This is a genomic window from Winogradskyella flava (assembly GCF_014243395.1).
Lineage (GTDB): Bacteria > Bacteroidota > Bacteroidia > Flavobacteriales > Flavobacteriaceae > Winogradskyella > Winogradskyella flava.
The window spans coordinates 115,343-169,458 of the sequence record NZ_JACLCP010000007.1 but is presented as its reverse complement, the minus strand read 5'-3'; the positions used below and the strand labels follow the sequence as shown (position 1 = coordinate 169,458).

The following is a 54,116-nucleotide window of genomic DNA, read 5'->3' as shown; positions in this document are numbered from 1 at the left end:
AGTAACCCTTAATCCTGACGGGACCATTACATATACGCCGGACCCTGGATTTACCGGTGAAGACTCATTTACATACACCATATGTGACGATGGCAACCCACAGCTCTGTGATACGGCTACCGTGACGGTAACAGTACAGGATGCAGGGACGCCCAATACGACCAACGCCAACGATGATGCCTTTAACACCACTCCTGGTGCTGCCCTTACCGGTAACGTACTGGCCAATGATAATGATATTGAAGGGGACACCCAGACCGTAACAACAACTACGGTTGTTACTTCCGAAGGGGTGACCGTGAACATCGATCCTAACACTGGTGTGTTTACATATACGCCTAATGCAGGGTTTACAGGACAGGATTCCTTCATGTACACCATCTGTGACGATGGAACGCCCCAGGCCTGTGATACGGCTACCGTATATATCACCGTTGACGGAGTTGCAGGTTTAAGTATCGTAAAATCAGCTTCTAGTACAGCTACTGGTTGTGTCGGTGAAGGTGATAATATAACTTACACATTCACGGTTACCAATACTGGTGATGTGTCGATTAATTCTATTACTATCATTGATGATTTATTAGGTGGTGATATTACTGCCACACTCACCCTTACTGGAGACAATGGAGACAATATTCTTGATCTTACCGAAACATGGATTTTCACCGCTCCTGATTATACAGTAACGCAAGACAATGTAGATGCTGGTAATATTACCAACAACGCAACGGCAAATGGTCTGGAACCAGATGGTATGACTACCGTCCAGGCAACCGACACCTATATCATAGATGCCAACAATCCTGATGTCACCCTTTGTAATGAATCTGGTATTGGTCTTTTAAAAGTTGGTGTTTTCAATAATGAAAATGGCAATGATTGCTCTGAAATTGATGAAACCATTACATATACGTTCACAGTTACTAATCCTGGTGATATCGCATTAGAAAATGTAACTATTACGGATCCATTATTAGCAAATGCATCACCACAAGTAACGATTGACTTTGCTTCAGGAGATACAGACAACGATAATCAATTAGACCCAACAGAATCTTGGGTGTATTCTGCAACATATTTAATTACACAATTAGATATTGATGCTACTGAAGTCACTAATATCGCAACCGTAACTGCAGAGGATGTAGTAAGCGGTACTAGTGTATCTATAACATCCCAAACTACAACAGCTTTAGTCGAAGATACTACACCTCCAGACACTTCTAATTGTGCCGTCCTAAACGAAATTATTGAATGTAATGGCTCTGATAATGAAACTATTGCCAATGATTGGAATGCTGCTAATATTTTAGCATTAGAAAATTGTGTGACCGATGCTTGTGATAATAATGTAACGGTAACTTCAAATTATGCCTTTGGCAACCTCATTACAAATTGTGGTACAGGAGGCACAATAGAAGTAACATACACATTGACTGATGCAACTGGTAATGCCAGCACATTTATAGCTACACTTACACTTGAAGATACAACAGGTCCCGATTTAACTGCATGTACTGTGACGGATGACATTATTGAATGTAGCGACAATGACAATGAGAACCTAGCTGCGGCTTGGAATGCTAATAACATTGCTATTTTAGAAACTTGTGGTACTGATGCGTGTGACGCAGTCGCTACAAATATGGTAACGTCAAATTTCGACTTTGCTAATCTTGTGTCCACTTGTGGATCTGGTGGCTCTATTAATGTAACATACACCGTTGCAGATGATTGTGGGAATACTTCGACATTAACTGCAACGTTAACCATCGAAGATACTACATCTCCAACTATTGACGATTCTGGAATTCAGAATATAGATATTCAATGTGGTGTTACACCAGATGGGACATTAGATGATTGGTTAGCGAATAATGCCGGTGCTACTGCATCTGATAATTGCGGCAACGTTACTTGGTCAAATGATTTCGGATCTAGTACTAACGTTGATTGTGATAACGGCGCTATTACAGTAAATTTCACTGCCTCTGATGATTGCGGAAATGCTTCTTCAATAGCAGCTACCTATTCTATTATAGATACTGTTGCTCCAGAATTAACTATTCCAGTGAATATCACCATTGAATGTGATGAGGACTCAAGTCCAACAAATACAGGAACAGCCTCAGCAATAGATGACTGTGCTACACCTACGATTACTTTCGTTGACTCAGAAATTGCGGCTTGTGGTAGTACGAAAACCATTACCAGAACATGGACGGCAACTGATGCTTGTGGTAATATAGTTTCTGCAGATCAGATCATAATAGTACAAGATACAACACCTCCGACATTAACAGTACCTGCTGATGCTACCATAGAATGCTCAGAAGATGAGTCCTCTACTAATACAGGAATGGCAACCGCAATAGATACTTGTGGTAGTGTAACGATTACTCAGTCCGATGTCGATACAGCTGCTTGCGGTACAACAAAAACCATTGTAAGAACATGGACAGCAACTGACGAATGTGGTAATTCTGTTTCGGAAACTCAAACTATAGTTGTTCAAGATACTACAGCTCCTACATTTACAGTTCCAAGTGACGTGATTTTAGAATGTGATAGCGATATAAACGATTTAAGTATTACTGGAGATGTAACAGATGAATCAGACAATTGTTCAACTGGTCTTCAAGCTACTTTTGAAGATAGTAGTACCAATGGCAATTGTGCTAATGAAACCATTATCTCTCGTACTTGGTCACTAACCGATGCGTGCGGAAATACTACAAGTTTGGTACAAACTATTAGTCTTGTGGATACAACACCTCCAACATTTGACATAAACTTACCAACTGATATATCAGTAGAGTGTGATGTCATACCTAGTATAGCAACCGTAACGGCTATAGATAATTGTGGAGATGCCACAGTAACAGTTGGAGAAACAACGACTTCGGGAAGTTGTGCGAACGATTATACGTTAACAAGAACTTGGACCGCTGTAGATGCTTGTGGAAACGAGGTGGTGCATACACAAATCATAACGGTTATAGATACAACAGCACCTACTTTTACGGTTCCAATTGATATTACTGTAGAATGTGATATAGATATAAATGATCTTTCGATTGTTGGTGATGTTACTGACGAATTAGATAACTGTTCCGCGGGTCTTAATGCCACTTTCAATGATCAATTTGAAGATGGAAGTTGTCCAAACGAATTCATTATCACACGTGAATGGACGTTAACAGACGCGTGTAACAATACTACATCAGCTTTCCAAATCATTAATGTTGTTGATACTGTTCCACCCACCTTGGTAACACCTTTAGATACTAATATTACTGTAGCTTGTGATGGCATACCTGACATACCCAATTTAGTCTTTCAAGATCACTGTTCTAATAATATTGAAGTCCAATTCGAAGAAATATCGGATCCAAATGACTTTGAAGATTATATAATCACAAGACTATGGACAGTTACAGATTTATGTGGAAACTCTGACACGTTCACACAAACTATAAATGTTGAAATCAGTAATGTTATTACTGCTTTTGACGCTAGTCGTTGCGTGCTAGATGCTGAATTTGACTTATTTGATTTATTATCTGGAGACTTTGATATGAATGGAACTTGGAGCGTCATTTCTGGAAATGCCTCTATAGATGGAAGTGTGTTTGATCCATCTTCTGTAGAAGTTGGCATATACACATTTATGTATGCCATAACTGATGGTCCATGTCCTAACGAAGTTGAAGTTAACGTAACTATAGACGACGATTGTGTCGTATTACCTTGTGGTGCAGAAGATGTGGTAATTTCTAAGACTGTTACAGCAAATGGAGATACTTTTAATGAATTCTTTACCATTAGTGGTGTTGAGGATTGTGGGTTTGTAATAGAGCTTCAGATTTTCAATCGTTGGGGAGCAAAGATTTACGATAATAATAATTATCAGAACGATTGGGGCGGTGAAGCTCATAATTCTTCAGCAGGAGATTCTGGAAAAGTCCCTACAGGAACTTATTATTATGTAATTAATTTAAGAAATAGTGGATTAAAGCCATTTGCTGGTCCTATCTACGTGGCAACAAACAAATAAACTTAACCGATGAAGCTATCAAAAATTTTAAGTATTGCTGTATTCCTTTTGGGTGTCTCTACTGTCTTTGCACAGCAGTTACCTCAATTTACGCAATACATGTTTAATACAATCTCTATTAATCCCGCTTATGCTGGTAGTAGAGGGACTTTTAGTGCCGTTGGTTTACACAGAAGCCAATGGGTCGGTTTAGAGGGCGGACCTGAAACACAAACACTTTCTTTCCATACACCTTTAAAATATGAGAAAATCGGATTAGGACTTTCATTTATAAATGATAAGCTGGGTTATGAAAATTTTTCATACATCTATGGCGATTTTTCATATACTATTCAAACTGGGGAGAACTCGAAATTAGCATTCGGTCTTAAAGGCGGGCTCACACATTATAGTTTAGATGAAGAATTACTTAACGACCCTTCTGTGGTTAATGATCCTTTCTTTAACGATGTGTCGAATAGATGGAGTCCTAATTTAGGAGCTGGTTTGTATTGGCATTCGGAGCGTTGGTATGTTGGTTTATCTGCCCCAAGAATTCTTAATACGGATTATAATAAAGGGAGGCAAGGCACTTTAGACTATGTTGCCTTAGAGCGTGTTAGTTATTATGTCACTGGTGGATATGTATTTGATTTAAATGACAATACAAAACTAAAGCCATCAGTATTGCTTAAAGCCACTAATGGTGCACCATTATCTTTTGACATTTCGGCCAATTTCTTATTTAACGAAAAATTCTGGTTGGGTGCTGGATACAGGATAAATGAATCTGCAGCCGCAATAGGTGGTATTGCCGATTTTCAAATATCAAAACAAATGAGAATTGGATATGCCTATGAATACCCTATTTCGGATATAAGACCCTATACTAGCGGTACGCATGAAGTATTGCTAATGTTTGAAGTGTTTAAAAGTAAACGTATAAAATCGCCGAGATACTTCTAAAATGACACATATTATGAAGACAAAAATATTAGCATTCATATTCACCATAGTCTGTTCATTGTCTTATGCCCAGACCAAGTTAGCAGATAAGTTTTTTGAAAACTATGGCTACATCAAAGCTATAGAGCTATATGAAAAGGCTGTTGAGAATGGAAACAATAGTCTGCACGTTTTAACACGTCTTGGAGATGCATATTATAATAATTCCAATTCCGAAAAAGCTGCAAGATGGTATGGAGAGGCTTTAAAAGCTCACAAAAAAATTGATGCCGAGTATCTTTATAAATATATCCAATCCTTAAGAAGTGTTGGTAATTACGACGAAGCCGACAAGTGGTTTAAAGAGTTAAGTGTTGCACAACAAGGTGATAGTAGGTTGAAAGGCTATAACCCTGATGAAGTAGATTTATATGCGAAATTAACTTCTAAAAGTGAAGTCGTTGTAAATATTGAAAATCTACCTATAAATTCGGGAAATTCAGACTTTGGTTCTTACTTATACAATAATACCATGTATTTTGCTTCAGCCAAAGGTAATGATGATAGTAAGGTTTACAACTGGAATAAAGAACCCTTTTTAGACCTGTATGAAGTCGCCATAACAGAAGATAATGGTGCAATGGCTTATGGTTCTGTTTCAGAGCTTTCTTCTAATGATATAAATACCGAGTATCACGAAGCCTCTATTGCCATAACTAATGACGGTAAAACATTATATTTTACAAGGGATAACGTCAATAAAAGGCAAAGATTAAAGTACGATAATGATGGAACGACACATCTTAAACTTTACAAGGCAACTATAGTAAATGAAAAATGGACCAACGTTGAGGAATTACCTTTTAACGATGACATTTTTTCCACAGGACACCCAGCCTTAAGTCCAGATAATAAAACATTGTATTTTGTCTCTGATCGTGAAGGAGGTATAGGGCAGTCAGACATTTATGCCGTTACGATTAACGATGATGGCACTTATGGTGAGCCAGAAAATCTTGGCGAGAAAGTGAATACTGAAGGGCGTGAAATGTTTCCTTTCATAGCACAAGACAGCACGCTCTATTTTTCTTCAGACGGACATCTAAACCTAGGTTTGTTGGATATTTTTAAATCGGATATTCTCAAAGGATTAAGAAATGAACCAGAAAATATAGGAGCTCCTTATAACAGTGGATATGATGATTTTGCATTCTTTGTAAATTCTGAAACTAACAGAGGGTTTTTCTCATCCAATAGGCCAAACGGTAAAGGAAGTGATGATATTTATGGTTTTAATACTGTACAATGTAAACAAGAAATTGTTGGCACAGTAAGAGATAGCAAAACAGATATTATCCTTACCGGTGTGACCATAAGGTTGATCGATGAAACAGGAAAAGTTATCGAAGAAGTCTTTACAGGAGATAATGGAGACTATAGGTTTACGATTGATTGTAACAAAACATATACTGTTGTTGGAAATAAACCAGACTATAAAGAAGACCAAAAAATAATTACAACAGCGTTTGATCATGAAAAAGTTAATACTGTAGACTTAAATCTTGAGCCTTTAATTATTGATAATCAAATTGTAATCAACCCAATATTCTTTGATTTCGATAAGTCTAATATAAGAACTGACGCACAATATGAGTTAGAAAATATTGTTGACGTTATGAGAAAACATAAGGGCATGATCATTAAGATTGAGTCACACACAGATAGCCGTGGTAGAGATAGATACAACATGAAGTTATCTGATAGACGTGCGAAATCTACGAGAGATTATATCATATCTAGAGGTATTGCTGCAAACAGAATAAAAAGCGCCATTGGATATGGCGAAACACAATTGTTAAATAAATGTGCTAACCGCGTTAAATGTACAGAAGAAGAGCATCAGCTCAATAGACGTTCTTACTTCTATATTGTAAAGGAATAGTTTTACCCTCAAAATTATGTGAGTTAAAAGCAAGCTTTATAGGCTTGCTTTTTTTATGTATTATGATTAACAATTCTTAAATATTATTCTAAAACAATTCAATGTTAAATGCTCTACAATCTCTAATAAAAGAAGCAGAGTCATACACATAGATTTCTATAGCAAGTCTTTACCCTAATCTTTAGAATGGCTTTAATATCAAACTATAAAACAAAAAGCCACAACTTTCGCAATGGCTTTTCTTGGCTATTAATCAACTATTCAAGCGATTTAACGCTTAATAAAGATATTGGTAAAATACCATCTACCTTCAGAGTTTTGTTCTGCGGAGATATCAAAATCGGTATAATCGCCTTCTATATTCTCTCTATGACTTGGACTATTTAACCATGCATTAACTACAGATTCAGCAGAACTAAAACCATAGGCTACATTCTCTGAAACAATATTAGCATTGGCGTTAACCTGCAAACTTTGTTTTCTTTGAAAGAAGTTATCATGTGAAACATTATCCGCTTCAATCATATAATCTGTATGTGTATAGGCAACAGCTTTTACCGTATTATGATCATTTAATGCTGTTAGACCCTCGTTGATTCTATGAGCATTAATAAGCTCCATAATTTCGATTTCAATTTGTTTTGCTTGTGGTGCAGCCAGAACCTCAATAGCACTGATTTCATCTTCAGCAGCACTATCAGGTGAGCAAGATGTAAAGCCCAATAGGGCAACAATAGCCAATAGTGGCAAGAGTTTGACAAATTTCATAAGTAGGTTAAATCTAGGTTTGGGACTACTAATTTAACGGCCTACATATGCTTAATAGTTAAATAAATGTTAAAATCGATTAAAAACATGCTGTTTGTCGATTTTAAATGCATAACATCGATGAAATACACTTTTGGGCAATAAAATTATCGACTTAGTCGTATAAAAATACCTTTTGTCGATCATAATTCAGGATCTTATGGAGCAAGTCGCTCTATCTTCCAATTAAAGTCTTTTTGTAATTGATAACGAATTCTATCGTGAAGTCGGTTTGGGCGTCCTTGCCAAAATTCGAATTCAACAGGTTTTACTATAAATCCTCCCCAATGTTTTGGTCGCTCTATATCCTTGCCCGTATATTTATTTTCTAGGGCTTTTAATTTGTCTTCCAATTCTTTTCTACTAGCAACAACTTCACTTTGATTGGAAACGACTGCTCCTAGCTGACTTCCACGTGGACGCGATTCAAAATAGCCGTCACTAAGGTTTTCTGCTATTTTCTCTGCCTTTCCCTTAATAATAATCTGTCGCTCTGCAGCATGCCAAAAAAAGGATAGGCAGACATTAGGATTAGATGCTATGGCCTTACCTTTCTCACTATTGTAGTTGGTATAAAATATAAAACCCTCATAGGTATATTTCTTAAGAAGTACTACTCTACTTTTTGGGTAGCCATCTATACCAATAGTTGAGACCGTCATCGCATTGGTCTCATCTATATTAAAATGTTCATCCACCTCCATAAACCAGTCCCGGAATAGTTCCATTGGATTTTCTGATACATTATCCGCTAACAACTCACCCTTTTCGTAAGATTTTCTATAATCGCTTAAGTCTTTTTGCATAGTTCTACGAAGTTAATTCAATATTTTGTTTCTTTCAAAAAAAGTGTAGATTTGGTAAAATTATTAACCTTAACTAAATTTTGTCCCCTATATGCGCTTTGAAGATTCCCCTCTTTCAAAATCGCTTTCTTTTGAAAAAATAGAACTTGGCTTCGGCACGAACTATTTATTTGACGACTTCTTTATTATGGAAGTTAATGAAGGTGTTCACTTTAACTCTGAAACTCTCAACAGCTTGCTTGCAGAAGTTCGAAAACATTATGGAAGTCATAAACAACTTGCATATATAGCGAATAGAGTGAATTCGTATTCCATCGATCCTGTGCTTTGGTCTTATTTTGATAAAGATGATAGTATTTTAATTGCCGCTGCAATTGTAAGCTACAGAAATTCTACCTTAATGAGTGCCAATATAGAAAAACAGTTATCATCTATTAGCATGAAACGTTGCACAGATATTGAAGAAGCTATAAGCTGGGTTAGAACCTTATCTGAGCTAAATTAAAACTCAAATACTTTTCCATCTTTAGCAAGGAAGACGTTATCAAATTCTTGCTTTGCCTCGGACTCAAAATCGTCATAACCATTGTAACGTGTAGAAAAATGTCCAAGAATAAGGTTTGCCACGTTAGCCTTTTTGGCTATAATAGCAGCCTGCTTTGCTGTACAATGCTTCGTTCGCTTACAAAGATCCTTATTTTTCTCCAAGAACGTGGCTTCATGATAAAGTGCCGTAGCTTTTTTTATTAAAGGAATAATGGTTTCATTATAAACTGTATCACTGCAAAAGGCATAGCTTTTAGATGGTATGGGGCTGGTCGTTACGGTTTCGTTTTTAATTAAAACACCATCCTCATTTTCGACATCGGCACCTTGTTTTAGTTTTCTGTAATAGGCCACACTAATGTTGGCATTTAAAACCGCATTAATATCTAACTTTCGTTCGTTTTCTTTTTCCTTAAACAAAAATCCATTGGTGTAAATACGATGGTCTAGGGGTATAGTATGCACCTCTACTTTATCATCTTCATAAATTAGTTCCGATTCTTTTGAGGTCAACTCATGAAAAACCAAAGGGTAGTTAGTCCAAGAATCTGATAATTTTAACTGAAGTGTTATCACTTCTTTCAGTCCTTTCGGTCCATAAATATGAAGTGGTGTTTCTCTTGTTAATAGTGTGAACGTACTTACCAAACCAATTAAGCCATAATAATGGTCTCCATGAAGATGGGAAACGAAAACATGCTTTATCCTTGAAAATTTAATCTTATTGCGACGTAGTTCAACCTGAGTTCCCTCACCACAATCAATAAGAAACATATGGTTTTTAATCTCTAAAACTTGAGATGTTGGATTGGTATTAGTGCGTGGTGTTGCACTATGGCACCCTAGAATTGTGAGCTTCATCTATTAAAACCCTAAATCTCGTTCGATATCTTCCATTTCAATGATATCGTAAGCCTCGTGAATTGTTGGTACTACAACGATTTCATCAGGCATTTGCTCCAAATCCACCTTATCCGTTACAATAACAAAAGATTTCTTATCGCTTCGATGATTGTTACTTAAGCGTAAAAATTCAATGATATCTTCTAAGGCTATGTTCTCGAGACTTGATAAATTAACTATTAAATGATAGTTGTTATATTTATTGTAAGTCTGCTCGATATTATTTACCAATGTTTTTACTGATGCCTTTTCTTGTGTAATTATGGTAATGTTACCATCTCTATCTACTATCATAACCTATTGTTTTATTTTGGCAGCGAATAAGTAAATGACAGCCATCCTCACCGCAACGCCATTTTCTACCTGATCTAAAATAATGGCTTGCTTAGAGTCTGCAACATCACTCGTTATTTCAACTCCACGATTTATGGGCCCTGGATGCATAATTATTAGTTCTTTATCTAGACTATCCAATAGTTCTTTATTAACACCATATTGCTGTGTGTATTCTCTAGTGGTAGGAAAGTAACTAATAGCCATTCGCTCATTTTGCACGCGCAACATGTTGGCAACATCACACCACTCTAGGGCTTTTTTGAGGTTAGTTTCAACTTTCACGCCAAGCTCCTTAATATACTTAGGAAGTAAAGTTTTGGGACCACACACCATGACATTAGCACCTTGTAATTGTAAGGCATAAATATTGGATAAAGCCACTCTACTATGTAGAATATCACCAACAATAACTACGTTCTTCCCTTTTACATTTCCTAATTTTTCTCGTATTGAATAAGAATCTAAAAGCGCCTGTGTTGGGTGTTCATGTGCGCCATCTCCAGCATTTATGATGCTGGCATTAACATGTTTAGATAAGAATACTCCAGCTCCAGGATTGGGGTGACGCATGACCACCATATCCACTTTCATGGATAGAATATTATTTACAGTATCTATTAAGGTCTCACCTTTTTTAACAGAAGATTGGGATGCGGAAAAATTAATGACATCAGCAGATAAGCGCTTTTCCGCTAATTCAAAAGATAATTTTGTACGTGTGGAATTTTCGAAAAAAAGATTAGCTATTGTAATATCTCTAAGTGAGGGGACTTTCTTAATAGGCCTATTAATGACCTCTTTAAACTGATCTGCAGTTTCAAAAATCAATTCTATATCTTTCTCATTAAGATATTTTATTCCCAGTAAGTGATTTACACTTAGTTCACTCATTGTTTCGTGTTCTATTTATCAATTAAATAAACCGCATCCTCTCCTTCATTTTCCAACCAATTTACTTTTACCTTTTGATTATCAATGGCATCAACTTGTCTCCCTTTATAATTAGGTTGGATAGGCAAATGACGGCTAAATCGTCTATCTATTAATGTTAATAGTTCTATATTATTTGGTCTCCCAAACGATTGTATAGCTGTTAATGCAGATCTTATGCTACGACCTGTATATAAAACATCGTCGACAAAAACGACGTTTTTATTTTCGACTATAAAATCTATTTCTGTGGTATTGGCCTCAAGTGGTTTATCACCTCTTCTAAAGTCATCCCTAAAAAATGTAATATCCAAATGACCTAGTTGAATATTCTTAATCTTATAATCATTAGTGAGTATTTCCGCTAAGCGATCCGCTAAGAATTTTCCTCTTGGCTGAATACCAATTAATACAGTTTCAGAAAAATCATCATGGTTTTCAATAAGTTGGCAAGCCAATCGATGTAGAGTTATATTGACTTCTTTAGAGTTAAGTAATACTTTCTGACTCATGTAGTTTCCAAACATTATTGCTTGGCAAAGTTAAGGCAAATAATTAGAGTATCAAATATTAGACACGGCATAAAAAAAGCCTCTCGTTTTCGAGAGGCTTTAATAAAGTTATAATTTCAAGGAATTACTTCTTCCCGTCCATTTTATCCTTAAGTGCTTGTAAAGCATCATTTGCATCACCTAGAGTTGGCTTAGCTTCTGCCGCTTGCGCTTCTGCTTTCTTAACAGCCTGCTTAACGATTTTAGCTTCCTCTTCTCTAAATACTGCTGTATGAGATGCTACAACACGCTTGAATTCTTTATTAAATTCAATAATCTTGAATTCTGCTTCCTCGCCTTTCTTAAGCTTAGAACCATCTTCTTTCTCCAAGTGACGTTGTGGAACAAATGCTGTGATATCGTCATTAAAATCGATAGTTGCACCCTTATCCACCATTTCAGTTAAAGCAATAGTGTGAGTAGTACCTAAAGCGAATTCCTTTTCGTACTTATCCCAAGGGTTATCTGTAGTTTGTTTGTGTCCTAAAGATAATTTACGTCCTTCTACATCCAGCTCTAATACTACAACATCCAGGTTATCGCCTACATTACAGAATTCTGATGGATGCTTTATTTTCTTAGTCCAAGATAAGTCAGAGATATAAATTAATCCGTCGATACCTTCTTCTAATTCAACAAACACTCCAAAGTTTGTAAAGTTACGTACAATACCTGTGTGCTTAGAGCCTACAGGATACTTAGATGTAATATCTGTCCATGGATCTGGTGTTAATTGCTTAATACCAAGAGACATCTTTCTGTCTTCTCTATCTAAAGTTAAGATTTGAGCTTCAATCTCATCACCTACTGATACGAAATCCTGAGCAGAGCGTAAATGCGTAGACCAAGACATTTCACTAACGTGAACTAAACCTTCAACACCTTCTTCTACTTCAACAAATGCACCGTAATCAGCGATTACAACAACTTTACCTTTAACTTTATCACCAACTTTAACCTCTTCACCTAAAGCTTCCCAAGGATGCTTAGATAATTGTTTAAGACCCAATTGAATTCTTGATTTGTTCTCATCAAAGTCAAGGATTACAACATTTAATTTCTGATCTAACTCAACAATCTCATTTGGATGGTTAATACGAGACCAAGATAAATCTGTAATATGAACTAAACCATCTACACCACCAAGATCGATAAACACACCGTAAGACGTAATATTTTTTACAATACCTTCTAATACTTGTCCTTTTTCTAATTGGCCAATGATTTCTTTCTTTTGCTCCTCGATATCAGCTTCGATAAGTGCTTTGTGAGACACTACTATGTTTTTAAATTCATGATTGATTTTCACAACCTTAAATTCCATAGTTTTATTTACATACTGATCGTAATCTCTAATAGGTTTCACATCGATTTGAGAACCTGGTAAGAAAGCTTCTATACCAAATACATCCACGATCATACCACCTTTAGTTCTACATTTCACAAAACCGTTTACGATTTCACCAGTATCATGTGCGTTGTTTACTCTATCCCATGCTTTAATTACACGAGCTTTTCTATGAGATAATACCAATTGACCTGTAGCGTCTTCGCGTACATCAATTAATACCTCAACTTTGTCACCAACTTTTAAATCTGGATTGTAACGGAACTCATTGAGAGAAATTACACCTTCTGATTTGGCGTTGATGTCAATAATAGCATCTCTATCTGTGATGTGAATCACTTCACCTTCTACAACTTCGTCATCTAATGTGTCAACGAAATTTTCAGATACTAATTTTTCAAATTCTTCTAATTTCTTGTCGGCAACTTGCTCAATTCCTTCCTCGTAATTGTGCCAATCGAACTCTTTTAAGAATTTTTCTGGATTTGCCTGAGCTTCAGAGACTACTGGAGCTTCAACTGTAGTGGCTTCGGTTGCTTCAACCTCAGCTTTTGTTGTTTTCTTTTCAGCCATTGTGCTGATTAAAATTTGTATTCTGAAGTTTTAGAAAGTTTAGCGATAAACTTACAGAAGTCATTAATTAAAATTTGTTATACCCTTTTCTACTCTCAATAATCCGCTAAAAAGGAGCGCAAAAGTACACTATATTTTCTGTTTTTCAAAAAGATAAGTTGCATAAGTATAAAAAACAGAAAAGCAACTGTTAAATTTGGGTCTATCTGCAACAGTTGCTATTTTTTTCAGTCTTTGTTTAAAATATAACTCACATGAAAATATTACTAACTTCCGCCGTAAGTATTCTATTATTTTTTTCTTGCCAAAATAGAATTAAAAAAAACTCTGAAATCATAGTCTTAGGTACCGTACATTTTCCAACAAAACAAGTCAATGCAGATTCAATTTATGACATATTAGTGAAAGTCCAGCCAGACATCATTGTTATGGAAGCAGACTCTTCAGTCTTCAACTCAGATTTCACTTTTAAAACTACTTATGACGAAAATGAATATAATGCAGTGGTAGAATATTTAAAACTCAATCCAAATGTTATGGTCAGACCAATGGGGTTTGAAGGCCGAAATGCTTATAGAAAAAAGATTGGAATATATTCTGAAGCAGGTTTTGTATATGGTGCCATGTATGACTTATTAGATGCGGGAAAACTTTCTAAAAAACATGAAGCGATGCTAAATCATTATGAGTTCTTATGGGCCGAACAAGAAAAATATAAGGATAAAAGTCTAAAACATATTAATCAATCAAAAGTGGATCGGCTTATAGACTCAGTTAACGCATATCAGTATGTTAAGACAAAAGATATTGTTGACTCTAGAGATGAATTCTACTATAAGATACTTGGTGCAGATAAAGATAGCGTGACATTAAAATCTTATTTCAAAAAATGGATTTATTTTGAAGGGATACAAAGAAACGAAGCATTAGCCAACAACCTCCTCAACATAATAAAACAAAATCCAAATAAAAGAATAATAGCCCTAACTGGCTTTAAACACCGCTCTTACATATTAAATAAACTAAAAAAGAAGCAAAATAGTTTGAATATAGAATTAAAAGAGTTTTATAATATTTAATAGTATCTCATTATCATGTGACATATCTATAAAAACTGTGTCATAGAAATAGATATACTTTATGATGCTAAGAATTGGCATATAAATTGGTATATTTACAATACTATTAATACTTAAAATTTTAAACAATTATGGTTAGAGCTAAATACCAAGGCGTATTAGACTTAGGCGAAAAATTAAACATTCAAAACGGAGATGTTAGTGAAGAGAACGGTGTACTTAAAGTAACAGGTACTGCCGCTACACAATACGAGAAAAACTTATTATGGGATGCTATTAAAGTAGCTGGTGGAGATAATCCAGCGGATATTATGGCAGACATTAAAGTAGCAGACGAATCTGTATATGCAAGACACACTGTTTCTTCAGGTGAAACTTTAGGTAAAATTGCAAAGCACTATTATGGTGATGCCATGAAGTACAAAGAAATTTTTGCCGCTAATACTGATATTCTTAAAAATCCAGATGTTATTCATCCTGATCAGGAATTAATTATTCCTAATCTTTAATAGAAAGATTTAGACATAAAAAAAGCGACCAGATATGGTCGCTTTTTTTATGTCATGGCTTTTGCAAGCTTTAGTAAGGTATCGAGCTGCACTTCAATAGTCAAATCAGAATTATCTATTTCTATCGCATCTTTAGCTTTAATCAAAGGCGAATCTTCTCTGGTTGAATCTATACGGTCTCTTGTAGTGACATTCTCTAAAACCTCGTCATAACTAAGATTGTGACCCCGTTCCAATAATTCTCTATAGCGTCGTATAGCCCTAGTCTCAGCTGATGCTGTCATAAAAATCTTTAACTCTGCATCAGGAAAAACAACAGTACCAATATCACGACCATCCATTACAATTCCTTTATCTTTTCCCATAAGTTGCTGCTGCTCGACTAATTTTTGTCTTACTTCAGAAATGGTGGCAATAGGACTCACAAATCTAGACACTTCTAATGTTCTAATAGCTTTTTCAATATTTTTCCCATTTAAATAGACTTCAGCAAAACCAAGTTTCTCATTAAACTTAAATGTGATATTAATGTCACTTAGTCGTTCTATAAGTTTTTCGGAGTGAAAGAAATCCTTATCTATAAGATTATTTTCTAGGGCAAAATAGGTCACAGCTCTATACATGGCACCAGTATCTACATAGATGTAGTTCAGTGCTTTTGCTAATTGCTTGGCTACCGTGCTTTTTCCTGTTGAAGAAAACCCATCAATAGCAATGACTATTTTATTCATATGCTCTGTTTTAAAATCATCTTCTTCTACCATCCAAATCTATTTGTAATCCAAAAAAACTGGTATTCGAAGCGCTCGTATATCTTGCATGCGTATAACTGAATCGCATTTTATTTAGTCTAATTCCTACCCCTACCGAAATCCCTGAAAAGTTTCTTTGATCAACGATTCTTAATTCTTCGGCGCGTCTAAAGTTATAACCTAATCTTAAATTAAAACCTTTTTCAGGCCAAAGTTCTGCTCCTAAAATTAAATGACGGAGCGCATTGTTAAAAAAACCTACTTTTTCTTGTGTCTGATTGCCATCCAAGTCTGTTGTTGCTCTTGCCGGATTTGAAACGCCGATTGGCCATTCTTGTAAATTCTCTAAGGTAAGATGCCAACGTATAGGTACATTCTCCAAAGTTTGGGACATCCCAAAATTAACCTCAAATGGTAAAGGCTCATTTTGTCCAGCGTAAGTGGTGAATTGAGTTCCTAAATTCCTAACCGTTAAAGCTGCATGAAAATCAAGTTTTTCATTGATATACATAACGCCGAAATCGACAGCCCCACCAATAGAATTATACTGTTCTAATAGTGAGGTTATTACCTTTACATTTGCACCAATATAAAAATCCGTAAATGGAATATTGTAATTGTAACCTGCTGAAACGGCTGCTTCATTACCAGTAAAGGTACCCGTAGACACACCATTGACATCATAACCATCAAAAGTACCGTAGTTGATATAAGTAACTCCAAAATGAAAAGTTTGCAAATGTCTATCCCAAGTATAGGCATAGGCTGCTGTACCATAGGTTATGCCTCCCAAAAAGTTAGATACATTAAGAGCTAATTGGTTGTGCATTTTCCAGTTGAGTGAAGCAGGATTATAAAGTGCTTCTGTAACGTCGTGATCGAAATTAGTAATGATTTTACCACCTAAAGCTGCTTGTCTTGGCGACGACACTAAATTGAGGAATTGGTAAGTAGATTCTCCACCCAATTGCGCAAACAATGGCAATGCCAATAGCATAAAACAGAATTGGGTAACCCTCTTAATCATAGATTTTGCAATATTATATAATTTTTCCTTTATAATTACTGTTATAAAACGCCCTTTTTTCCTTTTAACTTCAATAAAAAAACAAAACGTAACTTAGGCTATGCTTCATTTTTATATTTCGTTAAAAGCAAAAAATCATCATTTTCTTAAAACACAATTACAAAGGAAGAATTATATGACTAAATCTATCTTAAAACGATGATATGATTTTTTTATTTTTTGAATGCTTGGTTTTCTAGTTAAGACGAAGTTTTTGACCGACATAAATAGTATTTTCAGTCAATCCATTTAAGCGCTTTAATTCATCAACGCTAATTCCATTTTTCTTGGAAATACCAAATAAGGTATCCCCTTTAGACACTACCCAAATAGAATCAGAAGTATTAGTTTGGTTAAGGTTTGCAGCACTAACAGGATTTTCTTTAACTCGAAGCGTTTGACCAACCGTAATTATATTTGAACTTAAGTTGTTCAAACGTTTTAATTCTTCTAAACTTAAACCATATGCTTTTGCTAAACGAAATAGGGTTTCCCCTTTAGAAACATTATGGTAACCCGATTTGTTTTCAGCATTGTTATACGTGGTTTCAGATTCTGTATTAGTATTGTCTGGGATGGCTGCATCAAAATTTTTAACCCTTAAAACTTGCCCTTTACTTATTAAAGTGGTTTCAAGATTGTTCGCCTTTTTAAGTTTGGTTAGAGAAACATTATAATATTTTGATATGTCAAATAGGGTTTCACCTTCTTGGACTACATGTAACCCAGCAATCTCATCCTTATTACTAGTCTGCAAAGAATCCTTTTCTTTTGCAGCAACAAAATCATCAAACTTTACTGGTGCCTTTTTATCTTTTGGATTTACAAATGTAATTTCTCCTGTAGCAATATTAAGTTTTGCAGGTTTGCCATCTAGAACAACATCCCTATACTCCACCTCTTTTTCTTGACTAAAAGCAAAGGCTCCAGCCAATAAAACAACTACTATAGAAAGAATTAATTTATAATTTCTTCGCATTCTTCACTTTTTGTTTCGTAATAGCAATGTCTAAGACATCACTCATATCCCTTACATAGTGAAAGGTTAATCCCTTTAAATATTCAGGTTTTATTTCGTCTATATCTCTTTTATTATCTTCACAAAGTAAAATCTCCTTAATTCTTGCGCGTTTAGCAGCCAAGATTTTTTCTTTAATGCCTCCAACAGGTAATACTTTTCCTCTTAGTGTAATTTCTCCAGTCATCGCCAAACTCTTTTTGACTTTACGCTGTGTAAACAAAGATACTAAAGATGTTAACATGGTAACGCCTGCACTTGGTCCATCTTTAGGAGTTGCACCTTCTGGAACATGAATATGAACATTATATTTATCAAATACTTCTGGATCTATTTCAAACTTATCGGCATTCGCTTTGATATATTCCATAGCAATCGTAGCAGATTCTTTCATGACCTTACCTAGGTTTCCAGTAATGCTCAAATTACCTTTACCTTTCGATAAAATAGACTCTATAAATAAAATATCACCACCCACTCTTGTCCAAGCTAAACCGGTAACAACGCCTGCGACATTGTTATTCTCATATTTATCGCGCTCCAAACGTGGACTGCCTAAGACTTCAATAACATCTTCGTTCGAGATTTTTACATTATAGCCTTCATCCATGGCAATATTCTTGGCTGCATATCTCACCATTTTGGCAATTTGCTTTTCTAGACCTCTTACTCCAGATTCACGAGTATAGCCTTCAACTATTTTTTCTAATTGAGGTTTCCCAATTTTTAATGCTGTACCGTCTAGGCCATGCTCTTTTAATTGTTTTGGTAATAAATGGCGCTTCGCAATTTCTACCTTTTCTTCAATAGTATAGCCTGTCACATTAATAATTTCCATGCGATCTCTCAATGCAGGCTGAATTGTTGCCATGCTATTTGAAGTCGCTATAAACATCACTTTCGATAAGTCGTAACCCATCTCAAGAAAGTTATCGTAGAACTCACTGTTTTGCTCAGGATCCAACACTTCTAACATTGCAGAAGAAGGATCGCCTTGATTGCCCGTAGATAATTTGTCAATCTCATCTAGCACAAATACTGGATTAGATGTGCCCGCTTTTTTCAAACTTTGGATAATACGGCCTGGCATGGCACCTATATATGTTTTTCTATGTCCACGGATTTCAGCCTCATCACGCAATCCACCAAGAGATATTCTTACATATTCTCTTCCCAAAGCTTCAGCAATGGACTTTCCTAACGAGGTCTTACCTACACCAGGTGGTCCATATAAACAAAGAATTGGAGACTTCATATCATTACGAAGCTTTAATACTGCTAAATATTCAATAATACGTTTCTTAACATCGTCCAAACCAAAATGGTCACGATCCAAGATTTTCATAGCACGTTTTAAATCAAACTTATCATCACTGAATTCATTCCATGGTAAATCCAAGAATAAATCTAGGTAATTACGCTGAATGGAATACTCAGCGACCTGAGGATTCATGCGTTGCATCTTAGCCAATTCCTTATCGAAATGAGCCTTTACTTTATCATCCCATTTCTTATCCTTGGCACGCGCTTTCATATCTTCAATCTCTTCACCAGAAGACACACCTCCACCCAATTCTTCTTGAATGGTTTTCATCTGTTGATGCAAGAAATACTCACGCTGCTGCTGGTTCATATCGCTCTGAACCTTGTTTTGAATATCATTTTTTAATTCTAATTTTTGATATTCAAGATTCATGAACTTCAAGGTTTCTAAAGCACGTTCCTTTAAGTCATTGATCTTTAATAGCGATTGCTTCTCCTCTACCTTGAGATTCATATTAGAAGACACAAAATTTACAAGAAATGAATTACTTTCTATATTCTTTATTGCAAAGCTTGCCTCTGAAGGAATATTTGGACTTTCCTTTATAATATCTAAAGACAAATCCTTTATGGAATCTATAATGGCGCTGAATTCTTCATGTCCTTTTTCAGGTTTTGTTTCAGACAAATCAGAAATTGTTGCAGTTAAATATGGTTTTTCTGAAATGACTTCATTAATCTGAAAACGTTTCTTCCCTTGTATGATAACAGTAGTATTACCATCAGGCATTTTTAGCACTTTTAATATTCGAGCAACAGTACCTGTTTTATATATATCCTTTGCTGCTGGATTCTCAACTGCTTCGTCTTTTTGTGCTACCACACCAATGACTTTTCCACCTTTATTAGCATCATTAATAAGTTTGATAGAGGTATCACGACCCGCTGTAATTGGAATTACAACACCTGGAAATAAGACCGTATTTCTAAGTGGCAAAATTGGTAAGGAGTCTGGTAATGATTCATTATTAATGAGCTCTTCATCCTCTGGAGTCATCAATGGAATCAATTCTGAATTCTCGTCAAAATCCTGCAATGACAAACTGTCAAAGCTTATAAAATTTGATTTTTTCATACTATTTTTAAGCCATTCTGTCACTAAAACTAACAGATAGGCATTTGTTTAAATGTATTAATAATTAACTTTATATTGAATATCAATAAGTTAGAAGATATTCAAAGTTATTCACACTACTATAAATTCAATTGTTGTGCCATTACCTTTAAGAAATTTTAAAAGTTTTTTACTCAAACTGTAACAATGAACAAACAACCACATCTATAAAATAAAGCAATTGTTTTTTTGACATCAACCAATCAAGATATCGAACAGTTACTATTGCTTTGTAAATCTAGTAACCAACGTGCACAGTTGGAAGTTTACAATAGATACAACAAAGCCATGTATAACACAGCACTAAGGATTGTAAAAGATTCTTTTAGAGCTGAGGATATAATGCAAGAGTCTTTTTTGACAGCATTTACAAAATTGAATACCCTAGAGGACACCAAATTATTTGGTGCATGGTTAAAACGAATTGTAGTGAACAATAGTATTGCGCATTACAATAAAACGTCCAAACAGAATGAAGTGCCTTTAGAACAAATAATGTATAAAGTTGAAGATGACAGTGGCATTGAAGAAGGTAGCCAAAATACCGATAAAGTAAAACAAATTATGAATGTGATGAAAACCCTAAAACCCAACTATAGCTTAGGTTTGTCCTTACATCTTATAGAAGGTTACGATTATGAAGAAATCTGTGATATTATGAATATTTCTTATGCTAACTGTAGAACCATGATTTCTAGAGCAAAAGAAAGTTTACGTAAAAAATTAATGCAAACAGCTTAAAGTAAGAACTATGCAGAAAGATACTTTAGAAAATTTATTTGAGAATCTTAAGGGTGAATTTGATATCAATGACCCGAATGACGGACATCAAGATCGGTTTTTAGACAAGCTTAAGGCCAAAAATATGGTTTCAGCTGAAACTAAAAAGTCAAAACGCTTTAGTTGGAAACCTTACTTGGCTATTGCGGCTTCTTTAGTGATTTGTCTTAGCGTGTTCATAACAAACCAAAGTGAACCTGAAATCATGGATTTGGCAAGTGTATCACCAGAGCTATCCGAAACACAAGATTTCTTCACGGCTACTATTGAAGCTGAATTGAAGCAATTGAACAATGAACGTTCTCCATTAACTGAACAAATTATAACGGATGCCTTAGAACAAATTCATTTATTAGAAGAAGATTACCAAAATTTAAAAACAGATTTAAACGAAATTGGAAAAGACCAGCGTGTTATTTATGCCATGATTTCCAACTTTCAAAGTAGAATAGATATATTAAATACTGTTCTAGAACAAATAGAAATTATTAAAGAACTAAAAATCAATACTGATGAACCTAAAAATACAATTTAGATTAGCACTATTATTTTTGTTAGTACCTCTTGTGGCATTAGCAAACGAAGACATAGAAACGACTAAAGCAAGCAAAGAAAGAACTATTAAAAAGTCATTTAATGTCTCTTCTAATGCTACTGTAAAAGTAAAGAACAGCTTTGGAAACTTAAGCATCATTACTTGGGATCAAAACCGAGTAGAGTTTGACATAACGATTAAAGTAACTGGCAATAACGATGAAAAAGTACAAGATCGTCTCGATAGAATTGATGTTCAATTTTCATCTTCTAGCGATCTTGTTTCTGCTATAACTGAAATCGATAAAAATGAGAAGAGCTGGTGGAATTGGGGAAAGAAGATGAATCTAAAAATGGAAATTGACTATGTTATTAAGATGCCAATGACTAATAATGTAGACCTTAGCAACAAGTTTGGATCAATTAATTTAGATAAACTAAAAGGTTCTAGCAAAATTAGATGTGACCACGGTAAAATTACGACTAAAGAATTGATGTCTAATAACAATGTGATTAGTTTTAATCATACAAGAGATTGTTATTTTGAATACATTAAGGAAGGTGAAATTTCAGCCAACCATAGTGGTTTTACAATTGCAAAAACTGAAAAAATAAATCTTAATGCCAATCATACAAGATCCACAGTAGAGTTTGCAGAAAATATTGAATATGATTGTAACCATGGTTCTTTAAAAGTTGATAACATTAATAATTTAAATGGAAAAGGCAATCACCTCACCTTTAGAATAGGTAATCTGTTCAAAAATTTAACAGTTAAGGCTAATCATGGTTCTTTAAAGATTGAGAAAATAGCACCTAAAGCCAATAATATAGATATTGATGTTAAGTTTACTAGCATGACTATAGGTTATGATAATGCCTTTAATTTTAATTTCGATTTGGACTTTCAGCATGGATCATTAAGAGATTCTGAAGGGTTTAATTTTATAAACAAAGAAATAAATCATACTAGTAAAAAGTATCAAGGTTACTATGGCACTAAAGATTCTGGGAATATGTTAAAAATTAAATCTCAACATGGAAGTGTGAGTTTCAAAAAATTATAACAATCAAATAACGAATAAAACCAAACAATTATGAAATTTTTAAAATCAATTACAGTATTAGTTTTTCTCTTGAGTACTACTCTTTCATATGCACAATGGAAGAAAATAAAAGGCGATGGCAACATTACTACGATTACAAGATCGACAGGAGATTATAGCGGCTTAAAAGCAGCAGGTTCTATGGACTTTAAATTGGTTCAAGGCAAAGAAGGTGAAATTACAATAAAAGGAGATGCCAACCTTATGGAATATATCATCACAGAAGTTAAAGACGGTAAACTCGTAGTTAAATCAAAAAAAGGTGCTAATCTAAGACCTACAAAAACTATTATTGTAACCGTACCTTATGAGTCTATTGAGTCTGTATCCCTAGCAGGTTCTGGTGATGTTGAAAATTCTGGCACCATCAAAGCAGACGAATTTAAAGTATCTCTAGCAGGTTCTGGCGATATTAATTTACAAGTAGATTCTAATTCTTTAGAAAGCAGTATATCAGGTTCTGGTGATATTCAATTAAGCGGTTCTACAAATAATCTAGAAACAAAAATTGCTGGTTCTGGTGATTTTCAGGGTAGTAGTTTGGATAGTAAGAATGTAGAAGTGAAAATTGCTGGTTCTGGAGATGCAAATGTGGTTTGCAACGGTGTATTAAAGGTAAGAATAGCGGGCTCTGGAGATGTAAGTTATTCAGGAAAACCAACTAGCAAAGACACTAAGGTTAGTGGTTCTGGAAGCATTAGTAATTAATACTAAACTAAATCAACCAAAATTGAAAAGGACAAGTGTTTTGCTTGTCCTTTTTTTATTAAAAAATGAGAGTATTATAAATTAATTCTCAATAGGTTCTTTTGGTACTCTGAAAAGTAGAATAATTCCAACTAAAAAGAATACGAATAGAAACAGAATTGAGTTGCGCATACTACCTGTTATTTGATCTATAAAACCATAAATGAGCATTCCTATTACAATACCAATTTTTTCAGCGACATCATAAAAACTAAAATATGATGTTGTATCTTCTGTTTCTGGTAAAAATTTAGAGTAGGTTGATCTTGCCAAGGATTGGATCCCTCCCATTACAAATCCTACTAATGACGCAGCAATATAAAATTGATAAGGTGTTTCCATGAAATAGGCATAAAAGCAAAGCGTCATCCAAATAAAATTAACCGCAATAAGTGTTTTAATATTACCCAATTTTGAGGATACCCATGAGGTGAGCAAAGCGCCTATTATAGCTACAATCTGAATAATTAATATGCTACCAATTAATCCTATTGTTTTAGATTCATCATCTCCCCAAGAAATTTCTTCCTCACCAAAATAAACTGCTACAAGCATAATGGTTTGTACAGCCATACTAAACACAAAAAATGCATACAAATAGCGCTTTAATCTCAAGTTTTCTTTAAGTTGAGACCAAACACCTCTCAACTCCTTAAAGCCATTAAAGATGACATCTTTTGTCACTTTATGTCCAGCCGACACTCCTTTTGGTAATACATAAAATGTATACTGACTAAATAACGCCCACCATATACCTACTGTAATAAAGGAAATTTTCATAGCTTCAAAAGATGCCTTATTTTTAGCCTCTTCCATCGCCTTAGCAATTTCAGTTTCAGTACCATTTTCTGCAATAGCAGAACTAATACTTACATCAAAACCGAATAAATTTGGATATAGCACCATTCCAAGATTAATCAATAACAAAATAACACTGCCAATGTAACCCATACTGAAACCTTTAGCACTAACACTGTCCTGTTGTTCCGGATATGCTATATCTGGAAGATAAGAATTGTAGTATACCAAACTTCCCCAATACCCTATCAATCCCATAAAATAGAACAATAGGCTAAGATGTATTCTATCTAGACTAAACCAATACAATCCAATACATCCAACTGAGCCAACATAACAGAAAAATTTCATGAAATTCTTCTTATTTCCAATGTAATCGGCTATACCAGATAATATTGGAGATATTATGGCAACAACCAAGAACGTAAACGCAGTAACAAAAGTAATTAACGCCGTACTTTTAAATTCATAACCAAATGCCGTAACTTTCTTTATCTCAGACAAAAACAATGCTGAATAGAAAATTGGAAATATTGAGGATGCAATGGTTAGTGTATAAACTGAATTTGCCCAGTCATAAAATGCCCAAGCATTTAGAAGTTTTTTGCTTCCTTTTTTAAGTTCACCCATATAATATTGAAATAAAAAAAGCTGCTCTCAATGAGCAGCTTCTAAAATAGTCAAATATTATTTAACCAAATATTAATTTATCGGTCTAAATGTAGTGACACCAAATTTTTTAGCTTCTGCTTTCATTTTTGGAGCTAATGCCTGTAAATTCTGAATTCTACTATCATTGCTTGGATGTGTGCTTAAAAATTCTGGTGGTGCTTGCCCTCCACTGTTAGCTTTCATACGTTTCCATAATTCTGCAGCCTCATCGGGATTATATCCTGCTATACCCATTAAAAGCAATCCTATTTTATCAGCTTCTGTCTCATGACCTCTGCTAAACGGCAATGCAAAACCAACCGTACTTCCTATACCGTAAGCCTGCATCCACATTTGTTGTTTTTCTGGGCTTTCGTTACCTGCTGCAACTGCGACTGCCACACCACCAAGCTGCTGTAACATTCCAGAACTCATGCGCTGTTGACCGTGATTTGCCAATGCGTGTGCAACCTCATGTCCCATAATTGCCGCAACTCCTGTCTCGTTTTGAGCTATAGGCAGAATACCTGTATAGAATGCAATTTTACCACCTGGCATACACCATGCGTTTACTTGTTCAGATTCTATGAGTTTATACTCCCATTTATAATCATCGAGATAACCCTGATTACCATTTGCATTTAACCAACGTTCTGCGGCAACAGCTATACGCTGACCTACACGAGTAATCATCTCAGAGTCCTTGGTTCCTGTAACAACTTTACTTTCATTTAATACCTGATTATATTGGGAAAATGAAGATGGGAACAATTGATCATTAGAAACTAGTGCTAGAGTCTTTTTGTGAGTGAATGGATTCGTAGCACAGGACACTATAACGGCAACAATTCCAATGGCTAAAATTGATTTTTTTAAATTCATAGCTAATGGTTTATATATTGAATTACTAAAATACGAAATGATTTCGTATTAATAAGACACTAAAATAATATGTAAGTCACTATGGTTTTGACTTTACACCTATAATATGTAACTCAGAAAAATTCTTGTCTACTACAAAAGAGTTTGTACCATTAGACTTTAAATGCTTTAAGGAAATTGCTTCATTATCTATTTGAATTTCTGCTATATCAAAAGGCAATCCATGAATTTGGATATTAAAGGTCTCATATGGTGTCACATATTTACCTTCCTTATACTGATTAATTATCAATTCACTGGAACGTCCCGTCAAGCTAAAATTCCTGAGACTATATCTCCCTTTGGTATAATCATAACCATCATTGGCATCACTGAACAATTCACTTTCCTCCTTACCTTTTTTGTAGTAGACATCTAACGTAATCTCCTTTATCTCCTTTTCCCCAACATATTGTTGTATAGGATATTTAGGAATTATAGCGCCTTCTTTTACAAAAATTGGCATACTATCTATATCTGCATCGACCCACATTTCTTTTCCTCCCTTGACAATTTCATCCGTCCAAAAGTTATACCAATTGCCTTTAGGAACATACATTCGTCTTCCTTTGGCATTTGGCTCTAGAACTGGACAGGCCAATATCTGTTCGCCAAAAATAAACTCATCCGTTCTATAATGCGTATGCACATCGGTTTGATCATATAATACTAACGACTTTAACAATGGCGTACCATGATCTACATAGTTCCAAAATGCGGTATATAAATAAGGTAATAGTTGATACCTTATTTCAATAAACTTTCTAACGATATCAGTCACATCTTCATCGAAAGCCCAGGGTTCTTGGTCACCATGATCTCCAGAAGAATGAACTCTAAAAAATGGATGAAAAATACCCAATTGAATCCAACGCGTAAATAATTCGCCTTGTGGCTGCTCGGCAAAGCCTCCAATATCACTACCTGCAAATGAAAAACCAGACATTGCTAAACGTTGCGCCTGAATATTGGCAATCCAAAGATGTTCCCAAGTTGCTACATTATCACCTGTCCAAGTAGATGTATAACGCTGCGTACCTGAATAGGCCGCTCTTGTAATTACAAAAGGTCGTTTCGGATAAGAATACTTTTTTAACCCTTGATAAGTAGCTCTTGCCATTTGCATGCCATAAACATTATGCGCCTTTCTATGGCTGCAGGGATTACCATCATAATCATGACGTACATCATCTGGGAATGTTTTATTTGGCACTTCCATCACAGCGGGCTCATTCATATCATTCCAAACACCTTTTATACCAATATCGGAAATCAACTCCTTAAACAAACCTGACCACCAATCTCTAACTTCAGGATTTGTGAAGTCTGGAAAATAGCATTCTCCTGGCCAAACCTTTCCTTTCATGTAATCACCATCGGCACGCTTACAGAAATAATCCTTTTCCAAAGCCTCTTTAAAAATGGAATAATCTTTATCTATCTTAATACCTGGATCAATTATAGCCACGGTCTTAAAGCCATCGTCGGCTAATTCTTTCACCATACGTTTTGGATCTGGAAAGTATTCCTTATTCCAAGTAAAACAACGGAAACCTTCCATGTAATCGATATCCAAATAAATGGCATCGCATGGAATTTTGAGTTTTCTAAATGTAGCAGTAATATCTTTTACCTTAGTTTCTGGATAATAACTCCATTTACATTGATGGAATCCCAAAGCCCACATTGGAGGTAATAAATGAGGTTTTCCTGTAAGGTCTGTGTAACTTTCGACAACCTCTGTCATTTTTGGACCATAAAAGAAATAGTAATTCATTTCTCCACCTTGTGCCCAAAAGCTTGTGACATTGCGTCGTTCAGCGGAAAAATCAAAACTCGTCTGAAAAGTATTATCAAAGAAAACGCCGTAAGCCTTATCATGATGTAGACCGGTGTAAAAAGGTATTGCCTTATAAATTGGGTCTGTATCCTTTCCGTAAGCATAAGAATCAGTTACCCAATTCGTATATCTTTTACCCTTTAAACTTAAATGATTAGGTTTGTCACCAAGACCATAGTAACTTTCACCATCATTGGACACCTTACTCATCTTAACAATATTACCACCTTGATGATAATTCTCCTCCCAATGAAAACCTGTTTCGTCCTGATTTATTAGCACACCATCCTTGACATCATAAATAGAAACGCGCAAGCTTTCCTTTGAAATTTCACATCGCAATTTTGAAGTCGTGATTTCATAGCAATTTTCATCTTCTTTTATCTCAAGCTTATTATAACCAGTACTTGCGTATTTGGTTATAGCATAAGAAAAGTCATTTTTAAAGCTACCATCAGTAGTATATCTAAAACGTAGAACACTGTCCCTTACTACAGTGAGTTGTAGTATGACATCGTTTTCTGTGGTGAAGTATAAAGTATCGACATCTTTCTTGAAGTCAATTATTTTTGAAGGAAAAAGATTTCCTTTATTTTCTAATTCTGTATTTACAATCATAGCAGGATTTAATGCAAAATGATTGTAAAAAAACGGAAAAATTAGCAGTAAAAAAAACTTTGAAAGTTTAATTCAGATGAATTGTCAACTACATCGTTTTCGGGCTATTATAATGCAGAAAATTAAAAAAATGGCATCGTTTTTAAACAATTCTAAAGTCTAAATTTATAATTATCCAAGTTTATTTTGAGGTGTAGCTTTAGAACTGCTTTTACTTTCTTTTTTTAGTGCTTGTCTTAGGTTTTGATTGAGCATTATACTTAAAAACTACCATTCCTAATGGTGGAATGTCAATCTCAATTGAATGATCCCTAAAATGCCAAGGATCAGATTTAGTCGTTTTTAAGCTATTCTTGTAATTGCCACTACCGAAGTATTTTTTAAAATCACTATTAAATATTTCCTTCAATTTTCCTTTTCTAGATAATCCCAATTTATAATTTTCCCTTGGCATAGGTGTCATATTGCAGGCAATCACCAAATTATCTTTGTCATCAATACCCTTTCTTACGTAGGTAAATACAGAATTCTCAGCATCGTTATAGTCTATCCATTCAAATCCTTCAGAAGAAAATTGTTTTTCATAAAGTGCTGGTTCAGATTTGTATAAGGCATTTAAATCCTTAATGAGTTCTTTAACACCTTTATGGGGTTCGTATTGTAGTAGGTGCCAATCCAAGCTATTTTCAAAGTTCCATTCTTCACTTTGCCCAAATTCTCCGCCTTGAAATAATAGGTTTCCGCCCGGATGTGTAAACATATAGCTGTATAAGAGCCTTAAATTTGCAAAACGCTGCCATTCATCACCAGGCATCCTGCCCAAAATAGAACGCTTGCCATAGACTACCTCATCATGACTTAAAGGCAACATAAAGTTTTCTGTAAATGCATAAGTCATAGAAAACGTTAAATCATTTTGATGATGCTTTCTGTAGACTGGCTCCTTTCCAAAATATTGTAAGGTATCGTGCATCCAGCCCATCATCCATTTCATACCAAAGCCTAATCCTCCAAGAGAAGTGGGCCTTGAAACCATAGGAAAAGCTGTAGACTCTTCGGCTATGGTTTGTACATCTGGAAAAGCTGAATACACTGCCTCATTCATTTCTCTTAAAAATGACATCGCTTCTAAATTCTCTCTGCCACCAAACATATTTGGTTCCCACTCTCCATCTTCTCTACTGTAATCTAAAAACAACATAGACGCTACCGCATCTACACGCAAACCATCGGCGTGAAATTGATCTAACCAGAAAATAGCGTTACTTATCAAAAAAGATTTTACCTCATTTCGGCCATAGTTAAAAATTAAACTCTTCCAATCTTGATGATAGCCTTTTTTAGGATCTGGATGCTCATAAAGCGCAGAACCATCAAAAAATCCTAGGCCATGCGCATCTTCAGGAAAATGTGACGGTACCCAATCCAGTAGAATTCCGATATCATTTTGGTGCAACTTATCTACCAGGAGCTTAAAGTCTTCTGGATCACCAAACCGTGATGTTGGTGCAAAATAACCCGTAAGCTGATAGCCCCAAGAAGGATCATATGGAAATTCCATGATTGGCATTAACTCCACATGCGTAAAATTCATGTCCTTAACATAAGCTACAAGTTCATCAGCCAAATCCTCATAGGATAAAAAACTATTATCCTTTTTTCGTTTCCAAGAGCCTAAGTGCACTTCATAAACAGAAAATGGAGCATCTAAAGCATTGTGCTTTTTTCGCTTCTTCATCCATTTACTGTCTTTCCAATTATAATCATCTTCCCAAACTATGGACGCAGTTTTAGGATTATGCTCCGAACGTCTAGCGTAGGGATCTGCTTTTTCCGTTTTTATATCGTTGTGATTACTTTGAATTTTATACTTATATATGCTTCCTTTACCAGCACCAGGAATAAAGCCTTCCCAAATACCACTTGAATCCCAACGCACATTTAATTTGTGTTCGCCCTCAACCCAATAATTAAAGTCACCTACTACAGAAACCATCTTTGCACTTGGTGCCCATACTGCAAAATACACACCCTCTATACCATCGACAGTAGTGATGTGTGAACCGAATTTTTCGTATAAGCGATAATGTTTACCCGCTTTAAATAGATTAATATCAAAATCGGTAAAAAAACTATGAGGAATTACTTCTGCCATAAACTAATTATTAATGATGTTTGAGATACCTTTTAAAGGAATCACTGCCCATCTTGGACGAGAATTGAGCTCATAGCCCAACTCATAAACTGCTTTTTCTAGCAATGAATACTTTAATAAAAATATACGTTCTTGATGATAACCTATATTAAGATTTGCTTCCTGCACTTTAAGTATATACGTACCCAAAAACGCGGATTTTAAATATTGGTATAACACTTCTCCAGCTTCAAAAAGTTCTTCTTGACTATGTTTGTATAAATCTAAATTATTAAAAATCGTTGCGTAAATCGCATAGTGAAATGATCTAAATAAACCAGCAATATCTTTTAAAGGTGGTTGCTTTACCTTTCGATCTCTAATTGTACTTTCTGGCTCGCCTTCAAAATCAAGAATGTAGAAATCATCATCTTTAACCAAAACCTGACCAAGATGATAATCGCCATGAACCCTTATGCGTTCGCCTTTAAGTTTTGTCCAATCGAAGTTTACAAACTGTTTACGAATACTATTCTTTTTATCTAAAAATTCGTTCGCTAAGTCTAAGGCTAACCCATCAAGTTTATGTAAACTATTCTCGATGGTATTCAAGCGATTTTGGAATTGGTACAACAATCGGTTTTTTAGCCATACTTCGTAATCACCGTTAAAATGGGCTGGCGTGAATGCTGTATCCTCAAATTCACTTCCTAATGCAATATGCATTTCCGCAGTGCGTTTGGCTAATGTCTGTACTTTCACAAATAGATTTAAACCTGCCCAATCTATAATTTCTGGCGGAACATCCTTAATTTCCAATCGTCCAAAATCTTCTGTCTTTGGTAGTCCAGAAATATCAATATTTTTATATTCTAGATTAGAAAACACCTGATGCAATTCCTTAAGCATATAATCCCAAGCATCACCTTGGTTCTCTACCATTTCTTGCATCAACGCTATGGTAATATTAGTATTATCGCTATCCTTTATCTGTATACTTCCAAGATATGCTGGTGTGTTTTTGTACTCCTTCTTCTCTGAAAGAAATCTGCTCATTTCGTAATCCGGATTTCTATCAGCGTAGATTCTTCTGAAAAATTTTAGAACATATTTATCATTATAAACAATGGAGGTGTTGCTTTGTTCCATACCCATGAATCTTGAAGACTCATATATACAATCTTTAAAAAGTTCACTTTTCTGATAACGAACACGTGTTTTGTCATTCGGCACAGCAGTTAAAATACGTTCAAAGACCACTTTTCTAAATGCTTCAAGATTAATAGCATCTATAATGAATCCTTCTTGATTCTGTATGCTTATGGGCAGAATTCTATCATCTTTTGCAAAATCTTCATCAGAAACAAAGGCGATAGGTAAAAAATAATGTTGATAGAATGCCTCGACAAAATTAACTTCTAAAATCAAACCATAATACACCTCATCATGCTGTTGAAGTCTAAAATATTCAGCGAGTTCTATATATTTTAATTTGCTTGCTTTGCCTCCATACCAGCGTTGCTTAATAATGTAGTCTTCCAAAACATCAGATAAAAACACCTTGATAAACTCTTGGTTTTCCAAAAGTTCCTCCCACTTATTGTTAAAATTATAAGGTGGTTGTAGCGCAGTTGCTTTCTCTGATTTTTTTGCCATACTATTTAGATATCTTAAAGATATGAAATGGAAGTGCTGGATGCAACTCCACGAAATTCCATTCGTCATACCAAGTGTAGCTATTTCCTGTCACTAAATCCGAGACTGTTATTGGATGACCTTGATTTACGGCCAACTCTTTCAAAGGTAATTGAACGCTTCCTCGTTGAGGGTAATGATGGTCTAAACTAATTATGATTAATAGCTCGTTACTTCTATCATGATTCCATTTATAGAAGGCCATAAGATTTTCATTATTGACATCACAAAATCTAATATCATTTGTTTGTTGCAATGCTTCGTTTTGATGGCGGATGGCATTGATCCTTGTAATCAACAAGGTGAGCTTATTCTCCTTAAACCAGTCGTAATGGCAAACCTGAAACTTTTCAGACATATAATATTCCTCTTTTCCTGGAATAGCTGCATCTATTTGTTGTTCGAAAACTGGTCCGTAAATGCCAATATTAGAACTTAAGGTTGCTGCTAGAGCATATCGCTGAATATATTTCGATTCGTTAGCACCTTGTAGGTGGTATGGGTTTATATCTGGTGTATTTGGCCAGAAGTTTGGTCGCATATATTCACGCTGATCAGTTTGCGTTAACTCCGTCATATACTCAATCAATTCATGCTTTGTATTACGCCAAGTAAAATAGGTGTATGATTGCGAATAACCTTCCTTAGCCAAACGTTGCATTACCTTTGGCTTAGTAAATGCTTCCGCTAGAAAAATAACATCTGAATGTTTTTTCTTAACCTCTGAAATCAACCAGTTCCAGAAATAGTATGGTTTGGTGTGTGGATTATCTACTCTGAACACATTGATACCACAATCGACCCAATAGAGCATGGTATCCAGACATTCGTTCCATAAATTTTTATAGTCCTTACTTTCCCAATAAATAGGAAGAATATCCTGATATTTTTTTGGAGGATTCTCAGCATATTGTACAGTGCCATCTGGACGCCATTTAAACCATTCTGGATGCTCGGTTACCCAAGGGTGATCCGGAGCAGCTTGTAAAGCATAGTCCATGGCGACTTCAACACCCAAGTCTTTAGCTTTCTTAACTAAACGCTTAAAATCGGCTACAGAACCCAACTGCGGATGAATAGTCTTGTGACCACCATCTTTAGAACCAATTCCCCAAGCAGATCCGACATCTCCATCTTTGGCTTCTGTTGTATTGTTTTTTCCTTTACGATTAATTTCACCAATAGGATGTATTGGAGGGAAATATAAGGTATCAAAACCCATATCTGCGACTCTTGGCAACAAGCGTTCACAATCTTTAAAGGTTCCGTGAACACCCTCTTTTTCTGATGTTGAACGTGGGAAAAATTCATACCAAGTACTAAATCTTGCTTTTTTTCTATCTACATAAACTTGTAGTTCCTTTGTTTCGTTTACCAGCGCTTTTTCTGGATATAAATAAAATATGGAATGAAGTCTTTCGCTTTGTGCTTCATTTATAGCTTTATCGTAATGCTTGTCTTCACTAAAAAATTCAATACACTTTTCAAGGTAGTTTTTATCCTTACCCTTTACTTTTTTTAATAAAGGCTCCAAATACATTATACCTTCTAAAAGTTCTGACTTTACATGTTGACCGTCTTCAATTTTTCGCTCTATACCATGTTGCCAATTCAGGGCATAATCTACCCAACCTTGCACTTTGTATGCATAAAAACCTTGATTGGCGACTGTAAATGATGCTTTCCACTCATCATTTTCAATGAGTTGCATTCTTACCTCTTCCCATTTTTTAGCTTTTTCATGTTTAAATAGCACAGAAGCAGCTATAACATCATGACCATCTACAAGGACATTAGCATCTATATTTATAACTTCATTTACAACTCTTTTAATGAAAAATTCTCCACAGTTAATTTGTGGTTTGACTGCATCTATAACGACTCTTTTCTGATTGTACATGCTTAGATATTAACAAATAAATTCCGAATTTAATAAAATTTGAACGAATTTATAGTGCATTATTAAGGATTAATCAATTAGACAGCAACTATAACGTTTGAATGTTAATTATTAAAATTCAGAGCAGCAAATTTGGATACTACGATAAAATATCCTTAACCTTTTCGTTCTTAGTTATTTTAGATAAGTTAATTGCAGTTTCTATAAGTGCTAAGTGTGAATATGCTTGAGGGAAATTACCTAGTAAACGTTTAGTCACAAAATCTAGATCCTCACTGAATAAACCCAAATGGTTGCTGTAGGATAATAATTTATTAAATTGCTTAACAGCACTTTCTTCTTCCCCTATTTTATACAGACTGTTAATGTACCAAAATGTACAGATTGTAAAGGATGAAGATGGTAATCCGAAGTCATCTTGATTTTTATAGCGATATAGCAAACCATCATTAGATAATTCTCTACCAATAGCTTTTACTGTACTTACATATTTTGGATGTTTAGCATCTATAAAACCGTAAGACTCCATTAATAAAACAGAAGCGTCAAGATCTTCTGAGTCATAGGCTTGAGTAAACGCTTGTGCTTTATCGCTCCAAGCATTTACCATAATATCTTCTCTAATTGCTTCTTCTAGTAATTGCCAACGTGCTAATTTTGAAGTTTTACCTAATAATATAGCTACTTTAATGGCCTTATCCACAGCTGTCCAACAGAGTACTTTGGAGAACGTAAAGTGCTGGTCTTCTGACCTAAATTCCCAAATTCCCTTATCTGGTTCCTGCCAATGTCTGTTGACTACCCAGACTATACCTTTTGTAATATTCCATAATGCTTCACCATCTTCAATATCGTTATTGAAATGTAATAACAGTTGATGAATCATATCCATTAAAATTCCATAAATATCATTCTGCTTTTGTTTATACGCAGCATTACCGATCCTTACTGGGCTGGAATTTCTATATCCTGATAAATGTTCCAAAAATTCCTCTGTTAATTTTTTTTCACCATTAATGCCATACATAATTTGAAGTTTTTCTTCTTTGTCTGGTATTAAATTGATAATGAATTTTAAATAGCGTTTCGCCATATTTTTATGACCTAGCTTCGACATGACTTTAATGACCATAGAGGCATCACGAATCCAACAAAAACGGTAGTCCCAATTTCTAACTTCTCCAATGGTTTCTGGTAAAGATGTAGTGATCGCAGCCAAAATAGCACCCGTTTTATCATAGCTTAACAACTTCAGAGTCATGGCACTCCTGGCTATATAATCATTATATCTATTATATGATGGCGTGCGCTCCATCCAATTTAACCAGTATACTTTAGTACGCTCATATTCCAAAAATGCCATTTTTAAGTTTGGCGCAAACAATTTTTCATGATACCCCACTAAAAAGAAATGATCCGATTTTATTTCCAATGCTTCACCATTGACAACTTCATCTTTACTCATATCCGTATATAAAAATAGCGTGTCGTAGGCTACATTATTTGTCAAGCTTACAATGAAATCGTTTTTTACATAGGTATTTGTCTCTCCTTTAGCATATTCTAACTTAGGATCATATATAACTTTTACATATGGCTTTCCCGAAATATATTTTATATAGCGAATAAACTCCGGAGGTGCATGGTAAGCACCATTTTCCTTATAGTATCTAGGCATAAAATCCCAGACCTCAAATACATCCAACCCATTGCTAAACTTGGTTACTAAAACAACCGTATTATCTATATATTGCTGAGTGATCTCATAACTATCATCTACTTTGAACCCAAAACTTCCTCCAATATTTTCATCTAGTAATTTTCCAAAAATGGATGGTGAATCAAATTGCGGTAAACAACACCAATCTATAGATCCTGTTTTGGAAACCAATGCTGCACTTCTGCAATTACCTATAACACCATAATCTAAATTATCCATAATCTCTTTGCTTTTAGAAGTAGAAAACCCTTTATTTTCTTTAAATTAACGAAATACTATCAACTAGCGCAAATTATCTCTATGAATAAAACTATTATCGTTTCAAATCGTCTACCGCTTCAAGTTTCAATTCAAGAAAATTCTTTAGAAATTTCACCAAGTGTAGGAGGGTTAGCCACTGGAATGAAGTCTGTGCATTCGGAAGGAAAAGGAATATGGGTCGGTTGGTCTGGTATACCAGAGAACGAACTAAGTCCAGAACTTTCGCAAAAAGTACAACAGGAAATACGAAAAGAGAAATGTGTATCGGTTCCCCTTGATAACCAAGACATAGAAGAGTATTATGAAGGCTTTAGTAATAGAGCGCTATGGCCTCTATTTCATTACTTTATGGAATACACAAACTTTGAACAACAAGAGTGGGAAGCTTACAAGCGTGTCAATGAAAAATTTGCTAAAGTTGTAATTGATAATCTAGATGATGGTGATACGGTTTGGGTACATGATTATCAATTATTATTGCTGCCACAGCTGATTAAAGATCAAAAACCCAATACAACTATTGGCTTCTTTTTACATATCCCATTTCCATCTTATGAAATCTTCAGAACCTTTCCATGGCGTCAGGAAATTTTAAAAGGTATGTTAGGCTCAGATTTGCTTGGGTTTCACACTTATGATTATGAGCGTCATTTTTTAAGCTCTATAAAAAGAATTTTAAGGCTCGATGTAAATTTCAATGAGATAAACTATCATGATAGAATGATTAAAGTCGATTCTTTCCCTATGGGAATTGACTATGATAAATATCGCAATGCCGCATTAAAGCATCATAGTGACTCTTTAGAAAAATCTGATCTAAGAAAACGGCTAGAAGAGCATATGATAGAAGATAAAAAGTTGATTCTATCAATTGACCGAATGGATTACACCAAAGGCATTCCCACTAGAATAAAGGCCTTTGAATTCTTTCTGGACACTTATCCTGAGTATAAAGAGAAAGTACGTTTAGTGATGCTTGCCGTTCCTTCTCGTTCTAACGTACCGCAGTATCAAAAGTTGAAGCGTGAAACAGACGAGCTAGTTGGCAGAATCAATGGCAAATTCGCTACTGTAAGCTGGACCCCTATTTGGTATTTTTATAGGTCGTTGCCTTTTGAAGATTTAATAGACCTTTATATTTCATCTGATGTTGCACTAATTACTCCAATAAGAGACGGAATGAATTTGGTTGCCAAAGAATATGTTGCCACAAGAACTCAGGGAAATGGCGTTTTAGTTTTAAGTGAGATGGCTGGTGCCTCTAAAGAAATGAATGAAGCTTTATTAATTAATCCAAACAGTTATGAAGATTTTGCACTAAACTTAAAGCGAGCTCTGACAATGCCTTTGAAAGAACAAGAAACACGCATGAAATTTTTGCAGAAGCGCTTAAAACGCTATGATGTAGAAAAATGGGCCAATGAATTCTTTAAATCCCTCGAAGAAACTAAACAAGTAAGAAATACGACTATAACCAAAAAACTGGCTGGTGACTACGAGAAAGACTTAATACGCGATTTTCAAAGCAAAGAAAAAAAATTATTGCTTTTAGATTATGATGGAACCCTTGTTGGTTTTAAAGATAATCCTCAAGATGCTGCACCCGATGAGGCCTTATTTCAACTGTTAGATCAACTTCAAGAAAAAGCGACTTTAGTGCTTATTAGCGGACGAGATCGAGATACTTTTGAACGTTGGTTTGGAAACAAACCATATAATTTAGTTACTGACCATGGCGTTTGGTTGTATCAGAACAAAGAATGGACAGCTTTAGAGCGTTTAAGGACAGATTGGATGCAAAGTATACGTCCTATATTAGAAACTTTTAGAGATAGTACTCCAGGAACTTTTATTGAAACCAAAAAATACTCTTTAGCCTGGCATTACAGGACTGCTGACCCAGAACTTGCAAAAATCAGAACTATGGAGCTTAATACAGTTCTAACTAGTATGGTAGCCAATAACGGTTTGTCTATTTTACAAGGAAAGAAAGTTATAGAAATAAAAAGCAGTAACGTCAATAAAGGTAGAGTTATAAGTCGTTTGTTAACTCAAGAAAATTATGATTCTATTACTGTAATTGGTGATGATTGGACAGATGAATATATGTTTGAGGAAGCACCAGAACACGCTTATACTATTAAAGTAGGTTTTACAAAAACCAAAGCAAAGTATCAAATAAAAGACCCTGAGCAGGTGCGTGAACTACTACAAAAGTTGGTCTAAAAAGAACATATCTTAATAGACTTTCTTAAATTATGGTTCCTGCCGGTATAAGTGCATCTTTCTTTACCACAACAATGCCATCCTTAATTACGTAAGTATCTGTTTCAGTATCTTTAAGATGTGGCCCTCCATTTATTCTAACGTCATCACCTATTCGACAATTTTTATCTAAAATTGCGTTTTTAATAAAACAGCGCTCACCAATACCAAGCAAAACATCAATCCTATTATCTTCTATATATTCTAAGGACTCATAACTATCACAACCCATCATGTACGTATTAATAATTGTGGACTCTTTCCCTATTCTGGATCGGATACCAATCACGGATCTTTCTATTGTAGCGGCATGCACAAGACAACCTTCAGCAATTACTGCTTTATTCAAGGTAGTTCCTGAAATTTTTGATGTTGGTAAAATCCGCGCATTAGTATAAACACGATTATCTAAATCATAGAGATTAAATTGAGGAATTGCATCAGTTAAGCCCAGGTTTGCCTCGAAAAATGAATCGATATTACCAATATCTGTCCAATAACCTTCAAATGGATAGCTAACAATTTTTAGTTTATCAATATTTTGCGGAATAATTTCCTTTCCAAAATCAACAGTGCTATCATCATTCATTAATTCTACTAACAAATCTCTATTGAAAATATAAATACCTGTTGACCCCAAGTATTCGCGACCTTGCTGTTTCATTTCGTCACTTACGTCAGACTTCCAATCTACAATAACATCGGCTGATGGCTTTTCTATGAAAGATGTTATTCTGTTTTGATCATCAGTTTTCATAATACCAAACGATGTTCCGTCTTTAGCATTTACTGGGTAAGTACCAACTGAAATATCCGCTCTGGCTTCGATATGTGCATCAATCATTTCGTTATAGTCCATTTGATACAATTGATCTCCAGATAAGATTAAGGCATACTCAAATTCATGCTCAAGAAAATGATGCATACTCTGTCTTACGGCATCTGCAGTTCCCTGGAACCATTTATCACTTTGAATAGTCTGCTCAGCAGCAAGTACATCTACAAATGCAGAACTAAAAAAACTAAAATGATACGTGTTCTTGATATGCCTATTTAAAGATGCAGAGTTAAACTGAGTCAATACATACATACGTTTAATGTCCGAATTAATACAGTTAGATATTGGAATATCTACCAATCTATACTTACCTGCTATTGGTACGGCAGGTTTTGATCTCTTCTCTGTTAAGGGATAAAGTCTAGAACCTTGTCCACCACCCAAAATTATACTTAAAACCTTACTATTTATCATTATTTATTTATTAGCGATTGATATATTTTTTTTGTTTGATTAGCTATGGCTTTCCAGTCAAAATAAGCCTCAACTCTTTGCCGCCCGTTCTTGGCCATTCTATCTCTTAGCATTTTATCTCCAGTGACTTTATTTATACCATCTGCTAAGTCTCGAGAGAACTTATCTGGGTTAACAGGTTCAAAAGGTGCAAAATCCTGCTGCTCTAAATTAATCAATAATCCCGTTTCTCCCTCAAGAACAACTTCTTTTATACCTCCAACTGCACTTGCAACTACAGCCGTTTCACAAGCCATGGCTTCTATGTTTATAATTCCGAAAGGTTCATAAATAGATGGACAGCAAAACACATCTGCATGAGAATACAGTTGAATCACATCCTTTTTATCCAACATCTTATCAATCCAGAAAATATTATTCCTCGTTTTTGAAGCTTCATGAACCGCATCTTCCATTTCCTTGGCTATGTCCTTGGTATCTGGAGCACCTGCACAAAGTACAATTTGAGTATCAGGATCTATATATTTTATGGCATTTACTAAATGAACGATACCTTTTTGCCTAGTAATTCTACCGACGAATAAAACATAAGGTTTTGATTTATCAATCCCATAAGTCTCTAAAACGTTGGTTTCATTAACGAAAACATACTCTTTTAAATCTATGCCATTGTAAACGACCTCAATCTTACTTTCATCGACGTCGAAATGTTTTAAAACATCTTCTTTTGTTTCTTCGGAAACAGCAATTAAGCAATCTGCCATCTCAATAGCTGTCTTTTCGATCCATGACGAGGCATCATAACCTCTTCCCAACTGCTCCCGTTTCCACGGTCGTAGTGGCTCTAAAGAATGTGTAGTAACTACCAAGGGCGTTCCATAACACAATTTCGCCATTATACCGGCAAAGTGAGAGTACCAAGTATGACAATGTACCACATCCGCATCAATAGGATCAGCGTTCATATGCAGACCTGTACTTAAGGTTTTAAACACAGACTTTAGTCTCTCATCACTATTTTCAAAAACACCATCATCAAAAGGATAACCCTTAACACTCAGACTTTTACTACTGGTGTCCTGGTCTCCGAAAGACCTCACATCTACCTGCATTAATTCTGACAGTTCTTTCGCTAAATATTCTACATGTACTCCTGCACCTCCATAAACATAGGGAGGAAATTCCCTTGTAAGAAATAATGCTTTCATTAATTGCTTTTATGGTTAATTATATAAACTCCTAAGTAGCGAAATTACGGAAGTAATCGATACGCAGTTTAAAGTTACTAAACTTAAATAAACTAAAACGGTTTCGTAATTTTTAATTTGTTAATACGACAGAACAAACACATAAAAATTTATAACTTTACATAATGAAAAAGATACTATTATTTGCATTGGTTAGCGTACTTTTTAACTGTAACGGCTCAGCCCAGAAAAACGAAACCCAAGAAAAAGAAACATTTCCTGTAACTAAAACAGAAGCTGAATGGAAAGAACAACTCACTGAAAAACAGTATTATGTTTTGCGTGAAGCCGGCACAGAACGACCATTCTCTAGCCCTTTGAACAAGAACTACGAAGAAGGTGTTTATCATTGTGCTGCTTGTGACACGCCTTTATTTAGAAGTGAGCATAAGTTTGACTCTGGTACAGGTTGGCCGAGCTTTGACAGGGAAGTTGAGGGTAATGTAGCATTTTCAACTGATTATAATATTGGTTACGCTCGTACTGAAGAACATTGTGCTACATGTGGAGGACATTTAGGCCATGTGTTTAATGATGGACCGAAAGATACCACAGGAAAGCGTCACTGTATTAATGGTGTTGCTTTAAAATTTGTTCCAAAAGGAGAATAAGCTAAATAGCCATATTTTGTTTCAAGCTGTTTGTTTTCTGTAATATTATTAAATATAGACATTGTTTCAAACTATGATAAATTCTTATTTTAATCATAATTTGTTCATAGCTTTATGCTGAATTAAATGAATTATGAATACCTCTTACCTATCCTCCGCCATTAAGCAGTTTGAATATTATAAAAGCCTCGGAGATAAGACCATCTCGCAATTGACTTTTGAAGAATTAAAGAAAGAGTTCGCAACAGACTCTAATTCTATAAGTATAATAGTGAAGCATATTGTCGGGAACATGTTGAGTCGTTGGACAAATTTTCTGACAGAAGATGGCGAGAAAACATGGCGCCAACGTGATGAGGAATTTCTGGATACCTTTACTACTAAACAAGATCTAATTGATGCATGGAACAAAGGTTGGGATTGCCTCTTCGATGCCATCAAACCCTTGTCTGAAAATGACATGCATCAAATCATATATATTAGAAATCAAGGACATACGGTTACCGAGGCTATAAATAGACAGATGATGCATTATGCCTACCACATAGGACAAATTGTTTTCATTGGTAAGCTTATTAAAGGTGCCAACTGGGCTTCCTTATCTATTCCTAAAGGTAAATCTAAAGATTACAATACGGATAAGTTTTCTAAGGACAAGGCAAAACGTCATTTCACGGATGACTTATAATTCAGAAAATAAACACCAAATTCTAGATTATCTTTTACTAAGTGCTTTCAAGGATTGAAAGTTTCATAATTTGGAATATTTCTTTTTGGAATTTATTACTTTTGTGCTTCAAAATTCAACTAAAAAATTACTTATGAGCAAATACGATGTTATAGTTTTAGGAAGTGGTCCTGGTGGTTATGTTACAGCAATTAGAGCTTCTCAGTTAGGCTTTAAAACAGCTGTTGTTGAAAAGGAAAGTTTGGGAGGTGTTTGTTTAAATTGGGGCTGCATTCCAACGAAAGCACTTTTAAAATCAGCTCAAGTATTTGAATACCTTAAACATGCTGAAGATTATGGCTTAAAAGTAAAAGATGCCGAGCACGATTTCGACGCCGTTGTAAAACGCAGTCGCGGTGTTGCTGATGGTATGAGTAATGGCGTAAAGTTCTTGATGAAGAAAAACAAGATTGATGTTATTGAGGGCTTTGGAAAAGTAAAACCAGGTAAAAAAATTGATGTTGATGGTACTGAATATTCAGCTGATCATATCATTATAGCAACTGGAGCACGTTCTCGTGAACTGCCGAGCTTACCGCAAGATGGTAAGAAAGTTATAGGCTACAGAAAAGCTATGACTCTAGAACAGCAACCTAAGAAAATGATTGTAGTAGGTTCTGGAGCTATAGGTGTTGAATTTGCTTACTTCTACAATTCTATGGGAACTGAAGTCACTATAGTTGAATATATGCCAAAGATTGTTCCAGTTGAAGATGATGAAGTATCAAAGCAATTAGAACGTAGTTTCAAAAAATCTGGCATAAAGATCATGACTTCAGCCGAAGTCACTTCTGTTGACACCTCTGGCAAAGGCGTAAAAGCTACAGTTAAGACTAAAAAGGGAGAAGAAATTCTCGAAGCTGATATCGTACTTTCTGCCGTTGGTATAAAATCTAATATTGAAAATATAGGTTTAGAAGATGTAGGTATTGTAACAGATAGAGATAAAATAATCGTAAACGATTATTACCAAACTAATATTCCTGGATACTATGCTATTGGCGATGTTACTCCAGGCCAAGCTTTAGCTCACGTGGCATCTGCTGAAGGTATACTTTGTGTTGAAAAAATTGCTGGACATCATGTGGAGGCATTAGACTACGGAAACATTCCTGGTTGTACCTATTGTTCTCCAGAAATTGCAAGTGTTGGCTTAACTGAAGCTCAAGCAAAGGAACAAGGACTTGATATTAAGATTGGTAAATTTCCATTCTCTGCTTCTGGAAAAGCGAGTGCAGGTGGTAATAAAGATGGTTTTGTGAAGGTAATTTTTGATGCCAAATATGGTGAATGGTTAGGTTGCCATATGATAGGAGCTGGTGTAACCGATATGATTGCAGAAGCGGTTTTGGGAAGAAAGTTGGAAACTACAGGGCATGAAGTTTTAAAGGCTGTTCATCCTCACCCAACGATGAGTGAAGCAGTAATGGAAGCTGTCGCAGATGCATATGACGAAGTGATTCATTTATAATATTTTAAAAACTTTAATAAAAATGAAAAAGCGATTCACTTAATGGTGAATCGCTTTTTTTATTAGAACTTATAACCAATACCAAAGTTAAAAGAGCGTTTTTTGCCATAAATGGACTGAGAATCAAAACCTTGAAATATGGGGAATTGACTTGTCAATCCATGAATATATCGTCCCTCAATAAACCAATGAGAGTTAATATTGTATTGTGCACCAAGTATAAGTGATGCACCAAAACGCTTATTTCTAAACACTTCAGCAGAGTTTTTCTGCTCAAATGAAACATCTAGTGTTCCACCTCCATAAATCTCAAATTTATCTGTGATTTTATATTTTAAAAGCAAAGGGAATTGCAAAATTGATGAGCCAATATAATTTGATTCTAGTTGTATCCCCCATTTATTTGATAAGCGTTTTTCAATAAAGACTCCGGCATAGAGACCATTCCAACTCCTACTGTCGTTTGGCGCCTTAATAGTATAGATGCTTGTACCTAGTCTTGCTCCAAAATTAAAAGCCTTAGTCTTTACATCAGTAAAATCCTGGGCAAATAGGTTTGAGATTGAAAAAACTGTAAAAGTTGTAATTAAAATAAACTGTTTCATGATTGATTGTTGTTAGAATTAATATCAGCAAACATAGCGGGCGTTGCTGTTAAACAATCCCAAGTAAATCACAATCAAAACAAAAATGACAGTTAATTAAAAGTGAAAAGGCTTAAATTTTTATGATAAGGAATTCTTAAAACTAAAGCTTATAACCTAAGCCAAAGAACAGAATATTAGGAGCAAGTTCTTGAAAACCAATAGTGTATTTCATATGAAGATCAAGGTTGGTAGATAAATTATAGGCCAAACTAAGATCTGCCCTAACCTTGAATTTATTTGAGAAAAAGTCGAAGAAATAGTTTAGACTTGGACCAATGAGAATATGAAAGTCTCGACTCACATCATATTCTAAATAAATCGGTGCATTTAAAAACTGAAAGTCCCTGATGTGAATGTAAAGCAATTCAGGTTGAAGGTGCAGTTTATCTTCAAACTCAATATCAAAAAACACGCCACCATAGGCACCAATCTCCTCACTGGGATTTGTGCCAAAATCGCCCTCAGTAACCTTATAAAATGTAACATTAAGACCTCCTTTAATTCCGAAATCAGTTTGAGCATGTGCGGTGACTGCATAACAAATTAAGACAAAAAGTAAAAGTGCTTTCTTCATTTTAGTTTTATATAAAACTTTGAATAGCCAAATCATAACTTTTCAAACCAAATCCGAGTATTACCCCTTTAGCATTTGGAGAAATGTACGACTGGTGCCTAAAGTCCTCTCTTGAAAATGTATTGGATATATGAACTTCCACTATAGGAGTAGTTATGGCCTTTATGGCATCACCAATTCCAACAGAGGTATGCGTGTATGCAGCGGCATTCAATATAATACCATCATAGGTAAAACCAACTTCTTGAATCTTATCAATTAATTCACCCTCTATATTAGACTGGAAGTAATCGATATTAAAGTTGTTATATTTAGATTTTAAGGTGTTTAAGTAATCTTCAAAAGTTTGATTACCATAAACTTCTGGTTCACGTTTACCCAAAAGATTAAGATTGGGACCATTAATGATGATGAGTTGCTTCATAAAGTAAATATATTAAAATATAAGCATAAAAAAACCGAAGCATATGCTTCGGTTTTTTTATGCTTAATCTCTAGTATTTAGAAATGTAGTGCAAATCCAATATTCAATTCAAGAACACCCTCATCTGTAAAATCTTCATTTAAAGATAAGTTGTATCTTAAACCTGGCTCAATAGAGATATTGTCTGCAACAAACCAAGCATAACCACCTTGTATACCTAACCACAATGGGCTTTCTTCACCGAACACGTCATCTCCAGATGCACCAGTTACATCGATTTGTACAGGAAATTGACTAGCTACATAGTACTTCGCACCTAACTTGTAAGTAAATGTTGAAGCGCCATCAAAATCATTGTAACCAAGACCAACTTTTAAAGCTAAATCATCCTTTATAAAATAACCTGCTTCACCACCAATTGACCATATAGTAACACCATCAACTGCTGTTAAACCAAACGATGTATTTGATCTATGAGCTGCACTTGTAGCACCTCCACCAAAACCGGTATTAGCTTCTACTAACCAAGAACCCTCAGTAAGAGCATTTGAGCTTTCTTTGTCTTCTTGTGCATTAACATTTGTAAATCCGAATACTGCAACAGCAGCCATTAGTAATAATTTTTTCATGTTTTGTAAGTTTAATTTAATAATATTTGGTCGGCAAATGTAGGGTATCGAATTATAGTATAATTCTATTTTATGTTAAAAAAATATGTATTTCGTCGATAAATAAAGTTTTTAAACAGAAAAAGAGGCTTAAAAGCCTCTCTTAAAATCCTATAACTTAATCTCTAGAACCTATACCCTAGACCTATTTGAAAATAACTAAATCTAGCTTCTATATCGAAGTCTTCAAATTCATCAATATCACTATCAAATCTATCTGATAATCCAAAACTATAACGCGCATCTAAAATTACATTTTCAGTAATATCATACGCTGCACCTATTGTAAAACCAAGACCCAAACGCTTTAAACCTTCAGAATCTTCTTCGTTGGTTAAATAATCAAACTGTGGACCAGCAAGTAAACTAAATTCTTCGTTTGCTTTATATTTAGCCAAAATAGGAAGTAATAGTACCCCTGAGCTCTCACCATCTTCTGAATAATTTCCGAAAACAAGCTCTGGCTGAAGTGCGAATTTTTCGGACAAATTAATTTCGGCAAAACCACCAAAGTAAAACCCCGTGAGGTCTTCTGTAGCAGAACCAGCACCATCAGCTGAAACTTTTAATGCTACTGAAGAATATCCTGCTTTTATTCCAAAAGTTGTTTCAGATGAAGATGAAATAGTGTCATCATTTTGAGCGTTTATCTGAGTAAAACCTAATACAGCTATTGCTGCCGATAGTAATATTTTTTTCATTTCTAGTAAGTTTATTTATTGACAAATGTAAATTTCTGTTCGAAATATTTAATTTAACAAACATTATTTTTTATACTAATTAATCGATTTCATAAAAAAAAGAGGCAGTAAAGCCTCTTTTTTAAAATTTAAATTGTTATAATTAAAATCTATAGCCTACACCAACTGATAATGTATTAACAGCCCCTATTCCATCAACATGCTCGTTTAATTGTAAACCATAACGTGCCTGAGCGAAAATTTCCTCAGTTATATTATAGGCTAAACCAAATGCTAATTGCAGATTTAATGATGAAAAATCATCACCAAAAGCATCATCTAAAGCATCTGGAATGTCACCACTTGCAAAACCTATTTGAGGTCCAGCCAAAATAGCAAATTCTTCAGACACATTGTATCTTGCCATTGCGTTAACATTTATTAAATTGTAAGAAAAATCGTTGTCACTTGAGCTTGTGTAAGCTACTTCTGGCTGAACTGAGAATTGATCAGAAATACTGAACTCAGCTAAAACTCCAATGTTGAAACCTGAAGCATTGTCATCACCATCAAATGAATTACTCACATAATTAGCAAAAACACCAAAATCCTGTGCACCTACGCTTGCGAAAGCAAATACTGCAAAAGCAGCTAAAAATAATTTTTTCATAATCTCTTAAGTTTTAAAATTGATTAATACAAACTAAAGCCTTTTTTTCTAAATAATAAAGCTTTAGGGTGTAGTTATTAACAATTTTGTAAACATTATTTTATAAATATTTGAAAATCAATTATTTAAATAATCACTTATTAACATTTTTTTATGAAAAGAAAAAAAATATAGTCCAAATTTCATTATGAATAGGGTATGATTTCACTATTTTTAACCATGAAATGGTCTCAAGCAATAACGGATTACAAACACTATCTACAGATTGAACGTGGTTTATCCAAAAACACGATAGAAAACTACTGTTATGACATTAAAAAGTTGACAACATATCTTGAAGAACACGACACAACCATTTCTCCAATAGCCATAGATAGCGAAACTGTCAAACAGTTCATATATACTATTTCAAAAACTGTAAACCCGAGGTCACAGGCAAGGCTGATTTCTGGTCTTCGTAATTTTTTTGACTATCTCGTCTTTGAAAACTACAGACGAAATAACCCTTTAGATCTCATAGAAACACCAAAAATTGGGAGAAAACTGCCAGACACTTTGTCTATTGATGATATAGACTTATTAATAAGCACTATAGATTTGAGCTACTCATATAATGGTGTTAATTTAGGTGAGCGAAATAGAGCCATTATAGAAACGTTGTATAGTTGCGGACTACGAGTTAGTGAGCTTACAGAGTTAAAACTATCTGACTTATTCTTTGATGAGGGCTTCATTAAAGTAACTGGTAAAGGAAACAAGCAACGCTTTGTGCCTATTGGAGCAACAACACAAAAGTATATTTATATATGGAAGTCAATTAGAAATCATATTAACATACAGCCTGGCTCCAAGGATATTCTTTTCCTTAACTATAAAGGTAATAAGCTAACTCGCGCCATGATCTTTACCATTATCAGAAATTTGGTCGAGAAATCTGGTCTTAAGAAAACAGTTTCTCCACATACGTTTAGACACTCTTTCGCCACACACTTATTGGAGAATGGCGCAGATTTAAGAGCAATACAAATGATGCTTGGTCATGAGAGTATTACGACTACAGAAGTTTATATGCATGTCGACCGTTCACACTTAAGTGAGGTATTGAATAAATTCCACCCTAGAAAATAAAAAAGAGCATCCAGAAAACCGAATACTCTTTTTCAACATATTTGAGTTAGTTATACTTTATTTGGCAATATTTACTGCCCTTGTTTCTCTAATAACCGTAACCTTTACTTGTCCAGGATAGGTCATATCGGTTTGTATCTTCTGTGAGATTTCGAAAGACAAGCTTGCAGCCTTGTCGTCAGATACCTTTTCGCTTTCCACGATGACACGTAGTTCTCTACCTGCTTGTATCGCATAAGCTTTCTTTACGCCTGTAAAACCAAAAGCCACATCCTCAAGATCTTTTAATCGCTGTATGTAAGAATCCAATACTTGTCGTCTCGCTCCTGGTCTTGCTCCAGAAATTGCATCACATACTTGAATTATTGGAGACAGCAATGTCGTCATCTCTATTTCGTCATGGTGAGCACCAATTGCATTACAGACCTCTGGCTTTTCACCATGTTTTTCGGCCCACTGCATTCCTAAAATAGCATGAGGCGTCTCCACATCTGTTTCAGAAGATGGCACTTTACCAATATCGTGCAATAGACCTGCACGCTTAGCCAACTTAGGGTTTAAGCCTAATTCTGCCGCCATCACACCACAAAGTTTAGCAACTTCTCTAGAGTGTTGCAATAAATTTTGCCCATAAGACGAACGGTATTTCATACGACCTACCATTTTTATCAATTCAGGGTGTAAGCCATGAATTCCTAAATCTATAACAGTGCGCTTTCCTACTTCTATAATTTCTTGCTCAATCTGTTTCTGAGTTTTTCTTACGACTTCTTCAATCCGCGCTGGATGAATCCTTCCATCTGTTACTAATTTGTGAAGGGATAGGCGCGCAATCTCACGTCTTACAGAATCAAAACAAGATAGTATTATAGCTTCAGGTGTATCATCTACTATAATTTCCACACCCGTTGCAGCTTCAATAGCCCTAATATTTCTGCCTTCCCTACCTATGATTCTACCTTTGACGTCATCAGACTCAATATTAAATACGGAAACGCAATTATCGATGGCTTCTTCTGTACCGATACGTTGAATGGTGTTGATTATAATTTTTTTCGCTTCTTGCTGTGCAGTTAATTTAGCCTCCTCCACTTTATCTTGAATAAAGCCCATGGCATCAGTCTTAGCTTCTTCTTTGAGCGATTCTACCAACTGCTCTTTAGCTTCTTCAGCTGAAAGCGATGAAATAACTTCTAACTGTTTAATTTGGCTTTTGTGCGCCTTTTCGACCTCGTCCTTTTTCTTTTCCAGGAATTCCAGTCTAAAATCATAATCTTTCACTTTACTTTCTAAAGACTGATTAGACTTCTTTGCTTTTGAAAGCTCATTGGATATTTGAGATTCCTTATCCCGTATACGTTTTTCGGCTTCAGCCATTTTCTTGTCACGAGATAAAATAACCTTTTCGTGTTCGGCTTTTAGCTCAATGAATTTTTCTTTTGCCTGAAGTATCTTATCTTTTTTTAATGCTTCTGCATCAACTTTCGCTTGTTTTAATATGGATTTAGATTCGCTTTCTGCATTTGCGATGAGCTTTGATGCCTTTCCCTTTTCTAATGATTTTGCGATTATATAGCCTAGTATCAATCCTAATACTACTCCTCCAACAATATATAAAATTGTGTTAGTGTCCATGTCATTTGTTTAGTTTAGTATATAAAAAAAGCCTACATCAGTTATCGGTTTTGTATAAACTCCTTAAAAACAAGTTTAGGGCTAACAAGCTGATCAAAAATCTGTCCAAGATACCGAAACAAGTTCGGCACTAACAGCACGATTTTACAACTTCAACTCACCCTTTTTAAAGAATTAACGTTGAGTTTATCAAAAAATGTAACTAATGTAGGCAGTAACCTTTGTATTTTAAAGAACGTACGAGTTATATATGTGCTTTTAAAAGTTCGTTTAAAGCTTCTAACTTTTCCTGAACTTCTTCATTCACATACTCTTTATCTATTGACTTTTGCTCTACTTGAGCCGCAAATTGTAAAGCGCACATGGCTAATACATCTTGCTTATCCCTTACAGAATAATTCTGCTCAAACTGTCCAATCATAGCCTCAATTTTCTTTGTGGCTTTACGCAAACCTTCTTCTTGATGAGGATTTATCGTCAATGGATACACCCTATTTGCAATTGAAAGTTTAATTTTTAATTGATTCGACATTCAGTCTAAATTTACAACTTTATTCCGAGAGTTGACCTATACAATGGTCAATATCTCTGATAAGTGCATTTATTTTGAGCTTTGTTTCTCGTTTATTTTCGTCACTACCAAGCATTGAATTTGCTATTTTGAGTGTTTCATACTTCTCTGCCCAAGATGCTATTTCTTCTTGTTGCTCCAAAAGCTTTTGTTGTTGTTGCTCTAACTGTTCTGAGAGTCTAGAGTTAGTCTGCTTTAAGACTTCCTGCTTATGTAAAACCTTACTGATTTTATTCTCTAAAGCATCAACAATGTCTTCTATTTTACTCATTAAAGTAATTCAATACTATTGAAACAAAGTTAACATACCTGATGAAAAAATACAATTCTTTTACAATTATTTTTAAAGGGCATAACATCAAAAGTATAAATGCGTTAACAAAAAATAATACTGTTAGAAGGTTTGCAAATCTTAATCAAATTAATATTTTAGCTTCAATTGATTAATCTATGAAGAAATTTCTGCTCCTATTTTTAATACCGCTTATCTCCTATTCGCAATCTGAATATCCGCAAGATTACTTTAGAGACCCATTGGATATTACTTTGGTACTTTCTGGTACGTTTGCAGAACTTCGATCTTCTCATTTTCATTCGGGATTAGATATAAAAACACAACGAAAAGTAGGCTTAAAAGTATATACCGCAGCAGAAGGCTACGTCAGTCGCATAAAGATTTCTCATTACGGTTATGGCAAAGCCCTTTATATAACACATCCTAACGGTTATACTTCGGTTTATGCACATCTCCAGAAATTTTCGGACCGACTAGAAAAATATATCAAGGAATGCCAATACGATAAGGAAAGTTTTGAAGTTGAAGTTTTTCCGAGTCCAGATGAGCTTCCTATTTCAACTGACGAAGTCATTGCCTATTCTGGTAATACTGGTGGCTCTGGTGGACCACATTTGCACTTTGAAATTAGGGATAATCAAGAACGGCCTATTAATCCAATGTTATTTGGTATTGATGTAAAGGATACAAAACAACCTTTTGTTTCTGCGGTTTACGCCTACCCAAAAGATGAAAATGCTATCATAAATGGGAAAAACGAACGTGTTCCATTACGATTGATTCCTCAAAAAACAGGAGATTATGAGGTAGAAAAAATTACAGCCTACGGAAACGTTGGCTTTGGAGTTACATCTTACGACAAACAAGACCTAGCACCCAATAATAATGGCGTGAGCAATATTCAGACATTCTTTAATGGTAATAAAAGCTTGGAAATTGATTTTAAGCGCTTCAGCTTCAGTGAAACAAAGCATATTAAACGTTTGATTGATTATGAGTATTTTAAAACCAAACACTCTAGAATTCAAAAATTGTTTATTCAAAAAAATAATCCCTTGAGCCTATATAAAGATGCTTATGACAATGGCTACATTACTATTGAAGACAGTACTTCTTCGGTTTACAAAGTGAGAATACAAGACTATAAGGGTAATGAAACCTGGGTGAATATTCCTATAAATGGCAAGAAAGAACTATTAGATAAGCAATCTGAAGAACAAGATATCTCGAATAAGTCCTTGATATATAGTGATCAATCAACAACCTTACAATCTGGCAATGTGACCGTAAACTTTTACAAGAACACAGTCTACGACGATACAATGATTGATTTTAAAGTGAGTTCGGATACGCTTCATCTCCATGAAGATCATATACCACTTCAAAAGAATTTTTATATCAATTACGATTTAAGCAATTACAAGTCAGAACATTTAGATAAAATCTTTATAGCCAGATTATATGGGTATTACAAAAAACCAAGTTATGTTAGCACAAAACGGAAAGGTAATATCTTGAGTGCTGGTAGCAAAACTTTTGGCACATATACTTTAGCCATGGATACGGTCGCTCCAACTATAGAATCCGTTAATTTTCAAGACAAAAAATGGTTGAGTAAATACAGATACCTAAAAGTAAAAATTGAAGACGAATTATCTGGAATAAGCAAATATCGAGCAACCATAAATGGCAAATGGATTTTGATGGAGTACGATTACAAAACCAATATGCTTATGCACGATTTTAATGATAACATCGTTAAGGATACTAGGAACGAATTAAAAATCATTGTTACCGATAATGTTGGAAATAGTTCTACATTTGAAGCAATCTTTTTCAGAAAATAAAACTAAACTATTTGAAACGCTTACATTTCATTGTTCTACTGGGTCTGCTTATAAGTGCTTTCTCATTTTCACAAACCGCTATCATAAGAGGTGTCATTTTAGACGAATCCAACCAACCTATTAAGGACATAAACATTAAAGCTAGTACAGGTGAAGGAACAACTACAAATGAAAATGGTTTCTATGAATTAAAAATTCCTTCGGACTTAGAAGTCACCATAGAATTTAGCCACGTAGGTCATAAGCGCGTTGTACAAAAATTTCAATTAAAGAATGGCCAAGAGTTAGAATACAATCCTGTAATGCTAGTTGAAGTAGAGCAAATTGCAGAAGTCGTTATTAATACCAACACCAGACAATCTGTAGATGGCGTCACTTCTATTTCACCTCGAATGATTAGAACGATTAAGGGCGCACAACCAGGCGTTGAGAATATTCTAAAAACCCTACCAGGCGTTAATATTTCCAATGAGTTGAGCACACAATATTCAGTTAGAGGAGGTAATTTCGACGAAAACTTAGTTTATGTTAACGAAATAGAAGTTTACAGACCTTTCCTAATTCGGTCTGGTAACCAAGAAGGTTTGAGTTTTGTAAATACGGATTTAGTTCAAAACGTAGATTTTTCTGCTGGTGGATTCCAAGCAAAATATGGAGATAAGTTATCTTCAGTTTTGGATATAACCTACAGAAATCCCGTCGGATTTGGTATAAGAACAGATTTAAGTTTGCTCGGTGGAAGCATTGCTGCCGAAACGGTTTCCAAAAACGGAAAATTTTCTGGTATCGCAGGTGTTCGATATAGAGACAATAGTTTAATATTAAATAATCTTGAAACCGAAGGTAATGTCGAACCCGTTTTTGCAGATGCGCAAACCTATTTGACTTATCGTTTTTCTGATAAATTCCATTTGAACTTTCTCGGCAATATTTCCTTGAACAAGTACAACTTTCAACCAGAAAATAGACAAACCAACTTCGGTACGCTACAAGAGCCTGTAGCCCTTTTGGTATTTTATGAAGGTAATGAAGAAGATCAATACCAAACTTATTTTGGTGCTCTTAAAGCCAATTATTTTGTCAATGAAGATCTGACATTGAAATTTATTGGT

At 34.9% G+C, this 54,116-nt stretch carries 46 protein-coding genes and 1 other RNA gene (1 of these 47 cut by a window edge); 17 read left to right on the top strand and 30 right to left on the bottom strand.

Features of this window, described 5'->3' with window-relative positions; all coding sequences use genetic code 11:
• From H7F21_RS17210 to H7F21_RS17200, 3 genes are all read left to right on the top strand, one after another.
• The coding region (locus H7F21_RS17210; protein WP_185790556.1) for a DUF7507 domain-containing protein at window positions 1-4,060 on the top strand (4,060 nt) is incomplete at its 5' end.
• 9 nt (window positions 4,061-4,069) lie between these two features.
• Window positions 4,070-5,005 (top strand): PorP/SprF family type IX secretion system membrane protein, encoded by a 936-nt coding sequence (locus H7F21_RS17205; protein ID WP_185790555.1) that lies wholly within the window; start codon window positions 4,070-4,072, stop codon window positions 5,003-5,005.
• Window positions 5,006-5,018: 13 nt separating this feature from the next.
• Window positions 5,019-6,926, top strand: a complete 1,908-nt coding sequence (locus H7F21_RS17200) for an OmpA family protein (protein ID WP_185790554.1) — start codon at window positions 5,019-5,021, stop codon at window positions 6,924-6,926.
• A 270-nt stretch (window positions 6,927-7,196) separates the two neighbouring features.
• On the opposite strand, the gene H7F21_RS17195 is transcribed toward H7F21_RS17200, so the two are convergent.
• Window positions 7,197-7,694, bottom strand: coding sequence for a CAP domain-containing protein (locus tag H7F21_RS17195; protein ID WP_185790553.1), 498 nt, complete (start codon window positions 7,692-7,694; stop codon window positions 7,197-7,199).
• Window positions 7,695-7,891: 197 nt separating this feature from the next.
• Window positions 7,892-8,539: a pyridoxamine 5'-phosphate oxidase gene (pdxH, locus tag H7F21_RS17190; protein ID WP_185790552.1), complete on the bottom strand. Its 648-nt coding sequence runs from the start codon at window positions 8,537-8,539 to the stop codon at window positions 7,892-7,894.
• Between the two features lie 91 nt (window positions 8,540-8,630).
• Between pdxH and H7F21_RS17185 the strand changes: the two genes are divergently transcribed.
• The gene (locus H7F21_RS17185; RefSeq protein ID WP_185790551.1) at window positions 8,631-9,044 is read left to right on the top strand and encodes a hypothetical protein; all 414 of its coding nucleotides are present in this window, start codon (window positions 8,631-8,633) and stop codon (window positions 9,042-9,044) included.
• Here the strand turns inward: H7F21_RS17185 and H7F21_RS17180 are convergent.
• The 5 genes from H7F21_RS17180 to rpsA all read right to left on the bottom strand — a co-directional run bounded on the left by H7F21_RS17180 (window position 9,041) and on the right by rpsA (window position 13,726).
• Complete coding sequence (locus H7F21_RS17180; RefSeq protein WP_185790550.1) at window positions 9,041-9,946, bottom strand: ribonuclease Z; 906 nt, start codon at window positions 9,944-9,946, stop codon at window positions 9,041-9,043. The genes H7F21_RS17185 and H7F21_RS17180 overlap by 4 nt on opposite strands.
• Before the next feature lie 3 nt (window positions 9,947-9,949).
• Window positions 9,950-10,282, bottom strand: a complete 333-nt coding sequence (locus tag H7F21_RS17175; RefSeq protein ID WP_185790549.1) for a ribonuclease Z — start codon at window positions 10,280-10,282, stop codon at window positions 9,950-9,952.
• 3 nt (window positions 10,283-10,285) lie between these two features.
• Window positions 10,286-11,215, bottom strand: a complete 930-nt coding sequence (locus H7F21_RS17170) for an aspartate carbamoyltransferase catalytic subunit (protein WP_185790548.1) — start codon at window positions 11,213-11,215, stop codon at window positions 10,286-10,288.
• Window positions 11,216-11,226: 11 nt separating this feature from the next.
• Window positions 11,227-11,766: a bifunctional pyr operon transcriptional regulator/uracil phosphoribosyltransferase PyrR gene (gene pyrR / locus H7F21_RS17165; protein ID WP_185790547.1), complete on the bottom strand. Its 540-nt coding sequence runs from the start codon at window positions 11,764-11,766 to the stop codon at window positions 11,227-11,229.
• Between the two features lie 124 nt (window positions 11,767-11,890).
• A complete protein-coding gene (gene rpsA, locus H7F21_RS17160) occupies window positions 11,891-13,726 on the bottom strand; it encodes a 30S ribosomal protein S1 (RefSeq protein ID WP_185790546.1) in 1,836 nt (611 codons plus the stop codon).
• A 254-nt stretch (window positions 13,727-13,980) separates the two neighbouring features.
• On the opposite strand from rpsA, the gene H7F21_RS17155 reads away from it, so the two are divergent.
• On the top strand, window positions 13,981-14,805 hold the full coding sequence (locus H7F21_RS17155) for a hypothetical protein (protein WP_185790545.1): 825 nt from the start codon (window positions 13,981-13,983) through the stop codon (window positions 14,803-14,805).
• 131 nt (window positions 14,806-14,936) lie between these two features.
• Window positions 14,937-15,314, top strand: coding sequence for a LysM peptidoglycan-binding domain-containing protein (locus tag H7F21_RS17150; protein WP_185790544.1), 378 nt, complete (start codon window positions 14,937-14,939; stop codon window positions 15,312-15,314).
• Between the two features lie 47 nt (window positions 15,315-15,361).
• Here the strand turns inward: H7F21_RS17150 and cmk are convergent, their stop codons facing one another.
• The 4 genes from cmk to lon form a co-directional block, all read right to left on the bottom strand.
• On the bottom strand, window positions 15,362-16,045 hold the full coding sequence (cmk, locus tag H7F21_RS17145; RefSeq protein ID WP_185790561.1) for a (d)CMP kinase: 684 nt from the start codon (window positions 16,043-16,045) through the stop codon (window positions 15,362-15,364).
• A gap of 16 nt (window positions 16,046-16,061) precedes the next feature.
• Entirely contained in the window at window positions 16,062-17,093 is a 1,032-nt protein-coding gene (gene porQ, locus H7F21_RS17140) for a type IX secretion system protein PorQ (RefSeq protein WP_185790543.1), read from the bottom strand.
• Window positions 17,094-17,328: 235 nt separating this feature from the next.
• On the bottom strand, window positions 17,329-18,111 hold the full coding sequence (locus H7F21_RS17135) for a LysM peptidoglycan-binding domain-containing protein (protein WP_185790542.1): 783 nt from the start codon (window positions 18,109-18,111) through the stop codon (window positions 17,329-17,331).
• Window positions 18,095-20,548 carry an endopeptidase La gene (lon, locus tag H7F21_RS17130; RefSeq protein ID WP_185790541.1) on the bottom strand — a complete coding sequence of 818 codons (2,454 nt, stop codon included), beginning with the start codon at window positions 20,546-20,548 and terminating at the stop codon, window positions 18,095-18,097. Before lon ends, H7F21_RS17135 begins: the two co-directional genes overlap by 17 nt.
• A 228-nt stretch (window positions 20,549-20,776) precedes the next feature.
• On the opposite strand from lon, the gene H7F21_RS17125 reads away from it, so the two are divergent.
• From H7F21_RS17125 to H7F21_RS17110, 4 genes are read left to right on the top strand one after another with little or no spacing between them, the layout of a single operon-like run.
• The gene (locus tag H7F21_RS17125; RefSeq protein ID WP_185790540.1) at window positions 20,777-21,328 is read left to right on the top strand and encodes an RNA polymerase sigma factor; all 552 of its coding nucleotides are present in this window, start codon (window positions 20,777-20,779) and stop codon (window positions 21,326-21,328) included.
• 10 nt (window positions 21,329-21,338) lie between these two features.
• Complete coding sequence (locus H7F21_RS17120) at window positions 21,339-21,902, top strand: hypothetical protein (protein ID WP_185790539.1); 564 nt, start codon at window positions 21,339-21,341, stop codon at window positions 21,900-21,902.
• Complete coding sequence (locus H7F21_RS17115) at window positions 21,880-22,968, top strand: hypothetical protein (protein WP_185790538.1); 1,089 nt, start codon at window positions 21,880-21,882, stop codon at window positions 22,966-22,968. Before H7F21_RS17120 ends, H7F21_RS17115 begins: the two co-directional genes overlap by 23 nt.
• A 30-nt stretch (window positions 22,969-22,998) precedes the next feature.
• Window positions 22,999-23,715 carry a head GIN domain-containing protein gene (locus tag H7F21_RS17110; RefSeq protein ID WP_185790537.1) on the top strand — a complete coding sequence of 239 codons (717 nt, stop codon included), beginning with the start codon at window positions 22,999-23,001 and terminating at the stop codon, window positions 23,713-23,715.
• Between the two features lie 81 nt (window positions 23,716-23,796).
• Here the strand turns inward: H7F21_RS17110 and H7F21_RS17105 are convergent, their stop codons facing one another.
• The 7 genes from H7F21_RS17105 to H7F21_RS17075 form a co-directional block, all read right to left on the bottom strand.
• The gene (locus tag H7F21_RS17105) at window positions 23,797-25,182 is read right to left on the bottom strand and encodes an MFS transporter (RefSeq protein WP_185790536.1); all 1,386 of its coding nucleotides are present in this window, start codon (window positions 25,180-25,182) and stop codon (window positions 23,797-23,799) included.
• Window positions 25,183-25,254: 72 nt separating this feature from the next.
• Window positions 25,255-26,085 carry a M48 family metallopeptidase gene (locus H7F21_RS17100; RefSeq protein ID WP_185790535.1) on the bottom strand — a complete coding sequence of 277 codons (831 nt, stop codon included), beginning with the start codon at window positions 26,083-26,085 and terminating at the stop codon, window positions 25,255-25,257.
• A gap of 79 nt (window positions 26,086-26,164) precedes the next feature.
• A complete protein-coding gene (locus H7F21_RS17095; protein WP_185790534.1) occupies window positions 26,165-28,582 on the bottom strand; it encodes a glycoside hydrolase family 31 protein in 2,418 nt (805 codons plus the stop codon).
• Window positions 28,583-28,793: 211 nt separating this feature from the next.
• Complete coding sequence (gene glgB, locus H7F21_RS17090; RefSeq protein ID WP_185790533.1) at window positions 28,794-30,737, bottom strand: 1,4-alpha-glucan branching protein GlgB; 1,944 nt, start codon at window positions 30,735-30,737, stop codon at window positions 28,794-28,796.
• A gap of 3 nt (window positions 30,738-30,740) precedes the next feature.
• Window positions 30,741-32,372: a trehalose synthase gene (locus H7F21_RS17085; protein ID WP_185790532.1), complete on the bottom strand. Its 1,632-nt coding sequence runs from the start codon at window positions 32,370-32,372 to the stop codon at window positions 30,741-30,743.
• 1 nt (window position 32,373) lies between these two features.
• Entirely contained in the window at window positions 32,374-34,311 is a 1,938-nt protein-coding gene (locus tag H7F21_RS17080) for an alpha-1,4-glucan--maltose-1-phosphate maltosyltransferase (protein WP_185790531.1), read from the bottom strand.
• Between the two features lie 139 nt (window positions 34,312-34,450).
• A complete protein-coding gene (locus tag H7F21_RS17075; protein WP_185790530.1) occupies window positions 34,451-36,250 on the bottom strand; it encodes a glycoside hydrolase family 15 protein in 1,800 nt (599 codons plus the stop codon).
• Between the two features lie 81 nt (window positions 36,251-36,331).
• Between H7F21_RS17075 and H7F21_RS17070 the strand changes: the two genes are divergently transcribed.
• Window positions 36,332-38,518, top strand: a complete 2,187-nt coding sequence (locus H7F21_RS17070; RefSeq protein ID WP_185790529.1) for a bifunctional alpha,alpha-trehalose-phosphate synthase (UDP-forming)/trehalose-phosphatase — start codon at window positions 36,332-36,334, stop codon at window positions 38,516-38,518.
• A gap of 25 nt (window positions 38,519-38,543) precedes the next feature.
• Here the strand turns inward: H7F21_RS17070 and H7F21_RS17065 are convergent, their stop codons facing one another.
• The gene (locus H7F21_RS17065) at window positions 38,544-39,809 is read right to left on the bottom strand and encodes a glucose-1-phosphate adenylyltransferase (RefSeq protein ID WP_185790528.1); all 1,266 of its coding nucleotides are present in this window, start codon (window positions 39,807-39,809) and stop codon (window positions 38,544-38,546) included.
• Window positions 39,809-41,017 (bottom strand): glycogen synthase, encoded by a 1,209-nt coding sequence (glgA, locus tag H7F21_RS17060; protein ID WP_185790527.1) that lies wholly within the window; start codon window positions 41,015-41,017, stop codon window positions 39,809-39,811. Before glgA ends, H7F21_RS17065 begins: the two co-directional genes overlap by 1 nt.
• 164 nt (window positions 41,018-41,181) lie before the next feature.
• Here glgA and msrB point away from each other — a divergent pair, with 164 nt between their 5' ends.
• The 3 genes from msrB (at window position 41,182) to lpdA (ending at window position 43,865) form a co-directional block, all read left to right on the top strand.
• A complete protein-coding gene (msrB, locus tag H7F21_RS17055; protein ID WP_185790526.1) occupies window positions 41,182-41,667 on the top strand; it encodes a peptide-methionine (R)-S-oxide reductase MsrB in 486 nt (161 codons plus the stop codon).
• A 133-nt stretch (window positions 41,668-41,800) separates the two neighbouring features.
• Window positions 41,801-42,355, top strand: coding sequence for a DUF1572 family protein (locus H7F21_RS17050; protein ID WP_185790525.1), 555 nt, complete (start codon window positions 41,801-41,803; stop codon window positions 42,353-42,355).
• A gap of 133 nt (window positions 42,356-42,488) precedes the next feature.
• Entirely contained in the window at window positions 42,489-43,865 is a 1,377-nt protein-coding gene (lpdA, locus tag H7F21_RS17045) for a dihydrolipoyl dehydrogenase (protein WP_185790524.1), read from the top strand.
• Between the two features lie 62 nt (window positions 43,866-43,927).
• Here the strand turns inward: lpdA and H7F21_RS17040 are convergent, their stop codons facing one another.
• The 6 genes from H7F21_RS17040 to H7F21_RS17015 all read right to left on the bottom strand — a co-directional run bounded on the left by H7F21_RS17040 (window position 43,928) and on the right by H7F21_RS17015 (window position 47,528).
• On the bottom strand, window positions 43,928-44,470 hold the full coding sequence (locus H7F21_RS17040; RefSeq protein WP_185790523.1) for a porin family protein: 543 nt from the start codon (window positions 44,468-44,470) through the stop codon (window positions 43,928-43,930).
• Window positions 44,471-44,612: 142 nt separating this feature from the next.
• Window positions 44,613-45,086 carry a porin family protein gene (locus tag H7F21_RS17035; protein ID WP_185790522.1) on the bottom strand — a complete coding sequence of 158 codons (474 nt, stop codon included), beginning with the start codon at window positions 45,084-45,086 and terminating at the stop codon, window positions 44,613-44,615.
• A gap of 7 nt (window positions 45,087-45,093) precedes the next feature.
• On the bottom strand, window positions 45,094-45,510 hold the full coding sequence (gene aroQ / locus H7F21_RS17030) for a type II 3-dehydroquinate dehydratase (RefSeq protein WP_185790521.1): 417 nt from the start codon (window positions 45,508-45,510) through the stop codon (window positions 45,094-45,096).
• A 77-nt stretch (window positions 45,511-45,587) separates the two neighbouring features.
• Window positions 45,588-46,139: a hypothetical protein gene (locus H7F21_RS17025; protein WP_185790520.1), complete on the bottom strand. Its 552-nt coding sequence runs from the start codon at window positions 46,137-46,139 to the stop codon at window positions 45,588-45,590.
• Window positions 46,140-46,303: 164 nt separating this feature from the next.
• Window positions 46,304-46,879, bottom strand: a complete 576-nt coding sequence (locus tag H7F21_RS17020) for a porin family protein (protein ID WP_185790519.1) — start codon at window positions 46,877-46,879, stop codon at window positions 46,304-46,306.
• Between the two features lie 142 nt (window positions 46,880-47,021).
• Window positions 47,022-47,528: a porin family protein gene (locus tag H7F21_RS17015; RefSeq protein ID WP_185790518.1), complete on the bottom strand. Its 507-nt coding sequence runs from the start codon at window positions 47,526-47,528 to the stop codon at window positions 47,022-47,024.
• 219 nt (window positions 47,529-47,747) lie between these two features.
• Between H7F21_RS17015 and H7F21_RS17010 the strand changes: the two genes are divergently transcribed.
• Window positions 47,748-48,656 (top strand): site-specific tyrosine recombinase, encoded by a 909-nt coding sequence (locus H7F21_RS17010; protein ID WP_185790560.1) that lies wholly within the window; start codon window positions 47,748-47,750, stop codon window positions 48,654-48,656.
• Between the two features lie 57 nt (window positions 48,657-48,713).
• Here the strand turns inward: H7F21_RS17010 and rny are convergent, their stop codons facing one another.
• From rny to H7F21_RS16990, 4 genes are all read right to left on the bottom strand, one after another.
• Entirely contained in the window at window positions 48,714-50,291 is a 1,578-nt protein-coding gene (gene rny / locus H7F21_RS17005) for a ribonuclease Y (RefSeq protein WP_185790517.1), read from the bottom strand.
• Between the two features lie 56 nt (window positions 50,292-50,347).
• Window positions 50,348-50,477: non-coding RNA, 6S RNA (gene ssrS / locus H7F21_RS17000), on the bottom strand.
• A 58-nt stretch (window positions 50,478-50,535) separates the two neighbouring features.
• Complete coding sequence (locus tag H7F21_RS16995; RefSeq protein ID WP_185790516.1) at window positions 50,536-50,823, bottom strand: cell division protein ZapA; 288 nt, start codon at window positions 50,821-50,823, stop codon at window positions 50,536-50,538.
• A 19-nt stretch (window positions 50,824-50,842) separates the two neighbouring features.
• Window positions 50,843-51,133 (bottom strand): hypothetical protein, encoded by a 291-nt coding sequence (locus H7F21_RS16990; RefSeq protein ID WP_185790515.1) that lies wholly within the window; start codon window positions 51,131-51,133, stop codon window positions 50,843-50,845.
• Between the two features lie 179 nt (window positions 51,134-51,312).
• Here H7F21_RS16990 and H7F21_RS16985 point away from each other — a divergent pair, with 179 nt between their 5' ends.
• Together H7F21_RS16985 and H7F21_RS16980 are read left to right on the top strand one after the other, a co-directional pair.
• Window positions 51,313-53,004, top strand: coding sequence for a M23 family metallopeptidase (locus tag H7F21_RS16985; RefSeq protein ID WP_185790514.1), 1,692 nt, complete (start codon window positions 51,313-51,315; stop codon window positions 53,002-53,004).
• Window positions 53,005-53,015: 11 nt separating this feature from the next.
• Window positions 53,016-54,116 carry the beginning of a TonB-dependent receptor gene (locus H7F21_RS16980; protein WP_185790513.1) on the top strand. The gene runs 1,365 nt beyond the window's last position, so the window shows 1,101 of its 2,466 coding nt (coding positions 1-1,101); its start codon is at window positions 53,016-53,018; the stop codon falls past the right edge of the window.

What these genes read in the sequence shown, in the direction of transcription:
- H7F21_RS17080 (WP_185790531.1), bottom strand. Translation starts at nt 34,311, where the DNA reads ATGTACAATCAGAAAAGAGTCGTTATAGATGCAGTCAAACCACAAATT.
- H7F21_RS17070 (WP_185790529.1), top strand. Translation starts at nt 36,332, where the DNA reads ATGAATAAAACTATTATCGTTTCAAATCGTCTACCGCTTCAAGTTTCA.
- H7F21_RS17115 (WP_185790538.1), top strand. Translation starts at nt 21,880, where the DNA reads ATGAACCTAAAAATACAATTTAGATTAGCACTATTATTTTTGTTAGTA.
- H7F21_RS17135 (WP_185790542.1), bottom strand. Translation starts at nt 18,111, where the DNA reads ATGCGAAGAAATTATAAATTAATTCTTTCTATAGTAGTTGTTTTATTG.
- H7F21_RS16990 (WP_185790515.1), bottom strand. Translation starts at nt 51,133, where the DNA reads ATGAGTAAAATAGAAGACATTGTTGATGCTTTAGAGAATAAAATCAGT.
- H7F21_RS17170 (WP_185790548.1), bottom strand. Translation starts at nt 11,215, where the DNA reads ATGAGTGAACTAAGTGTAAATCACTTACTGGGAATAAAATATCTTAAT.
- porQ (WP_185790543.1), bottom strand. Translation starts at nt 17,093, where the DNA reads ATGATTAAGAGGGTTACCCAATTCTGTTTTATGCTATTGGCATTGCCA.
- H7F21_RS17095 (WP_185790534.1), bottom strand. Translation starts at nt 28,582, where the DNA reads ATGATTGTAAATACAGAATTAGAAAATAAAGGAAATCTTTTTCCTTCA.
- H7F21_RS17105 (WP_185790536.1), bottom strand. Translation starts at nt 25,182, where the DNA reads ATGGGTGAACTTAAAAAAGGAAGCAAAAAACTTCTAAATGCTTGGGCA.
- rny (WP_185790517.1), bottom strand. Translation starts at nt 50,291, where the DNA reads ATGGACACTAACACAATTTTATATATTGTTGGAGGAGTAGTATTAGGA.
- H7F21_RS17155 (WP_185790545.1), top strand. Translation starts at nt 13,981, where the DNA reads ATGAAAATATTACTAACTTCCGCCGTAAGTATTCTATTATTTTTTTCT.
- H7F21_RS17075 (WP_185790530.1), bottom strand. Translation starts at nt 36,250, where the DNA reads ATGGATAATTTAGATTATGGTGTTATAGGTAATTGCAGAAGTGCAGCA.
- pdxH (WP_185790552.1), bottom strand. Translation starts at nt 8,539, where the DNA reads ATGCAAAAAGACTTAAGCGATTATAGAAAATCTTACGAAAAGGGTGAG.
- H7F21_RS17110 (WP_185790537.1), top strand. Translation starts at nt 22,999, where the DNA reads ATGAAATTTTTAAAATCAATTACAGTATTAGTTTTTCTCTTGAGTACT.
- H7F21_RS17035 (WP_185790522.1), bottom strand. Translation starts at nt 45,086, where the DNA reads ATGAAGAAAGCACTTTTACTTTTTGTCTTAATTTGTTATGCAGTCACC.
- lon (WP_185790541.1), bottom strand. Translation starts at nt 20,548, where the DNA reads ATGAAAAAATCAAATTTTATAAGCTTTGACAGTTTGTCATTGCAGGAT.
- rpsA (WP_185790546.1), bottom strand. Translation starts at nt 13,726, where the DNA reads ATGGCTGAAAAGAAAACAACAAAAGCTGAGGTTGAAGCAACCGAAGCC.
- H7F21_RS17085 (WP_185790532.1), bottom strand. Translation starts at nt 32,372, where the DNA reads ATGGCAAAAAAATCAGAGAAAGCAACTGCGCTACAACCACCTTATAAT.
- H7F21_RS17015 (WP_185790518.1), bottom strand. Translation starts at nt 47,528, where the DNA reads ATGAAAAAATTATTTTTAGCTGCTTTTGCAGTATTTGCTTTCGCAAGC.
- H7F21_RS17120 (WP_185790539.1), top strand. Translation starts at nt 21,339, where the DNA reads ATGCAGAAAGATACTTTAGAAAATTTATTTGAGAATCTTAAGGGTGAA.
- H7F21_RS17020 (WP_185790519.1), bottom strand. Translation starts at nt 46,879, where the DNA reads ATGAAAAAAATATTACTATCGGCAGCAATAGCTGTATTAGGTTTTACT.
- glgA (WP_185790527.1), bottom strand. Translation starts at nt 41,017, where the DNA reads ATGAAAGCATTATTTCTTACAAGGGAATTTCCTCCCTATGTTTATGGA.
- H7F21_RS17200 (WP_185790554.1), top strand. Translation starts at nt 5,019, where the DNA reads ATGAAGACAAAAATATTAGCATTCATATTCACCATAGTCTGTTCATTG.
- aroQ (WP_185790521.1), bottom strand. Translation starts at nt 45,510, where the DNA reads ATGAAGCAACTCATCATCATTAATGGTCCCAATCTTAATCTTTTGGGT.
- H7F21_RS17065 (WP_185790528.1), bottom strand. Translation starts at nt 39,809, where the DNA reads ATGATAAATAGTAAGGTTTTAAGTATAATTTTGGGTGGTGGACAAGGT.
- cmk (WP_185790561.1), bottom strand. Translation starts at nt 16,045, where the DNA reads ATGAATAAAATAGTCATTGCTATTGATGGGTTTTCTTCAACAGGAAAA.
- H7F21_RS17175 (WP_185790549.1), bottom strand. Translation starts at nt 10,282, where the DNA reads ATGATAGTAGATAGAGATGGTAACATTACCATAATTACACAAGAAAAG.
- msrB (WP_185790526.1), top strand. Translation starts at nt 41,182, where the DNA reads ATGAAAAAGATACTATTATTTGCATTGGTTAGCGTACTTTTTAACTGT.
- H7F21_RS17180 (WP_185790550.1), bottom strand. Translation starts at nt 9,946, where the DNA reads ATGAAGCTCACAATTCTAGGGTGCCATAGTGCAACACCACGCACTAAT.
- H7F21_RS17050 (WP_185790525.1), top strand. Translation starts at nt 41,801, where the DNA reads ATGAATACCTCTTACCTATCCTCCGCCATTAAGCAGTTTGAATATTAT.
- H7F21_RS17025 (WP_185790520.1), bottom strand. Translation starts at nt 46,139, where the DNA reads ATGAAAAAATTATTACTAATGGCTGCTGTTGCAGTATTCGGATTTACA.
- H7F21_RS17010 (WP_185790560.1), top strand. Translation starts at nt 47,748, where the DNA reads ATGAAATGGTCTCAAGCAATAACGGATTACAAACACTATCTACAGATT.
- pyrR (WP_185790547.1), bottom strand. Translation starts at nt 11,766, where the DNA reads ATGAGTCAGAAAGTATTACTTAACTCTAAAGAAGTCAATATAACTCTA.
- H7F21_RS16985 (WP_185790514.1), top strand. Translation starts at nt 51,313, where the DNA reads ATGAAGAAATTTCTGCTCCTATTTTTAATACCGCTTATCTCCTATTCG.
- H7F21_RS17205 (WP_185790555.1), top strand. Translation starts at nt 4,070, where the DNA reads ATGAAGCTATCAAAAATTTTAAGTATTGCTGTATTCCTTTTGGGTGTC.
- H7F21_RS17150 (WP_185790544.1), top strand. Translation starts at nt 14,937, where the DNA reads ATGGTTAGAGCTAAATACCAAGGCGTATTAGACTTAGGCGAAAAATTA.
- lpdA (WP_185790524.1), top strand. Translation starts at nt 42,489, where the DNA reads ATGAGCAAATACGATGTTATAGTTTTAGGAAGTGGTCCTGGTGGTTAT.
- H7F21_RS17195 (WP_185790553.1), bottom strand. Translation starts at nt 7,694, where the DNA reads ATGAAATTTGTCAAACTCTTGCCACTATTGGCTATTGTTGCCCTATTG.
- H7F21_RS17185 (WP_185790551.1), top strand. Translation starts at nt 8,631, where the DNA reads ATGCGCTTTGAAGATTCCCCTCTTTCAAAATCGCTTTCTTTTGAAAAA.
- glgB (WP_185790533.1), bottom strand. Translation starts at nt 30,737, where the DNA reads ATGGCAGAAGTAATTCCTCATAGTTTTTTTACCGATTTTGATATTAAT.
- H7F21_RS16995 (WP_185790516.1), bottom strand. Translation starts at nt 50,823, where the DNA reads ATGTCGAATCAATTAAAAATTAAACTTTCAATTGCAAATAGGGTGTAT.
- H7F21_RS17100 (WP_185790535.1), bottom strand. Translation starts at nt 26,085, where the DNA reads ATGAATTTAAAAAAATCAATTTTAGCCATTGGAATTGTTGCCGTTATA.
- H7F21_RS17040 (WP_185790523.1), bottom strand. Translation starts at nt 44,470, where the DNA reads ATGAAACAGTTTATTTTAATTACAACTTTTACAGTTTTTTCAATCTCA.